Annotated in this window: 39 protein-coding genes and 1 tRNA gene (2 of these 40 only partly in view); 24 read left to right on the top strand and 16 right to left on the bottom strand. The window is 54.2% G+C overall.

Going from position 1 to position 57,671, the window contains the following annotated elements; all coding sequences use genetic code 11:
• Both purL and GGR27_RS03895 read left to right on the top strand, forming a co-directional pair.
• Positions 1–490, top strand: partial view of a phosphoribosylformylglycinamidine synthase subunit PurL gene (gene purL, locus GGR27_RS03900; RefSeq protein ID WP_168036069.1) — the 3' end only. The gene continues 1,751 nt to the left of window position 1, outside the view; 490 of the gene's 2,241 nt are visible here — the last part of the coding sequence; its start codon lies beyond the left edge, outside the window; it ends in the stop codon at positions 488–490.
• Positions 491–741: 251 nt separating this feature from the next.
• Positions 742–1,848, top strand: a complete 1,107-nt coding sequence (locus GGR27_RS03895) for a TlpA family protein disulfide reductase (protein WP_168036068.1) — start codon at positions 742–744, stop codon at positions 1,846–1,848.
• A 92-nt stretch (positions 1,849–1,940) separates the two neighbouring features.
• Here GGR27_RS03895 and GGR27_RS03890 read toward each other — a convergent pair whose 3' ends face one another.
• A complete protein-coding gene (locus GGR27_RS03890; protein WP_168036067.1) occupies positions 1,941–3,458 on the bottom strand; it encodes a zinc-dependent metalloprotease in 1,518 nt (505 codons plus the stop codon).
• A gap of 189 nt (positions 3,459–3,647) precedes the next feature.
• On the opposite strand from GGR27_RS03890, the gene mdh reads away from it, so the two are divergent.
• Positions 3,648–4,580 carry a malate dehydrogenase gene (gene mdh, locus GGR27_RS03885; RefSeq protein WP_168036066.1) on the top strand — a complete coding sequence of 311 codons (933 nt, stop codon included), beginning with the start codon at positions 3,648–3,650 and terminating at the stop codon, positions 4,578–4,580.
• A gap of 462 nt (positions 4,581–5,042) precedes the next feature.
• Here mdh and GGR27_RS03880 read toward each other — a convergent pair whose 3' ends face one another.
• From GGR27_RS03880 to GGR27_RS03850, 7 genes are all read right to left on the bottom strand, one after another.
• Entirely contained in the window at positions 5,043–5,696 is a 654-nt protein-coding gene (locus GGR27_RS03880) for a phosphoribosylanthranilate isomerase (RefSeq protein ID WP_168036065.1), read from the bottom strand.
• A 126-nt stretch (positions 5,697–5,822) separates the two neighbouring features.
• Positions 5,823–6,656 (bottom strand): indole-3-glycerol phosphate synthase TrpC, encoded by an 834-nt coding sequence (gene trpC / locus GGR27_RS03875; protein ID WP_320060334.1) that lies wholly within the window; start codon positions 6,654–6,656, stop codon positions 5,823–5,825.
• Positions 6,653–7,639, bottom strand: coding sequence for an anthranilate phosphoribosyltransferase (trpD, locus tag GGR27_RS03870; RefSeq protein WP_168036064.1), 987 nt, complete (start codon positions 7,637–7,639; stop codon positions 6,653–6,655). The genes trpC and trpD overlap by 4 nt, the downstream gene beginning before the upstream one ends.
• 135 nt (positions 7,640–7,774) lie before the next feature.
• On the bottom strand, positions 7,775–9,106 hold the full coding sequence (locus tag GGR27_RS03865) for a TlpA disulfide reductase family protein (protein ID WP_168036063.1): 1,332 nt from the start codon (positions 9,104–9,106) through the stop codon (positions 7,775–7,777).
• Between the two features lie 184 nt (positions 9,107–9,290).
• Positions 9,291–9,365, bottom strand: a tRNA-Arg gene (locus GGR27_RS03860).
• Between the two features lie 137 nt (positions 9,366–9,502).
• Positions 9,503–10,861: a dihydrolipoyl dehydrogenase family protein gene (locus tag GGR27_RS03855; protein ID WP_168036062.1), complete on the bottom strand. Its 1,359-nt coding sequence runs from the start codon at positions 10,859–10,861 to the stop codon at positions 9,503–9,505.
• A 244-nt stretch (positions 10,862–11,105) separates the two neighbouring features.
• Entirely contained in the window at positions 11,106–11,933 is an 828-nt protein-coding gene (locus tag GGR27_RS03850) for a PhzF family phenazine biosynthesis protein (RefSeq protein ID WP_168036061.1), read from the bottom strand.
• A gap of 138 nt (positions 11,934–12,071) precedes the next feature.
• Here GGR27_RS03850 and GGR27_RS03845 point away from each other — a divergent pair, with 138 nt between their 5' ends.
• From GGR27_RS03845 to GGR27_RS03830, 4 genes are all read left to right on the top strand, one after another.
• Positions 12,072–12,410, top strand: a complete 339-nt coding sequence (locus GGR27_RS03845; protein WP_168036060.1) for a LytR/AlgR family response regulator transcription factor — start codon at positions 12,072–12,074, stop codon at positions 12,408–12,410.
• Positions 12,411–12,617: 207 nt separating this feature from the next.
• Complete coding sequence (locus tag GGR27_RS03840) at positions 12,618–13,160, top strand: exonuclease domain-containing protein (RefSeq protein WP_168036059.1); 543 nt, start codon at positions 12,618–12,620, stop codon at positions 13,158–13,160.
• Between the two features lie 184 nt (positions 13,161–13,344).
• Positions 13,345–14,709, top strand: coding sequence for a hypothetical protein (locus GGR27_RS03835; RefSeq protein ID WP_168036058.1), 1,365 nt, complete (start codon positions 13,345–13,347; stop codon positions 14,707–14,709).
• Positions 14,710–14,995: 286 nt separating this feature from the next.
• Positions 14,996–15,904: a transcription antitermination protein NusB gene (locus tag GGR27_RS03830; RefSeq protein ID WP_168036057.1), complete on the top strand. Its 909-nt coding sequence runs from the start codon at positions 14,996–14,998 to the stop codon at positions 15,902–15,904.
• Between the two features lie 70 nt (positions 15,905–15,974).
• Here GGR27_RS03830 and GGR27_RS03825 read toward each other — a convergent pair whose 3' ends face one another.
• The 4 genes from GGR27_RS03825 to GGR27_RS03810 form a co-directional block, all read right to left on the bottom strand.
• Positions 15,975–17,003 carry an OmpA family protein gene (locus GGR27_RS03825; protein ID WP_168036056.1) on the bottom strand — a complete coding sequence of 343 codons (1,029 nt, stop codon included), beginning with the start codon at positions 17,001–17,003 and terminating at the stop codon, positions 15,975–15,977.
• A gap of 184 nt (positions 17,004–17,187) precedes the next feature.
• Entirely contained in the window at positions 17,188–18,525 is a 1,338-nt protein-coding gene (locus GGR27_RS03820) for a RagB/SusD family nutrient uptake outer membrane protein (protein WP_168036055.1), read from the bottom strand.
• 25 nt (positions 18,526–18,550) lie between these two features.
• Positions 18,551–21,547, bottom strand: coding sequence for a SusC/RagA family TonB-linked outer membrane protein (locus GGR27_RS03815; RefSeq protein WP_168036054.1), 2,997 nt, complete (start codon positions 21,545–21,547; stop codon positions 18,551–18,553).
• Positions 21,548–21,875: 328 nt separating this feature from the next.
• A complete protein-coding gene (locus tag GGR27_RS03810) occupies positions 21,876–23,537 on the bottom strand; it encodes a DNA polymerase/3'-5' exonuclease PolX (protein WP_168036053.1) in 1,662 nt (553 codons plus the stop codon).
• A 102-nt stretch (positions 23,538–23,639) separates the two neighbouring features.
• Between GGR27_RS03810 and GGR27_RS03805 the strand changes: the two genes are divergently transcribed.
• From GGR27_RS03805 to GGR27_RS03730, 16 genes are all read left to right on the top strand, one after another.
• Entirely contained in the window at positions 23,640–24,788 is a 1,149-nt protein-coding gene (locus GGR27_RS03805) for a hypothetical protein (RefSeq protein ID WP_168036052.1), read from the top strand.
• A gap of 183 nt (positions 24,789–24,971) precedes the next feature.
• Positions 24,972–27,878 carry a leucine--tRNA ligase gene (locus GGR27_RS03800; protein ID WP_168036051.1) on the top strand — a complete coding sequence of 969 codons (2,907 nt, stop codon included), beginning with the start codon at positions 24,972–24,974 and terminating at the stop codon, positions 27,876–27,878.
• Between the two features lie 499 nt (positions 27,879–28,377).
• Positions 28,378–28,860, top strand: coding sequence for a division/cell wall cluster transcriptional repressor MraZ (locus GGR27_RS03795; RefSeq protein ID WP_168036050.1), 483 nt, complete (start codon positions 28,378–28,380; stop codon positions 28,858–28,860).
• Complete coding sequence (gene rsmH, locus GGR27_RS03790; RefSeq protein WP_168036049.1) at positions 28,861–29,781, top strand: 16S rRNA (cytosine(1402)-N(4))-methyltransferase RsmH; 921 nt, start codon at positions 28,861–28,863, stop codon at positions 29,779–29,781.
• Between the two features lie 60 nt (positions 29,782–29,841).
• Positions 29,842–30,147, top strand: a complete 306-nt coding sequence (locus GGR27_RS03785) for an FtsL-like putative cell division protein (protein WP_168036048.1) — start codon at positions 29,842–29,844, stop codon at positions 30,145–30,147.
• Positions 30,148–30,220: 73 nt separating this feature from the next.
• Positions 30,221–32,338 (top strand): penicillin-binding transpeptidase domain-containing protein, encoded by a 2,118-nt coding sequence (locus GGR27_RS03780; protein WP_168036047.1) that lies wholly within the window; start codon positions 30,221–30,223, stop codon positions 32,336–32,338.
• A 74-nt stretch (positions 32,339–32,412) separates the two neighbouring features.
• On the top strand, positions 32,413–33,915 hold the full coding sequence (locus GGR27_RS03775) for a UDP-N-acetylmuramoyl-L-alanyl-D-glutamate--2,6-diaminopimelate ligase (protein ID WP_168036046.1): 1,503 nt from the start codon (positions 32,413–32,415) through the stop codon (positions 33,913–33,915).
• On the top strand, positions 33,905–35,170 hold the full coding sequence (mraY, locus tag GGR27_RS03770) for a phospho-N-acetylmuramoyl-pentapeptide-transferase (RefSeq protein WP_168036045.1): 1,266 nt from the start codon (positions 33,905–33,907) through the stop codon (positions 35,168–35,170). Before GGR27_RS03775 ends, mraY begins: the two co-directional genes overlap by 11 nt.
• A gap of 125 nt (positions 35,171–35,295) precedes the next feature.
• Entirely contained in the window at positions 35,296–36,621 is a 1,326-nt protein-coding gene (murD, locus tag GGR27_RS03765) for a UDP-N-acetylmuramoyl-L-alanine--D-glutamate ligase (protein ID WP_168036044.1), read from the top strand.
• On the top strand, positions 36,618–37,778 hold the full coding sequence (locus GGR27_RS03760; RefSeq protein WP_168036043.1) for an FtsW/RodA/SpoVE family cell cycle protein: 1,161 nt from the start codon (positions 36,618–36,620) through the stop codon (positions 37,776–37,778). The genes murD and GGR27_RS03760 overlap by 4 nt, the downstream gene beginning before the upstream one ends.
• Positions 37,768–38,901, top strand: coding sequence for an undecaprenyldiphospho-muramoylpentapeptide beta-N-acetylglucosaminyltransferase (gene murG / locus GGR27_RS03755; protein WP_168036042.1), 1,134 nt, complete (start codon positions 37,768–37,770; stop codon positions 38,899–38,901). Before GGR27_RS03760 ends, murG begins: the two co-directional genes overlap by 11 nt.
• Positions 38,898–40,289: a UDP-N-acetylmuramate--L-alanine ligase gene (gene murC, locus GGR27_RS03750; RefSeq protein ID WP_245184386.1), complete on the top strand. Its 1,392-nt coding sequence runs from the start codon at positions 38,898–38,900 to the stop codon at positions 40,287–40,289. Before murG ends, murC begins: the two co-directional genes overlap by 4 nt.
• Positions 40,276–41,091 carry a cell division protein FtsQ/DivIB gene (locus tag GGR27_RS03745; protein ID WP_168036041.1) on the top strand — a complete coding sequence of 272 codons (816 nt, stop codon included), beginning with the start codon at positions 40,276–40,278 and terminating at the stop codon, positions 41,089–41,091. Before murC ends, GGR27_RS03745 begins: the two co-directional genes overlap by 14 nt.
• A gap of 257 nt (positions 41,092–41,348) precedes the next feature.
• Entirely contained in the window at positions 41,349–42,758 is a 1,410-nt protein-coding gene (gene ftsA, locus GGR27_RS03740) for a cell division protein FtsA (protein WP_168036040.1), read from the top strand.
• A gap of 226 nt (positions 42,759–42,984) precedes the next feature.
• Positions 42,985–44,466 carry a cell division protein FtsZ gene (gene ftsZ / locus GGR27_RS03735; protein ID WP_168036039.1) on the top strand — a complete coding sequence of 494 codons (1,482 nt, stop codon included), beginning with the start codon at positions 42,985–42,987 and terminating at the stop codon, positions 44,464–44,466.
• Positions 44,467–44,808: 342 nt separating this feature from the next.
• Positions 44,809–48,570: a T9SS type B sorting domain-containing protein gene (locus tag GGR27_RS03730; RefSeq protein WP_168036038.1), complete on the top strand. Its 3,762-nt coding sequence runs from the start codon at positions 44,809–44,811 to the stop codon at positions 48,568–48,570.
• Here the strand turns inward: GGR27_RS03730 and GGR27_RS03725 are convergent.
• From GGR27_RS03725 to GGR27_RS03715, 3 genes are all read right to left on the bottom strand, one after another.
• The gene (locus GGR27_RS03725; RefSeq protein WP_168036037.1) at positions 48,554–50,188 is read right to left on the bottom strand and encodes a cryptochrome/deoxyribodipyrimidine photo-lyase family protein; all 1,635 of its coding nucleotides are present in this window, start codon (positions 50,186–50,188) and stop codon (positions 48,554–48,556) included. The genes GGR27_RS03730 and GGR27_RS03725 overlap by 17 nt on opposite strands.
• 142 nt (positions 50,189–50,330) lie before the next feature.
• Positions 50,331–51,254, bottom strand: coding sequence for an MBL fold metallo-hydrolase (locus GGR27_RS03720; protein ID WP_168036036.1), 924 nt, complete (start codon positions 51,252–51,254; stop codon positions 50,331–50,333).
• Between the two features lie 55 nt (positions 51,255–51,309).
• Entirely contained in the window at positions 51,310–51,828 is a 519-nt protein-coding gene (locus GGR27_RS03715) for a VOC family protein (protein ID WP_168036035.1), read from the bottom strand.
• 431 nt (positions 51,829–52,259) lie between these two features.
• Between GGR27_RS03715 and GGR27_RS03710 the strand changes: the two genes are divergently transcribed.
• Positions 52,260–56,036: a T9SS type B sorting domain-containing protein gene (locus GGR27_RS03710; protein ID WP_168036034.1), complete on the top strand. Its 3,777-nt coding sequence runs from the start codon at positions 52,260–52,262 to the stop codon at positions 56,034–56,036.
• Positions 56,037–56,268: 232 nt separating this feature from the next.
• On the opposite strand, the gene GGR27_RS03705 is transcribed toward GGR27_RS03710, so the two are convergent.
• Positions 56,269–57,671: the 3' portion of a prolyl oligopeptidase family serine peptidase gene (locus GGR27_RS03705; RefSeq protein WP_168036394.1), read on the bottom strand. Its footprint extends 697 nt past the window's final position; the window shows 1,403 of its 2,100 coding nt (coding positions 698–2,100); its start codon lies beyond the right edge, outside the window; the stop codon is at positions 56,269–56,271.

Below are 57,671 nucleotides of genomic sequence, written 5' to 3'. Positions count from 1 at the left end.
CCTGATCTATCTCATTGGGGATAGTCACGACGACATCAGTTCCAGCGAATACTTACGCCGCGTACACGGCGTCGAGCAGAGTCCGGCACCTTATTTCGATCTGGCGGAAGAGCAGGCGTTGCACGCAGCTATTCACGGGCTGATCCAGGGGGAGTTAATCAATTCCGCCCACGACGTTGCGGACGGGGGGCTGTTTCAGTGCATTATGGAATCCGCCATCGAGGGTGGCCGTGGCTTCGACGTAACTAGTGACATAGCCTTTCGCCCGGATGCTTTCTGGTTCGGGGAAGCGCAGGGTAGGGTAGTCGTTTCCGTAGCGGAGGGCCGGACGGCGGCGCTGGAAGATAGCTTGCGGGATCAAGGAATCGGGTTTACCGTGCTCGGCCTGGTGCGGGGTGATGACATTACCGTCGACGGTAAAAAGTGGGGCGAACTCGATGAGTTCATGGCGATGCACCAGCTTACGCTCGGAGCATTACTGGACGCTTAGTTTTCCTCGTAAACTGATTCACTCAACTACCGTCAAAAGAGCTCAGCTGCGTGAGCCACCGCGTAAATACTTTGCACCAGCGGCCGCGCTCCTGACTTCCGGGCTTATCCGCGGTGCTTCGCCGGACCATAATAGGTTTCGCTGTTTATGACCTGTTAATGTCTCTGAACTACGAGTGTAGTAGAAGAGGCCGCTACGTATATTTGTGCAGTTCAATGCGTTAGCATTTGGACGATTTAAACGTGAATATTATGAAATTTTTCAGTTATCTGTTTGGCTTGATGCTGCTACTTAGCTTCACTTCGTGCGGTGAGGAAGTGAGCGGAAGTTTAGTAAAGGGCCAGTTAACGGGTGCCGAGAATCTACAAGTCGCCCTCGACCAGGTGATGATCGCGGAGGAGGCCAAGCAGAAAGCAATCGCGGCCATTGGCCCCGACGGAAGCTTCGCCCTCGGGTTCGTCGAAGGCCTCGCGCCCGGAATCTACCAGCTCCGAATCGGTGCCCAGACGGCGCTACTCAGCGTGGAGACGGACGAGAAGGTCATCAGCATCACGGGGCAGCTGACCGACCTGAATGACTACACCTTCAAGGTTACGGGTTCGCCGTCTACGGAACAGCTGCAAACCACCATGCAATCGCTCCGCAAAGGGCAACTACAGATGGAGGACGTCGAGCGACTAATCAGTGAAATCGAAAGCCCCAACACCGCCGCGTTTGTCGCCTATTCCGTGCTGGGACGTGCCGGTGGCGCCGCGCTCCCGATTCACGAAGCTACGCTAGGCCGGCTCGCCGATAGTAACCCAAATAAGGTTGCTTACCAGCAATACGTAGCCGCCCTGACCCAACGGCAGAACGCGCAAAAAGCAACGGAGCGCATCCAGGTGGGGCAACCCGCGCCGGATATCACGCTGAATAGCCCGGACGGAACGCAGTACAAGCTGTCCGATTTACGGGGGCAAGTCGTGCTGCTGGACTTCTGGGCCGCCTGGTGCCGCCCCTGCCGCGCGGAAAACCCGAACGTCGTCAAGGTGTACGACCGGTATAAAAATGACGGCTTCACCATCTATTCCGTTAGCCTCGACGGAATGGACGCCCGGCGCACGGCCAACATGAACGCCGACCAACTCGCCGCGGCCACGGAGAATTCTCGACAACGCTGGGTGGCGGCCATTGAACAGGATAAACTGGCGTGGCCCTACCACGTGAGTGAACTCAAGCACTGGGACTCGTCCGCCGCCCGCGATTACGGCGTGCGGGGTATCCCGAGAACGTTTCTGGTCGACCGGGAGGGTAAGATCGCGGCGGTCGGCCTCCGGGGTGCAGCTTCGATCGAGCAGGCGCTGAAAAAGCTTATCTAGTTAATCGCCCGAACACCCGGGCATTCGTAAATAAGCCCCGTTCCGAAAAGTCGGAACGGGGCTTATTACGTTTGGGGAAGATTGGTGCTTACTTAAGGCGTCACAATAATTCGGCGCGCTACCAAACGATCGTTCATCCGCAGACGCAGGAAATAAACGCCGGCGGGCAAGTTGCTCACGTCGATATTCTCTTCGAAGTCGAAAGCTGACACTTGGATGCCGGACCGGTTAACCAGAACCTGACCGGCCGTATTAATCAGTTGGTAATTTAGCTCACCGCCAGCGTCGAGGTTTTCTCCGGAGACCCGCAACGTCTGACCGCCCGCAACCGGGTTGGGCGCAACCGTGATGGCCGCGTCCAGCGCCGCGTTGACGGTAGCGGTCAGTTGCCGGCCGTTGCGGAACGTCGACGTTCCGACGAATTCACTCCCCACCACGTAGTTATTGACCGGGCGCACCCGCCAGTAGTAATCCGTGCGGGAACGAAGGCCCGTAGTAATGGTGATGCTGGTATCGGTGGTCGTGCGCGCGATGGTTACGGCGGTGTTGAAGTTATTAATGTCGTTAACCTGCACCACGTAAAAGTCAGCATTGGGGGCGGAGTTCCAGACCAGCTTAACGCTGTCGCGGTACACCAACCGGGCGCCATCTTCCGGTGCCAGTAAAGCCATTTGACTAGCGTCGGCCCCCACCGTGTCGGGAGTGAACTCGCTCACCAAGCCGAGCCGGCCATCCAGGTTGGCGAACATCGCGCCCTTCTGATCGTCGGTGAAACCGGTAACGCAAGCGTCGTTTGCGTAGGACATGATGTTAAACGCCGGTACGGCGAATCGAACGTTATCCGGGTCGAGTAAGCTATCCCGGTACGTTCCCTGATTGGTACATTGCCAGCGCTGCATGAGGTAGTCAGGTGCCGTATCACAAAACCCATCCGCCGCGTCCGCGCAGTTGCTGCCGTCAACCTTTTCGACCAGAATGTCGCGTCCGCGGTAGTTAACCGTCTCCGGAGCGGGCTCATTTAGATCGATGTTATCGATTAAGTCTAAGCTTTCCCAACCGTAGAACGTGTGGGGAAGACTCAAGTAGTGGCCAACCTCGTGGCTCCACGTTCGGTCACCCGCGCCGAGACAGCCGCGGCCGAGCGCAACGGCATCGGCAATGCCACCGGCGTAATATCCGCAAATACTGGGGTCGATGCGCTCGACGACGTAGGTATTCAGGTGGGCATCGATGTTGTTTGCCCGCATCATTTCCCGGCCGAGGCTGATGTCGTGGCGATTGTAGCGGGTGCTCGGGAGGTACTTTATGACGCCACTGATGAAAAACTGCACATTTTGATTTCTAAAATCGCTGTTCAGTAATTCCATTGACTTCAGGAACTTGGTGGGATTGGGGTAGTTCTCGTCGGTGTCGTCGCCCACGAACACTACGTTCATCGGAACGTAGCGAACGCCGGCGGACTTCTCACCGCGCGGGTACGCACCGGCTTGGTACTTTTCTAACCAAGCGGATTTTTCCGTTGTGCCGCACCAACCGCCTGGATCCGATTTGGGCTGTGCGGAGAGGAAAAACGCAAAAAGTAGTAATAAGGAGGATAGGATTAATTTCATGCGTTAGTTGGGGTGGGCGCCGGAGAGTAAGTTTGACGACAAATGTAGGGCAACGAGTCTGCGTGACGAGTCACGTTGGCGGCATTTACCCGGTTCCGGTCAAAATTCTCTACTTTCGCGTAACGCTACCGAACAGCCGTTGATGTTTGGCATTAAGGATAGTACAATAGTCAAATTAAGCAAGTATTCATGAGTAAAGTAACCATAGTCGGCGCCGGTAACGTCGGGGCCACCGCGGCCAACGTCCTGGCCCACAAAGACCTCGTTAAGGAGGTCGTCATTCTGGACATTAAAGGCGATTTCGCGCAGGGCAAGGCGCTGGATAGCTACCAGCAGGCTAGCGTCGATGGCTTCAGTACCCGCCTGACGGGCACGAGCGATTACGCCGACACCGCCAACAGTGACATCGTCGTCATCACCGCCGGCATTCCCCGCAAGCCGGGCATGAGCCGCGACGACCTGATCAGCACCAACGCCAAGATCGTCACGATGGTTACCCGTTCCATCATGGAGCACTCCAAGAACCCCATCATCATCGTCGTTTCCAATCCGCTCGACGTGATGACTTATGCTGCCTACAAAGCTTCCGGTCTTCCGAAAAGCCGCGTCTTCGGCATGGCCGGTATTTTGGATACCGCCCGCTACCGTGCTTTTCTGAGCATGGCGCTCGACGTATCGTCCAAGGACATCCAAGCCATGCTGCTGGGTGGCCACGGTGACACCATGGTTCCACTGCCCCGCTACACGACCGTATCGGGCATTCCCGTCACGGAATTGATCGGTGAAGAAGAACTCGAAGCCATCGTCCAACGGACGAAGAAGGGAGGGGGTGAGCTCGTCAAATTGATGGGCACTTCGGCCTGGTACGCACCCGGTGCCGCCGCCGCCCAAATGGTCGCCGCGATCCTCCGTGACGAGCAGCGCATCTTCCCCTGTTGTGCATTCCTCGAAGGAGAGTACGGCCAGGACGGTATTTTCCTCGGCGTCCCCGTCAAACTCGGCAAGGATGGTATTAGCGAGTTGCTCGAACTGAAGCTCAACGAAGCGGAAATGAAGTTGATGCACGATTCCGCCGACGCCGTGCGCGACGTGCTGGAAGTTTACAAAGGCATGAACGTCTAATTTCCCTAGTCCAAAAATAAAGTAGGCCTCACTCGATTCGGGTGGGGCCTTTCTTTTTGCACAGTCCCGCTAGCTATCGAGAGTGCAGCCTGTAGGCCGAGGTTCTCCGGCCCGAATGCCAGTACGCTCTCCTTCTGCGTAGTCCCGCTAGCTATTAGTAATACAAGTTATAGGCCGAGGGCCTCCGGCCCGAATGTAACACGGGCCAGTCATACACGTCCTATCATTCGGGCCGGAGGCCCTCGACCTAAGTTGGGAGGTCGCCGTAAGTGAGCCCGGGCTTATGACGGGAGCACCAAAATTTGGCTCAAGAGTTACTACTCCGCAACCATTAACGATGTGTCATAATAGGCTGAGGGCCTCCGACTCGAATGGAAGTACGCTTTCTTTTTGCGCGCAGTCCAATAGCTATTAAGAGTGGCAGGGCAGTACAGAAGAGCCGTGTTTATGAGCATGAACCCCTCAGTCAAGTTCCGCCAGAAAAACGCTTAACGCATCCACATCTTTATTACCGGGAGAAACCTCAAACCGGCTGTTCACGTCCACACCGAGCAACTGCTGGTGGTCGATAACGTTAATTTTAGCCGCATCAGCGGGGCCGATTCCACCGCTCAGAAGAAACGGAGTGGTGCCCTCGTATTCTCTTAATTTATCCCAGTCCCATTTTACGCCCGTCCCCCCGTGGTCTGCTTGGCCACCGGTATCGAACACAAAAAATGCGCAGGAGCTGGCGTAGGCTAGGGTGGTGGCGAAGTTAAAATTTTGGTCCACGGAGAAAGCCTTCACGATTTTGGCCCCGCGCAGGGTATTGACCGACCAGAGCAGTTTTAGCTCCTGGCAGTAACCGGGGCTTTCCGCACCGTGTAGCTGCACGTAGTCCAGTTCGTAATCGTGCACGGTGTTGAGCACGTAATCTACTTCCGCGTTGACGAAGACGCCAACTTTAGCGACGTCGGCAAATAGATCTTGGTGCTCCGCTACCCACTTTTTGAGGACGGGGCTTTCTGCGTAGCGTTTAGATTTACTGTAGAAAATGAAGCCGACGTAATCTACTCCGAGCCCGAGGACGGCCTCAATATTGTCTGGTTGGGTAAGCCCACAAACTTTGCGCTGCATCGAGGATTAGATTTGTCAGAACAACGCGCAGCGACGTAATTGGGTTACCGGCCCCCCAGGCTAGCGGAGCGCTTCCCCCAAATAGACCCTGCACCCCCGATAGCCACCGGGGGACCGCGCCACACCTTACGCAATCGCCCCGTCATATAGTTCTTCAATCTCACCGACCTTGGCGATAAAGTCCCGCAAAGCCCGCCCGGGGTCGGCCTGGCGCATGAAGTGCGTACCGATCAGAAAGCCATCGTACCCCTCCCGCCGCAAACGCGCCACGGACTGCGGATCGTCGATGCCCGACTCGCTGATTCGTACCAGGCTGGGGGGCAGCAATTCCACTAACTGAATGCTGTTGGAAATGCTGACCGTAAAGTCTTTCAAATTACGGTTGTTGACCCCCACGACGTTCACCTCCGGGCTCAGCTTTGCGGCCTCCTCCTCGTTGTGGATTTCGCAGAGTACTTCTAGCCCGATCTCGTTGGCCTCCGCGGCAAATTCGTCAATTTCACCCGCGGAAAGGGAAGCCGCGATAAGCAATATGGCGTCGGCACCCATGGCTTTCGCTTCGTGAATCTGGTAACGGTCGATGGTGAAATCCTTGCGAATAACGGGCAACGTGACGGCCGCCCTTACCCGGTCGATATCGTCGGGTTGCGCGCCGAAAAATTCCTGATCGGTCAGGCAACTGATCCCCGCCGCGCCACCGTTCGCGTAGGCTGCGGTAATTGCGGAAGGATCGGCCGCGACGTTGATGTCCTGCTGGCTCGGCGACTTGCGTTTGAACTCAGCGATGATTCCGTAGTGCTTACTCCCCCGGATGGCATCCGCGAGGCTGACGCAACGCCGACCGTAGCCAGCAGTGTCACGTAGGGCCTCCAGTGACGTTTGCTGCCGCCGGCGCGCGACCTCGATCCTTTTAAATTCGTTAATGCGATCCAGGATGGTCAAGTTGGTTCTTTGTTTCACAATAGTCGTTTTAGTACTCCGCGCGCGTTGCCACTCGCCAGACTTTCGGCGGCCTCGGCCACGCAGTCGGTGAGGGAGCGCTCGGGGTGGATGGTACGGATGGCCAGTCCCGCATTAGCGCAAACGACGTTCCGCTGAGCGATTGTCGCGGTGTTGTCGAGTACGGATAGGAATATTTTTTTACCCGCTTCCGCCGTGGAGCCGCCGTAAAGATCACGTTGGGCCAACCGGTCAAAGCCAAAATCGCCCGGTTCCAGAATGGTGGAGCCAGTCCGGCTGCGCACCGCCGCCGGGCCGGTGAGGCTGATCTCGTCGTAGCCGTCGAGGGCGTGGACGATGGTGTACGCTTGGCGGGGAGCGTCCTGCAGAATGTAGTCGTAAACCCGGGCCACCTGGCGGTCGTAAGTGCCGAGCAATGAGTAAGCTGGCCTGGCTGGATTGAGTAGCGGGCCGAGAAGATTGAAGAAACTACGCACTTTGAGCCCCTTGCGCACCGGTACTACGTTCTTCATCGCCGGATGAAACAACGGTGCGTGAAAAAAGCAAATGCCCGCCCGATCCAGGGTCGCGAGCAGCTGAGACTGATTGTTGGTAAAATTTACGCCGAGGGCGACCAGTACGTCACTACTCCCGACGCTACTGCTCACGCCGTAGCTCCCGTGCTTCGTTACCGGATAGCCCGCCCCGGCCACCACGAAACTGGAGAGCGTGCTCACGTTAAAGGTATCCTTTCCGTCCCCACCCGTACCCACAATATCGATCGTTTCCAGGCCGCCAAGATCGATGGGGTGGGCGAGTTCGAGCATCGCATCCCGAAAGCCCTGAATCTCCGAGAGCACGTTGGGGCGCATGTTGATGGCCGAGACGACGGCGGCAATTTCCATGTCACTGGCCGCCCCGTTACCGACGCGGGAGAGCATTTCGTACGCCGCCGAACGCGACAGGGGCTCGCGCGCGTAGAGCTGGGTGAGGAGAGATTTCATACGGTAAAGCTAGTTAGCCGGCGGGGATAATGGGCCGTGGTAATAAAACGACGGTGGGTGAGATTGACCGACGCTTTGGATAACCAGCGTGGTTACTGCCGTGGTCAGTAAGTTCAACGATTAAGTGGGTAACCTTTACTTACTCGGGTTCTTCAACAGATCCTTTACGGACTGGTCGAACGACCGGCTAAATGCCTCGTACTGGCTGGTTGCCGGGCCGTTAAAACCGGTGTGGATCCGTTGCACCATGTTGTTACGATCCACGAAAAGTAGTGTGGGGAAGCTAATGATCTTGTCGAGCATCGGGAGGGCCTCGCCCGCTTCCTCCTTATCGGAACTACCGGCCAGTAGGACCGGCCAGGTAACGCCCGTATTATCCAGATAACGTTTGATGGCCGCCCGGCTCCGGTCGTCGTCCGCGCCGTACTGTTCGAACGCCAGCGCAATTACGGCGAGATCCTGCGTCTCCGTAATGGCTAAGTAATCCTTGATGAACTCGGCCTCATCGCGGCAATTAGGGCACCAAGTTCCCATAATTTTGATGAGTTTGGGCCTTCCTGCGTACGCGGGGTCACTCAGGCTGACCGTATTTCCGTCCGCGTCGGGGAAACTAAAGTTGAGGGGGACGGGGTCGATCATCTTGGTAATTCCGTCCGGGTCGGCCAGCTTGGCTTGGTCATTTCGTTTTGCCGTCCAGTTGGCGATGTAGTGGCGGCCCGCGAGAAAGCTGCCCTTCAGCGCGTCGTCCGGCCCAATCGTGGCTTCAAACAGAAAAGCGTGGCTACCGTCAAAAACACTTAAGTAAGCCTTATTCGCCTGGACGGTTCCTTCCAAATACCGGTAGTCCCCGGTCTCGGTGCGGAACGTGCCGCTCAGTTGATTCTTGTCCTGCGTAAATTCCGCGATGCCCGGGTAGGTACCGTCTTCATCGGTGAACGCTACTTCCCAGATACCCGTCAGATCGGCGGCGGGTTCTTTACGCAACGGAGTGAAACGGTATCCTTTGCCAAAGTAGGCTTTGAAGGGGATGCGGTAATCGCTCCGATAATTGGTTACCCACACGCCCTCGAGGACGTTCTCCTCGTGGTAAGCACTGATGTAGCTATCGTAGACGGGGAAGTTGATGCGTACGGTATCCCGCCCGGCCGCCTGGTCGCGGCCCGTGACGATATCTTTTGCCGGGACGACCATCGTCTCCTCCCCATTGTGTATTTCCATGCGGAACGTTGTCTCCGTTTCGTAAATCACGTCGAACGTGAACGGTAGCGCCCCCGAGGTAACTTCCGCTAAATCCAGGTCCGTCTTCTCCGGTATCGGCGCCCCTTTGGGGTTAGGAACGATGGGGTTGTATTCCAGCTCCAGTATCCCCCGGTAAGGGCCGGGCGGAAGGCTGGGGTAGCGTTCCTGCACAAAGGTGCAGGCGGAGAGCAGGCACAACATCAGCAAGATGGTAAGGGGACGGATCATAATAGTTGATTGTTGAAGGCTGCCGCATGGGCTGACTACGGGGCCGGCTGATTCCGATTAAACCGCGTCGGTGCGCGCAACGAATCAGGTGGGCGCTTACGAATCGCGGGCGTAATGAGCAACGCTCGCCGATCAACCTGGTTGCACGAAAAAGCCCCAATCCACGCGGGGTGAACTGGGGCTATGGTGGTCTCGGATGGAATCGAACCATCATCGCAGGCTTCGGAAACCTGAGTACTATCCGTTGTACTACGAGACCAGATTACGCCGCCACGACGACCGAATGGTAGCGGCCGCGTTCGGGGCGGTGCAAAAGTACTCGTGCGCCCCGGACTATGCAAGTAAGTCCGTCACAAAGGTGAAGCATCGCTTTATCACCCGCCGTTGCAACGCAATTTAGCCGATCATCTTTTTAATGTCCGCCCCGGCCGACGGATAGGCCAATACGAGGTGCTGCAGCGTCGTGATCTTTATTTTTTGGTGAATTGCCAGCGAGAAAAGGTTGATCACCTCGTCGGCGTGGTCACCCAGCAGGTGTGCCCCGACGATTAAGTCTTCTTTTTCGTCGATGATGAGTTTGTAAGCGCTGACCACCGCGTTGACGTGCGCGTTCGAAAACCATTCGGTCGTGTCCTCGAATTTGATCGTCAGATCGCGTTCATCTTCGTTAGCCTGGTCGACCGTCAACCCTACGGCGGTGATCGGGGGCAGGGTAAAGGCAACGGTCGGGATGGGGAGGTAGTCTACCTCCCGGTTCTTGCCCTGGAAAAGATTATCGGCCAGCAAGCGCGCTTCGTAAGTCGCTACCGGGGTAAGGGGAAGGCCGCTGTTAGCGCAGTCGCCAATGGCGTAGTGGGCGCTGACGCTGGTGCAGAGTTTCTTATTGACGGCGATGCCCTTATCGTCAAAGTCGATCCCGGCTTTATCCAGTCCCATTCCCTTTACGTTGGGGACGCGGCCGGCGCAGTGAATGACTTGATCGGTAGCTACCCTGAACTGCTCACCGTCTTCCGGCTCACAAACTACCTCGTAAGATCCGTCAGCAGCTTTTTCGATGCCGGCGGCTTTGGTATTGAAGTAGAACTTGATGCCGTGGTCTTCTGCGGCCTTAGTGACCAAATCGTTTAAATCCTGGTCAAAATTGTCGACGGGGCTGTCACCGCTGGCCACGACGGTAACTTCGGCTCCCATCGTCGCGCTGATCTGGGCGAAGCTGGAGCCAATGTAGCCGCTACCGATGATGAGTAATCTTTTGGGAAGTTCCTCCATTTCCAGGAAGCCGGCGCTATCGAGGTAGTGTTCTTTGCCGGGGATGTCCAGTGGTGCGGGTTTGGCTCCCGTGGCGATGACTACTTGCGTAGCCGAGACGGTGACGTCGTCGCCAACGTTGATTTTCCCCGGGCCGGTAAACATAGCGGCGCCCTCCAGGCATTCTATGCCCTTTTCGGTGAGCTTCTTGACGGTAGCGGGCGGGATGGGGTCGGTGAAGGTGCTTTTCCACGCCTGCAAATCAGGCCAACTGACGGCGGGCTTATCCTTAAAGCCTTTGCCCTGCAGGCGGATTACTCCGTTCATGGCCTTGGCCGCCCCGTAAAAGACTTTTTTCGGGTCACAACCGCGGATGGGGCAGGTGCCCCCGTACTCCCGCGATTCAGTAATCCCGACCGAGTGCCCCGCTTCGCGCGCGGAAATGGCCAGCGATTGACCGGCCGGCCCGCAGCCGAGGATAAAAAAGTCGTAGGTTTTGTGTGTCATAAACGTGATTGGGGTATGCAGGCTCTAACCGGGCCCGGCTGTTTGTGTTTATTCCTCACTGGGTAATTGCCAGGAATCTTAAGGGTTGTAACACGGGCAGTGGCCGCCGCCCCGAGCATCCGACGGAAGCCTCCGCCCCCGATACCGGAAATTGGCGCTGAAACTAACCCGCCCGGCTCCACAACACTGCTGTTCCTCGAATCACCCGGCACCCGCGCCCACGCAAAATCAAACGCACTCACCGTTAATGATCCGTAAGGTGAATTTGTCCGGACAGGTAGGTGACAGCCCGGCCCGTTAGTCGAATTTTCTTGCCCCGGAGTTGGCACTTCAGGTCGCCGCCCCGCTCCGAAAGCTGGCGGGCGATCAGGGTCTTTTTGCCAAGCCGCGAAGACCAGTAGGGCGTCAGCAGTGTGTGGGCCGAACCGGTCACGGGGTCCTCGTCTATTCCCGTCTGCGGGAAGAAGCAGCGACTGACGAAGTCGACTTTTTTACCCGGTGCCGAAACCAGTAGGCCCCGGTATTGCGTAAGTTTAGCCAGGGCGCGAAAGTCTACGTCCAGGCCTTCCACTTGCTTCTGCGAGCGGAGGATCACCATCAGGTCATCCTGGCCACGATACACACCATGCAGCCGCTTAACGCCCAAAATATTTCGCAGACCAAGTTCTGCATCCGCCTTACCACCTTTCACCTTCTGCGGTTGATCGGCCGGGAAATCCATTTGGTACTCACCGTCCCGCGAGCCCGGTCGTACCGTGAGGGTGCCCGCCCCGGTTGTTTTAAATTTCATCTCGCTGAACTGCCCGTTACCGCTGTGGAACATCACGTGGGCCGCCGCCAGGGTAGCGTGCCCGCACAGCCGGACTTCGGCCGTGGGCGTGAACCAGCGAATGAAGAACTTTCCCCGACCGCGGACGACCACGAAGGCCGTTTCCGACAAATTATTTTCGGTGGCGATTTGCTGTAATAATTCGTCCGGAAAAAATTCCGGAAGGGGAACTACCGCAGCCGGGTTACCGCCGAATAGTCTACTAGTAAATGCATCTACCTGATAAATAGGAAAATTGAGCATAAAATCAAATAATTTTGGTGACCTCGGTCACATATTGCACAAAATTAATAACAATTGGTGACCTTGCACACTTGCACTCGTCCAGAGACTAAATGAGTTGAGTCCGCTATTCGGAACTTCCAAATTGACAGTATTAACATGACAAAGAACAATCCATCCCCCGATCATCTATTTTTACGTGAGGGTACTACCTACCGAAAAGTGCCCCTCGACGAGATACTTTTCATCGAGGCCGACGGCAATTACGCCCACGTGCAAACGACCGATAAGCGGTACGCCGTAAAACGCTCTCTGGCCACCATCGCAGAAAAACTTACGAACCCCGCGTTCTTGCGCGTTAGCCGGGGCATACTACTTAACTTCAATCGGATAACTTCGTTGAGTTTCGCCGATGGTGCCGTGAAAATCGGTGACCGGGAGTTGAAGATGGGTAAGACTTATTACCCAGATATTCGCGGACGGATGGCTTCTTTGTAGCGGATCCCGTGCCGGCAAAATTAAGTACGAATAAAGTGCTCCGCTAACTCCCGGGGGAATGAATTTTTCCGCCTGAATTGACCCCGTCGCTCATCAATGAGGGATGTGACGTAACGTATCCGTCGTTCGAGGCGTTACCCATGCACCGCCGCGGCTATCTCGTCCTGAGCGGCTAAGTTCGACCGCCCACCCCGAAAGCATTACACCGTGAAATTCATCGTCTACGACATCGAAGCCACCTGCTGGGAAGGCCGCCCGCCCGGAATGGTACAGGAAACCATTGAGATCGGTGCCGTGGAAGTGGATCGCTACGGCCGCATCGGTGACCAGTTCAGCCGGCTCATCAAGCCCGTCATCCATCCCCAAATGAGCCTGTTTTGCCACAAGCTGACCCAGATTGACCAGAGCGACCTGAACCGGGCCCAGGACTTCCCCCGCGTCGTGCGTGACTTTAAAAACTGGATTGGCGTTGAAGATGAAGAATACCTGCTCGCTAGCTGGGGTGATTTCGACCGCACGCAACTCATTAAAGACTGTCAGCTCCACCGCCTCGAAGATTGGTGGGTAGACGAGCACATCGACCTCAAGCGGCAGTACCAGCAAATCAAAAAGCTACCCAAGAAGCGAGGGTTAAAGTCGGCCGTCAAGCACGAAGGGTACGAATGGGAAGGCGAGCAGCACCGGGCTTTGGTGGATGCGCAGAATACGGCCAAGGTTTTTTGTGGTCTGGTGGATATGTGGCGGTTTTAGGGTTTGGAGTCTAAAGTCCGTGGTCTCTGGTAATTAGTCGCCACAGACTTAAGGCCACAGACCGTAGACTTTAGACCACAGACCAAAGACCACAAACCCCGGACTTAACAACTGATTGACAGCCAATCGACAACCAAGGCCCGCGGTCAGTGTAGTATTTTTGTCTCACGCCAAACGCTCCACCATGACGCTCACCACGCTGCTGATCTACATCTCCCTTGCCGCCCTCGGCCTTACGGGGCTCACGTATTTCGCGCTCGATAAGCGTCGGAGCCCGGTGATGAGTTTGCTACAGAATTTTGCCGGCGCGCTGTTCCTTGTTTCGGGTTACGTCAAGGCCGTCGATCCACTGGGAACGGCCTACAAGATGGAGCAATATTTCGCCGAGTTTGAAAGCACTTTTGCGGATACGGCCGGCAGTTTTCTGGCCCCGATGTTCCCGGCGCTGGCGGAGTACAGCGTGGGTTTCTCGGTGTTCATGATCGTGCTGGAGATTGCCCTGGGTTTGGCGTTGATCGTTGGCGCGTGGCCTAAACTCACTTCGTGGCTGTTTTTCGGTATCGTGGCATTCTTCACGGTACTGACCGGTTTTACCTACCTCACCGGCTACGTGCCTTCCGGCGTGAACTTCTTCGATACGGCCAACTGGGGTGCGTACGCGGACACCAACATGAAAGTAACGGACTGTGGTTGCTTCGGGGATTTTCTTAAGCTAGAGCCGCGTACTAGCTTTTTTAAGGACATTGCGCTACTCGTGCCGGCCATCGCTTTCCTGTTCGGTACCGGTAAAATGCACCAGTTATTCAATACGACCGGGCGCACGCTCGCGGTTGCGGGCATCGCCTTACTGTCACTTGGTTACGGTATGAGTAACTACGTTTGGGACATTCCCGGCCAGGACTTTCGCCCCTTCAAAATCGGGACCGACGTGGCTGCCGTAAAGCAGGCGGAGATGGAATCGGAAAATAACGTCACCGTGCTTGGCTACGCACTGACGAACAAAGCCACCGGTGAGGTGGCGAACATGACGCAAGCAGAGTTCCTCAAAGTTTATAAAGATTACCCGGAATCCGACTGGGAGATCGGTCAGCAATTATCGGAGCCGAGCGTGGTACGGACAAAAATCAGCGATTTCGAACTGAGCGATGAGAATGGTGACGACCCGGTGCCGGAACTATTGTTGTCTTCTGAATACACATTTTTAATCGTGGCGTACAAACTGAAAGGGGATAAGGGTACCTGGGATGCGGAGTACGTTGCTAAGTGGCAGCAAGACATCGCACCCGTCGTTGAGGCCGCCGGGGCAAATGGTCACAAAGTTGCCGCGATGACGAAGTATAATGCTCCGGCAAACATTGCCGACTTCAAGTCAGCCATCGGCGCCGATTATCCTTTCTGGACGGGCGACGACATCATGCTCAAGACCATCATTCGTGCCAACCCCGGCGTCGTGCTCATGAAGGATGGTAAAATCATCAATAAGTGGCACCACGAGCAGTTGCCGGCCTTCGAAGTAATCGCTGAGGAAGATATTTTGGCTAAGCGCTAGGTGGGCGCGGTCGCGGGTGCCAGGTGACTCAGGGGAGAGCGAAGATTGTACGGTACTAGACTAGATAAAGGTTACACCGGAGGTTTTTCCCGGCCGTTCCTCACTATTGATGGGCTTAAGTACGACGGACCTAGATTTGATCGTGGCTCGTAGTGTCTACCCCAGCCATGTTTCCGCTGGGGAAATGCATAAACTAGTACCCCAACCACGTTTAATCCGGTAGTTTTCCGTTGCTTTGCACCCGGCGCGCTCAAACGTGTGCGCCCAGACTTGAAATACCGCCCCTATGCTGAGCCGCCGCAACGTTCGAATCAAGATCATGCAAGTCCTGTACGCCGCCCAGCGCCAGGAATTCAACAGCCCCCGCGCTTACGTCTCCCTGCTGGACACCATGGCCCGCAACACCTTCAAGTTGTACCTGGAAAACTTGCTGATCATCCAGCGCCTTTGCGAATACGCCAAGCACGATCACGCTACCCGGCAAACCAAACTTCGGCCCAGCGCGGACGACAAATCCTTCCGACCCGCCCTGGCCGATAACCCCGCCATCCGCTCCCTGTCCGACAACGTAGAGCTGAGTCGTGTCTACGACCGGCACGGCGTAAAGTCCATGATCGATGCCGACCAAATTCTTACCCTCTACCGGGGGTTCGTCAAAACGGATACCCACCAAGCGTACCTCAGCATCGAGTCACCAACTAATGACCAGACGGTAGCCATGCTGCTGGCCCTGTACAAGTGGCTGCAGAAGCAGGAGCTTTTCCTCAATTTGGTCGAAGATCAATTCCCACTCTGGTTGGAGGATAAGTCGTTAGTCATCGGTGCGATCAAAAAGACGATTAAGGCCATGCCGTTGGAGGCTAATTTTTACGAGCACTATCAGGCCGAAGGAGAGGCCATCACGGACTTCGGCCGGCCCTTGCTACGGTTTGTCGTGGAAGCGGACGAAACCCTCCTCGAAAGAATTAAGACCGTACTGCAAAACTGGGACGCGGACCGGGTTGCCATGATCGACATGATCTTGCTCAAGATGGCCGTCGGTGAGTTTACCCAGTTCCCCGCCATCGCACCCGTCGTGACGATCAATGAGTACATCGACATCTCCAAGATCTACTCGACACCGAAGAGCCGGGAGTTCATTAACGGCGTGCTGGATAATCTGAAGAAGCAGTTGGAAAAGGAAGGACTTGTGTAGCCATCCGGCAAATGGGCTAAACAGATGGAGTACTAGCATTTTCACGCGTGAATATCTGCGCCAAATGGCTTTATCTGACCCTAATCTCAACCCGCCGGTTAGCGCGCATTTCTTCTTCCCCCTTCGGGTCGGGGTTTACCATTTCGTAATTAGAATAACTGCTGTAGCGCATCCGCTCCGGATCAATCCCCCGCTCGACCAAGTAGGTATAGACGACTTTCGCGCGGGCACCAGCGAGGTAGTGCAGCCTGGTGCCGGGTAGCTTAGGTACTCCGGGCTGGTTAACGTGGCCGGCCAGTTCGATACGCAGGTGCTCGTTGAAGACCATGAAGTGATAGAGCCGCTCCAAGGCCGTAATGCCACCGGGCATGAGCGTGGTTTGATTGCCGTAGAAGTAGAGGTTATCGATGTCCAATCTTTTCCCGCGCCCGGCTTCCACCAGCGAGACCTCCAGGGGTGGGGGAGGGGCACCGTGTTCCTCGAAGTAGAGCACGCGATTATCGATAAAGTGATCGCGCGCAAAAATATCGAGCCGGATCGAATCGGCGACCGGCAACCAAATCTCGAACTTACCGTCCCGATCGGCCACGGTAGTGTCCCGCAAAAAGGTTCCGTGGGCGATGGCACCGCCCGCCAGGGGCTGACCCGCTTCCCCCAGCACGTAGCCGGTGAGCAATACGTATTTTTTGGGTAGCCCGGAGCGCAGGAGTACCCGTCGGTTACGCTGTTCCCGCCCGGGAGTATTGACTAGTAGGTGTCGTTCCCCGAAATGACGAACCTCCACGGCGTCCTCGGGCCAGCCGGCCAGCAGGATTTCTTCGTAGGTAGCCTGGCTTCGCTTAGCGGCCAGTTTCTCGTTTGCCTGGTTGGTACCCACCGCGTCGGTATGTCCTTCGAGGTATAGTTGTAGGTCACCGGGTCGGTCGGCGGCCATTTCCCGAATCTTTGCACCTGCGTCCGCGCCTACTGCTGCGCTGTTGAAGGGGAAGTAGATGGTGTCGGTTCGGTGGATTTCTAGGGAGTCTTTTGTATGAATTACCTGCCCATAAACTGGCAGGGTCGATAACATAAAAATGTAGACAAGGAAGTTGTGACTCATGGTGACGGTAAATAAACCCCCACAAACTTACTGTAGTATTAATTCTGGGGGTGTACCGATAAATTTAAGGAAAGATATTGTTACTAACGGACGAGTGCTAACATAAGATGAGCATGCTAAGACGACAAAATGCCCCGACACATCATCTGTGTCGGGGCATTTGCATAAGAGCTATTTCTAAAGCTTAGCAGTTGCAGCAGTCGTTCTGGACTAGTGCAGTATTCGTATCAATGTTGTCCTGTGGGAAGGGCCATACATTATCACACGGGTTGTAACCTTCAGAACCGAGCACTTCCTCTGCACGACCGGTGCGGCGAAGATCCCATAGGCGGAATCCACCCTCCATCGCGAGTTCAACGTAGCGCTCCTTAAGGATTGCGTCTAGGTAGTTATCATCATCTAGGTCGTCGATATCGTCAAGTCCGGCACGCTGACGTACTTGGTTTAACCAGCGCTCAGCTTCGTCGAAATCACCCTCCCGGGCAGCAACTTCAGCAAGAATCAGTACCTGCTCCGCAGCGCGGAAAAAGTAAATTGGATCAGTCTGTGAACCTGCGGCGGCGGTAAAGTCGTTGTACTTAATTCCGTAATTCCGACCACCGAGCGTATCTACGGATAGTGCCTTACGGAGATCACCGTCTTCGTACGCGGCCACCAATTTGGCGCTGGGTGCAATGGAATAACGGCTAGCACCTAAGTCAGGTGTACCAAAAAAGAATGCAATCGAAGTACCATCAGTAGAGATAAATTTCAAGTAGAATATCTCATCTTCCAAGTACGGAACATCAGTTAGGTCGTAATCATCACCGATGGCAGCGGTAGCAAAACCTTTAGCGTCATCGAATCGGCTTTGCATCATGGCAACACGGGCGAGAAGAGCATTCGCACCGCCACGGTTCATTCCTAAGGACTCATCCGTAAGATTGTCGGCGGCGAATTGTGCGTCCTCAATAATCTGTGCGTAGACTTCGTCAGCACTACTGGCGGGAACGTTTAATTCGTCCCCGACGGCTACGGTCGGTGTCAAAACGAGAGGAACACCTTCCCACCCGGTAACGAGGTGAAAGTACGCAAGCGCACGGCCGAAGCGAGCTTCGGCAAGGAAATTGTTGCGGGTTTCGTCAGTCAGCGAAGGGTCTTCAACGCCGGGTAATACACTGATCAGGTTGTTAGCGGTATTGATGACATCATAGTAATCAGCCCATACTGCCCCCATAGTTGCATTAGAGGGCAAAACGTTGTAGCTGTCAAACTGCGCGCGGGTTGGGAAAGTACCCGTCCAGTCGCAGTCATCGCTGAAATAAGTATAACTAGCGATGTAGCCATCAAAGGTTAGCGTAGCGTCCTGGAGCTCATCGTAAATGCCAGCACGGGCTGCACCCGCACTATTAGCATCAGTTACGGCTAACTCAAGTGGTACGGAATCGATGGGTTGAACGGAGTCCAACGCAAAGTCATCACACGCTGAGAACATACTGGCAAAACCAGCGAGCGCAGCTAAGTAGGATAATTGCTTTATCATATTGTTATTATTATTTGTTCGGATTTTAGAAACCGACATTTACACCAAAGACAACTGATTTGCTGATTGGCAGGGTGAGGAAGTCGGTACCGAGTGCTACGTTACTATTACCGAAGCTATTAACTTCAGGGTCAAAGAAGCTATAGTCGGTAACTGTGACAAGGTTGGTACCACGGACGAAGAGGCGGAGAGATTGGAGTCCGATACGATCGATCAGGCCGTCCTCAAAGCTGTAAGCCAAGTTAATTGTTTTGAGACGCATGAAAGAGCCGTCTTCTACTAAACGGTCACTGTCCTGGCGGTTGTTCTCCGCAGAAGCACCACCCACGATGCGAGGGAACATATTGCCATCACCTTCCTGACGCCAGGCACCTTCAAAAGCCCGGACGGTAGGTGCGAAAACACCGTTTAAACCTTCCGCGAAAGCAAGGTTGTTGTTGTACACATCATTACCAAGGCTAAATTGGAGGAAGAAGTCGAGCTCCAAACCTTTGTAAGTTAACTTATTATCAATGCCAGCGGTAACATCGGGTAAAGCCTGGCCTATGAACGTACGGTCATCGTCATTAATAATGCCATTACCATCCTGGTCGACAAAACGGAAGTCTCCGGGAGCAGCACCCGGGATGTAGTCTCGATCTTCACTAAGTGAATTATCAGCGTCAATGGCTGCTTGGTTCTGGTAGATACCGTCGGTCTCTAGACCAAAGAAAGAACCTACTGGCTGCCCTACCGCGAGGCGAGTAGCAAAACCGAAATCCTGAGGCTGATCGTTAAAAAGCTCTGTTACTTCATTCTTGTTATAAGCAGCGGACAGCTGCGTAGTCCAGGAGAAGTCGGCATTGTTGAACGTTTCAAAAGTCACCGCGGCTTCTATACCCGTATTTTGCATACTACCTACGTTGGCGATAACCTGGCCAAAACCTGAGGAGCTTGGGATCGGACGGTTTAGAATAAGGTCACTAGTATTCTTCTGGTAGAAGTCTAAAGTTATACCAATTCGATTTTCTGCTAAGGCCATATCGAGGCCTACGTTGATTTGATTCGTAGTCTCCCATACGAGATCGGGGTTGCCAAGCTGTGATTGACTGATACCGGGGGTAGTGAGGTAAGAAGCACCACCGGCGAACAATGGCCGCGCCTCGAAGTCACCGATATTGTTGTTACCGGTCTGTCCGTAGCTAACTCGTGCTTTCAGAAGATCGAAGGGACCTACTGGGTTGAGGTTAGCAAAGTTATAACCAGCAGCAATGCCGGGGAAGTACCCCCACCGATTGTTGATGAAACGGCTTGATCCGTCAGCACGGAAAGATGCAGTGACGTAGAGACCACCGTTGTTGACGTTGGCACTGAAGATGTACGAGTTCAAGGTCGACCCAAACTTATCACCACTTGTAAATGCGGGTGTTGCCGCAGCGTCAGCGGAAGGAAAGTTATCGGAAGGCAAGTCATTTGTTTCGAAAGAGTTCCGGCGGATATCGTCACGCTGATAAATGGCTCCAACGGTAGTGGAAAGCGAGGTCGAACCAAACTGATCCGTATAAGTAGCTAAGTATTCGTTGATGATCCGGGTACGAAGATTTGATGCCTCAAAAATTAAACCCTGGGCAGTGGATTGAAGTGAACTTGGCTCGAAGACATTTTCGCGTAAGTTAAGATTGTCAACACCGAGTTTGACCTTGAGTGAAAGTTCGTCAAGCAAAGAATAAGAAGCGGAAATGTTACCAATGATACGGTTGGTGACCAGGTGGTTATCATATACCTCCGTAGCAGCAACGGGATTTTCCAGACCGAAAACCGATCCGTATGACCCATCTTCTCTACGCACGGGAACCTGAGGTGGTAGCAGAAGAGCCGCCGAAACGGCACCGTAGATGTTGTTATCACCCTGAATTCTCTTGTTATCGGAATTGGTGTAACTCAAGTTAAAGTTGACGCCTAATTTGTCCGTAGCCCGGTGATCAAGGTTAACTCGCCCGCTGTAGCGAGTGAAGTTAGTTCCGTTGAGTGCACCGTTCTCGTTATCATAACCCAGGGAGGCGTAGAACTTCGTCTTAAGATCACCACCGCTCATGCTTAACTGGTGGCTCTGTACCGGGTTTCTATCAAAAATAAGGTCCTGCCAGTTACTAGATACGGTCGTATCAAGACCACCGCCGCCGATCACGTCACCACCAGCGCCAAAACGTTCCCGTAAGTATTGGTTGTACTGAGTGCCATCAACGACATCTACTTTGTTGATTACTTCGTTGAAACCGTAGGATGAATTGAGGCTGATCTTTGTCTTACCTGCTTTACCACTCTTAGTGGTAATGAGGACAACACCGTTAGCCGCGCGGCTACCGTAGATAGCCGTAGTTGAAGCATCCTTCAGGATTTCCATGGACTCGATGTCCGCTGGGTTAATATCCGCAAGGGCGTTACTTGACTGGCCACCAACGCCTTGCTGAGCAAAGCTGCCAGCAATAACGGGGACTCCATCAACTACGAAAAGTGGCTCGTTGTCCGCATTAACGGAGGTTACACCCCGAACGCGAACGTTAAATCCAGACCCTGGAGCACCACTGCTCTGCTGAACGACAACACCCGGAGCCTGCCGTAAAGCCGACTGTACCGTAGCGCCTGATTCTCTCGTGATGTCTTCAGAAGCAATGGAGGCAACAGCACCCACGAGATCCTTTCTGCGCACGGGTGAATAACCCACTACGATAACCTCGTCAAGGCCGATGCCGTCATTTGCAAGCGTGATTTGGTAAGCAGTTTGTCCCGCGATAAGTGGAATATTCTGAGTAGAAAATCCAGTGTAGCTGACCGCAAGTTTCTTTGCGTTTTCGGGCACGTTCAAAGTGAAGTTTCCGTCGATGTCTGCGACGGTACCGGTAGTAGTACCTATGACAAATACTGAAGCGCCGATCATCGGGACTCCCTCCTTGTCGGTAATTTTACCGGTAATTTGCTGGGCGCTAACGGCCGCAAAGCAGCTCATTAACAGCACCCAGCTAAGTAGTAGCAATCTATGCATACGTGTAAAATGGTTAGAGTGAAAAAAAATTGTGAGTAGAATTGGTCGGACCTGATGATAAGAGAAAATAAGTGACCAAGTGTGTAGCGGGAAAAACCAGAAACTGCGCCGATTAGGACGCCGGTCATCGTGGTTTCGATTCCACAAAGAAAGCACAAACTTGTGATTTCATTATGAAATTGGCCGACAATAATTGTCAACACAACGCATTCGAGCGGAAATTCGCTGCCTGCGCACCAAAAATCGAAACATTTATGGCCCCACGCGTTGCCGGCCAGAATAATGTGCAGGAATAAACCAGCTTGCTTGCAGAATTTAAGCTATGTATTTACCGAATACCCAAAATTATTTTCTCGGTGGTGTTCCAACAAGCTTCCTTTGTCAGACCACCCTTGCGCGCGGCCAGCACGCCGTAACGGATGTCGTCGATGCCGCCCATCGAGTGAGCGTCGGGGTTAATGCTGATCTGCACGCCGCGTTCCACCGCGTAGGGAATCCACGTCCAGTCCACGTCCAGTCGGTAGGGGTTAGCGTTGAGTTCGATGACCACGTCGTGCTCGGCGCAGGCGTCGATGACTCGCTTGTGGTCGATGGGGTAGCCCGCGCGGCTCAACAGTAGACGCCCCGTGGGGTGACCGAGGATGGTGGTGTAAGGGTTGCGGATGGCGGTCAGCAGCCGCTCCGTAGCTTTTTCCTCGTCCATGTTTAGGTTGGAGTGAACACTCGCAATCACCACGTCAAACCCGGCCAGAATGTCGTCCGAATAATCAAGGCTGCCGTCGGTGAGAATGTCGCTCTCGATACTCTTGTAGATGTGAAAAGGGGCAAGTTCCGCGTTCAGGACGTCGATTTCGGCCCACTGGTCGCGGACGCGGTCGACCTTGAGGCCGTTTGCGTAAAAGGCCGCCTGGCTGTGGTCGGAGATGACGAGATAGGCGTATCCTTTGTCGCGGGCGGCGGTGGCCATTTCGCGTAACGTATGGATGCCGTCGCTGTAGGTGGAGTGGCTGTGGACGACGCCGCGGATGTCTGCTGCCTCAATCAACTTGGGCAGTTCACCGTTGCGGGCCACTTCCAGGTAGGTATCGTCTTCGCGTAGTTCGGGCTCGATGTACTGGAAGGCGACGCGGGCGAATATTTCTGCTTCGGTGGCGATGTCGGTGAAGTCTTGGTCGGGGAACAACGCGATAAAGGCCTTTAAAAAATCCGCCGACCCGGTGTGTTTAAATTGCTTCGAGCCAAAGTTGCTTTCGGTGACGTGGTGCAGGACGAAGGGGTAGCCGTCGACGGTTCCGATGGTTTTGTTGCCCTCCGTCAGTAGGTTTTCAACGCCAGGTATTTTAGCTGCGCTGCTCCTTTCAGAGGTGGGCGAGGACGCGGGTGCCAGGGTAGTTATCAAGGCCATCCGCGATAGAGTAGGGCAGCACCGCCGGAGGGCGCCCGTCCGCTCGGTTCTTGTTTCTGGGAAGCGCCGGCTAAGTTCTTGGGTAAATGCATCCGCTACTAAATCTAGCTCGCGAAAGAGAAATTGCCCACGGCTGCGCTGGTGAAACTCTAGTTTCTGCTTGAGCGTATGCTGCGTTTTAGCTCCGAAGCCTTTGAGTTCCACCAGCCGGTTCTCGTTGATGGCGTAGAGGAGCTGCCCAACCGTCGTCGTACCCAGGCCATCCCAGACAGCCTTTACCTTTTTCGGACCGAAGCCCCGAATGGTCAGCATTTCCCGGATGCCGGGCGGGGTTTGCTCGCGCCATTTCTCTAGCGTTGCCATTTCGCCGGTTGTGGCGAGTTCGTGAATCTTTCCGGCGATGGCCTTACCGACGCCCTCCAGCTTTTGTAGGTCCGGCTCCGTCATTTCCGCGAGGGGGCGGTCGTCTTTGCGCAGCTTGTTGTAAGCGTTCGTGTAGGAGCGGATTTTGAACGGATTGTCACCGTGTAGTTCCATCAGGCGCGCTAGTTCCTGGAAGTGTTTGGCGATTACGGGGTTGGTCATGGGGCGAAGGTAATTAAGGGCCGAGTTTTTGGTCGCGGGTATCGTTCTTGCTGCTCTTAAGTCACTCCCTTCAACTTCCCACCCGCTAGCTACCTTTACGCGGTGATTCCACCCTTGCTGTTTGCCATCGCTTTTCTGCTCCTTGCCTACTATCTGTGGCACCTGCGCCAGCGCCGCTGGATGCTGGCTCCGTTACTGACGGGAATAGTGTTGATCACCCTCACCGTGGTAATCAAAGTGCAAGACGTCAATCGGGTGCAGGCAAAAAGGGATGTCGATGTGTTGCTGCGTGAGCTGACCGACCCGCAACTTTGGGAAGTCAACGAAATCGAGCATGCGGAAAAAAGATTACTGTTGGCCAGCACCGCGAGCCAGGCCCTGTTACGGGCAAAACATTTTTACCCCGAACGGGATAGTGTCATCGACGTACGGCTCACCGAACTCGCTACCTGGGTCACCCGGTCCGGTATTTTTCCGCAGTGGCGCCGCCAAAAATCCTGGAACGAACAGCTTTTTTTCCTGGCGCACGCGGGTGCGACGCTAGCCCATTACCAGCTCGCGACTGGAAACGACGACCAGGCCGCCAATCTCGGCCGCGTCGGAAACTATCTCGGAACTTACCTCATCCGCGCAAAGTACAAGCACCTACCCAGCCGCCCCGACGAGCCGTTTTTCCGCCCGGCCGATAACGCCACCGCCCTCTACACCCTGAGTCTTTACGATAGGCTCTACGGTAGCGAACAATTCCAACCTGCCTTTAAGGATTGGGATACCTACCTGCGCGAGGAACTTTACCACGAAGAATCCCGCCTCCCCTGCGCCGCCTTCAGCGTTACCAACACCTGCCAACTGGAACCCGGCGCCACCGCCACCGGCCTCTACGTCGCCTACCGCGCCGCCGCACAAACGGAAGTCGATACGGATATTCCCTACCGCGAATGGTTACACTATTTCAAAGGTGGCCTCAACACACCCTTCACCGTAAGCATCCGCGAAAACATGCGCAAAAACCAGCAGACGCGTTTCTGTAATATGGGCGCGCTACCGCTCGACTGCGGACGCTACGAACAAGAAATCGGCCTCTGGGCCGCTGCGGAATACGGAGGGAATTATTCCTACTTCCGTCTCTTCACCGGTGTCTTACTCCGCCAGTGGCTCGGCCGCTCCGTTGACTACGCAGCGCTGCGGCCTTCGCGGCGCGTGGAAGCTTTGCAGGAGGTGGCGTTTCGGGCTATCGGGGAAGGACTGTAGGAAGATTAGGCGGTAGGCAAGTAGGCGGTAGGTGGAATACGAACCTACCGCCTACAAGCCTACTGCCTACAAGCCTACCGCCTACCGACTTTCTTCCTACCGCCTACCGCCTACCGCCTACCGCCTCTCTTTCTTCCTACCGCCTCTCTTCCTACCTTCACCGCTTTCCCAAGAAACATCAAGATGAAATTCGACGTACAAACCATCGACGCCAAGTGGCAAGCCACCTGGAACGAGAACGGTACCTACAAGACGACCACCGATCAGACGAAGCCTAAATATTACGTGCTCGACATGTTCCCGTACCCTTCCGGCGCGGGTCTGCACGTCGGCCACCCGCTCGGCTATATTGCTTCCGACATCGTCGCACGCAGCAAACGGCAGCAGGGTTTTAACGTCCTTCATCCGATGGGTTTTGACTCTTTCGGCCTTCCCGCCGAGCAGTACGCGATCGACACGGGTGTCCATCCGAGTGAATCGACGGCCGTCAATACCGAACGTTATAAAGAGCAAATGCAACGTCTCGGTCTCAGCTACGACTGGGATCGCGCCGTCAACACCTCCGACCCCAAATATTACAAATGGACACAGTGGATCGTCGGACGGGTTTTTGAGCACTGGTACGATAAGAATGTCGATAAAGCCCGGCCGATCAGTGAATTAGTCGACCACCTCGCCGAGCACGGAACCGTCGGCCTGAATGCCGCTCAGGGCGAACAACTGAACCTCACCGGCCATGCCTGGGGCGAACTTAGCGATAAAGAGCAGTCGGATGCACTGATGAACTACCGCCTGGCCTTCCGCTCGGTTAGCTACGTGAACTGGTGCGAAGCGCTCGGTACCGTCCTGGCTAACGACGAAGTGAAAGATGGCAAGAGCGAACGGGGCAACCACCCCGTGGTCCAAAAACCGATGCTCCAGTGGTCCCTCCGCATTACCGCCTACGCTGACCGCCTGCTCGAAGGCCTCGACCGCGTCGATTACTCCGACGGCCTCAAGGCCCAGCAACGCAACTGGATCGGCCGCTCCACCGGCGCGCAAGCTTTCTTCGATATTGCCGACCACGATGGCAAAAGACTGGAAGTGTTTACCACCCGGCCCGATACGATCTTTGGAACCACATTTATGGTCATCGCCCCCGAGCACGATCACGTCGCTGAGCTAACCACTGAAGACCAACTTCAGGATATCCAGGATTATCTCGCCTACGTCGGCAGCCGGAGCGAAATCGACCGCCAGGCGGAAACGAAGGTAACCGGTGCTTTTACGGGTAGCTACTGTATCAATCCCTTTACCGAAAAGCGCGTCCCGATCTACATCGCCGAGTACGTCCTCAAGGATTACGGTACCGGCGCGATCATGGCCGTCCCGAGTGACGACGAGCGGGATATGCGTTTCGCCGAGAAATTTGGGATTGAGATTGTCAATGTCATCGACAAATCAGACTTCCCCGGTGCGTCGCTCAAAGACAAGGTCGGTAAGCTTATTAACTCTGATTTCCTAAATGGGATGGAGGTAGAAGAAGCCATCACCGCCGCCACCGACCGCCTCGGTGAGATGGGGCGTGGTAAGGAGCAGATCAATTTTCGCATTCGCGACCTCGTCTTCAGCCGCCAACGCTACTGGGGCGAACCTTGGCCGATTATCTATAACGAGCAGGATATCCCGACGCTGGTCCCTGCGGAAGATCTACCCGTCGAGCTTCCCCCGATGGACGACTTCCGCGCGGTCTCCGGCGTCAGTCCGCTCGAACGTGCTACCGAATGGAATACGCTAGAGAACGGTCGCCGCGAAACCGATACCATGCCCGCCACGGCCGGTTCCAACTGGTATTACCTCCGCTACATGGACCCCAACAATGACGGGGAGTTCGTAGCCAAAGACGTGGTGGACTACTGGCAAGACGTGGACCTTTACGTCGGTGGTGCCGAGCATGCGGTCAGCCACATCCTTTACAGTCGCCTGATCCACAAATTTTTGTTCGATCTGGACAAAGTACCTACCGACGAGCCTTACAAGAAATTACTCAACCAGGGCATGATTGGCGCGCCGATCGTCAATATCCATTCGGGTGTACTGCTCACGGAAGATCACCAACGTCACGCCATTTGGGTGAGCCACACGGTCGCCGAAGGAACACCACTTGAGATTGATGGAGTTGGCAAAGGCCACCTCGTGCTCGACGAGAGCGCGCTCGATCGGAAAGTGCCCCTACGAATGGTGGAGGAAACGAGCGTCAATAACGAACCTAGCTACCGTATACATAAGGATGCGATCGATAAGCTTGCGGCTGACGAGGCGCAGGATGCGGCCTACTTCCGGACGGTGCTGGAGCAGGCTGGCGCATTTAACTGGGAATTGGATAAGGAAGGGCGGCAGTTCATCGAGCTGAGCTACGCGATGGGGAAAATGTCGAAGTCGAAGTACAACGTCATTAATCCCGACGATCTGCGGGAACGCTACGGCACGGACACGTTCCGGATGTACGAGATGTTCCTCGGGCCCATCGACCAGGCCAAGCCCTGGTCCGTTTCGGGCATCGACGGTGTGTACCGCTTTTTGCGCCGCTTTTGGAATCTTTTCGTCAACGAAGACGAACTGAGCGTATCAGATAAGGAGTCGACGAAGGCGGAGATGAAGATCCTGCACACGCTCATCAAAAAGGTGACGGAAGATATTGATAAGCTGAGTTTTAACACCTGCGTTTCTGCATTTATGGTAGCGACGAATGACCTGATCAAAGCTAAGTGCGATAAGAGAGCCATTCTAGAGCCGATGGTGCGGCTGATCGCACCATTTGCGCCACACGTAGCCGAAGAGTTGTTTGCCGCGCTGGGTGGGCAGGGTAGCGTTCACCACGCCGCTTTTCCGGAGGTCGAAGAGAAGTGGCTGGTGGAAGATAGCCACACTTACCCCATCGCTTTCAACGGTAAAACACGTCTGACGCTCGACTTCCCGGCGGGAGCTTCGAAGCAGGAGATCGAAGACTCGGCGCGGGCGGATGAGAAAGTAGCCGCGCAGTTGGAAGGCAAGACGGTCCGCAAAGTAATCGTCGTCCCCGGGCGGATGGTGAACTTCGTGGTGGGGTAATTTTCTTTGCTCTTTGCTCTTTGCTCTTTGCTCTTTGCTCTTTGCTCTTTCGTCCAAACTCCGCACCCGCGACCGCGCCCTCAATATTAAGGGCGCGGTCGCGGGTGCAAGGTAAATGGGTAGAGGAGCGGAGAAGCTAACCTCCAGGCAGCGACTCAAAACCGTTCCATAGAAGTGTTGTCTGCTGGCACAAAATGCAAGTACATCTCCGTAGCCAGACTGAAATTCACACATTTTACCACTTTACGTAGTGGATGGAAGAATTCAAAACGAACGATAGACTATCAATAATTTGTGCTTGATCATTCGATTTTGTCGCTTAATTGAGAACCCGATACAATACGTTAGCTAATTTGCTAACACCAAAATGTTAAACGCTGTCAGCGACGTTTTCTGGAAAGAAAATTGTGAAATTTAGTGGGTAAAAGTGGGAAAATGTGTTGCTCGTACGTACTTTTACGTTCGTCACGGGGCAAGTGAGCCCCTGCGCAAATGATCTATGATTCCACACTACGGCTTGATCGGTGAGTATGAAGTTTCCCTCGATGCGAAGGGCAGATTTCGTATGCCCGCCGGTCTTTTGAAGAAGTTGGGAGATACCGATCACTTGCAATTCGTCATCCGTCAGGGTTGGGACCCGCACTTAACACTGTACCCCCGGCCCGTGTGGGAAAAAGAGATCGAGGCGCTCAACCAGCGCTCCGAACTGGACCCCCGCGTGAAGCAATACGCCCAGGCTTTCTGGCGTGGCGCTAACGAAGTTTCGCTCGATTCGGCCGACCGTATTCAGTTGCCCAAAAGGCTTCAGACCTACGCCAGCCAAGTCAGCAAACTGATCCTGACCGCGCGCGAAGACAAAATTGAAATCTGGACGGAAACCGAGTACGACAAACTACTCGAGGTCCCCGCGGAAGACTACGCGGCCCTCGGTAGAGAGTTATTCGGTAATCTACCCGCGTACCCGGTAAACCCACCCGCTTAAGTGAGTGCGGAATACCACGTGCCGGTGCTGGCCCACGAATGCGTGGAAGCATTGAATCTCCGTCCGGGAGGAGTTTACGTAGACGTAACCTTCGGTGGGGGTGGCCACAGCCGCCTCATCCTCGAACACGCTAAGGACATGGATCTGAAGCTGTTCGGTTTTGACCAGGATGAGGAAGCCAGGGCCAATGCTCTCCCCGATGACCGCTTCACCTTCGTAGCCGCCAACTTCCGCCACCTACGCAACCACTTGCGCCTGTACGGCATCACCCAGATCGATGGGTTGCTCGCCGACCTGGGGGTTTCCAGCCACCAGTTCAACCAGGCCGAAAGGGGGTTCAGTTACCGTTTCAACGCGGACCTGGACATGCGCATGGGCAAGACCGCCGACCGGACGGCCGCCGACATAGTGAATAACTACGAAGCGGACGACCTGCAGAAAGTCTTGGGGGAATACGGCGAAGTCCGTAACGCCCGCACCCTGGCCCAGGCAATCGCCGAAGCTCGGGAGCGCCAGCCGATCGTATCCATTCAGGACTTCCTGGACGTGTGCGATCCGCTAGTTCGAGGCACGCGGCCCCGCTACCTGGCACAAGTTTTTCAAGCATTAAGAATAGAAGTTAACGACGAGATCGGCGCACTTACTGATTTATTGGCTACGGCCACCGACTTACTGATACCACAACACGGTCGACTCGTCGTTATTTCTTATCACTCTCTGGAAGATCGCATCACCAAGAACTTCCTAAAAACCGGTAACGCTAAGGGGGAAATGATCAAAGATTTTTACGGGAACATTGACCGACCGTACAAAATCCTGACCAAGAAACCAGTGCTGCCACCCGCTGATGAACTTCAGCGAAACTCCCGCGCCCGTAGCGCTAAAATGCGGGTGGGGGAACGAGCCGCGAGCACCAAGTAATAAGACCACTTAGTACCCGAAGTTCAGTCTATATTTTTCTAATTACGTGTGAAACAAAAAATGGCAGCCAAGAGTAAAAAAAGCCGATCCTACGACGTGTCGACCTTTATCCTGAGTAACCTCGGCTTCATTGCTTTTCTGGGCGTCCTCGCGCTGGTGTACATCGGTAATGCCCACTACGCCGAGTTCAACGTTCGCCGGATACAAACACTAGAGAAAGACCTGAAGGAGAAGAACTGGCTTTACCTCACGCTACAGAGCGAAAACATGTACAATGGCCTCCGCTCCGAAGTCGTCGAAACCGTCCGGGAAGACGGCCTGAGAATGCACCGGGGTAAACCAAAAAAACTGGTCGTTAACGACTAAAAGATGGCGAGACGTCAAACCGCCGACCACTCAAAGAACAACAGCACACCACCTTTCAACACGTTTTGCCGCCATGGCCGTTAATTTTAAAGACGAAGTCCTCCTCCGGGTCTACATCATCTTCGCGGTGATCGTCGTGCCCGTGGCCCTCTTGCTCGTATACCGTACGTTCGAGATTGCGGTCTTCGACCAGGACAAATACCAGGAGTTAGGCAAGGCGTACGTGCGGGACGTAACCCTCCAGGCCGAACGTGGAAACATCTACTCCCAGGATGATAACCTGTTGGCCACTTCCGTTCCCTACTTCAGTCTGCGCTTCGACCCCTTCATGGCCGGCCCGAAGGATTACTACGGCAACATCGACAGCCTCGCTTATCTTATCTCCCTCCACATCGACCCCAGCCACACGGCCGGCGACTGGCGGGACAGCTTGGTGTACATGCGCGACAGCATGGTCAACGGCGCGAATCACTATTACCGGCTATCCGAAAGTGTCAGCTACCGCGATCTGCAATTCATCCAAACGTTTCCCCTGTTCAACCTCGGCCGTTTGGGCGGCGGACTGATCGTGGAGAACCGCGAAGAACGGAAGCGCCCTTTCGGTTGGCTCGCCCGCCGCACGGTTGGTAAGCTGGGTACCGAAAAGGTCGGACTAGAAGAAGCCTTCGACGAGCAACTGGCGGGTAAAAAGGGCCAAGCCAGGATGTTCCGCATTCCTAACGGCGGAGGCTGGTTGCCACTGGAGGACCTGACGGTCGTAGAGCCCACCGCCGGCGCCGACGTCCACAGCACGATTAACGTCAATATTCAGGACATCACGGAGAACGCCCTCTTCAAAGCCGCCCGCCGCCACCTGCCGGACTGGGGCACGGCCATCGTCATGGACGTAGAAACGGGTGCCATCCGGGCCATCGCGAACCTAGGTAAGGGAAATAACACCAGCAATAAGTACTACGAAAACTATAACTACGCCATCGCTAAGTCGACCGAGCCGGGCTCCACCTTCAAGCTCGCCACGATGATGGCCCTCCTGGAAGACGGCAAAGTCACGCTCGAAGACGAGATCGACATCGAGCGGGGTGAAAAGACTTTTTACGATAAGACGATCAAGGATTCCAACCCCCTCAGCAAGAATTGGAACACGATCAGCATTCGTCAGGCTTTCGAGCAGTCCTCCAATGTCGCCATGGCCAAGCTGGCGGATAGTCTTTACCGGGGCAACGAATTCAGCGAACGGCTCCAGGATTTCCATTTGGCGGAAAAAACTGGTTTGGAGATCACCGGAGAAGCCGAACCATTCATTGCCGATACGACCTCCGAGTTTTGGTCCGGCATCTCCCGCGCCTGGCTCGCCTTTGGCTACGAGAGTCGCCTGACGCCGCTACAAACGCTGACATTTTTCAACTCAGTCGCTAATAATGGCCGGTACATGAAGCCTTACTTAGTCGAAGAGTTGCGGCGGGAGGGTAAATCCGTTGAGCGCTTCAAGCCAACCGTCGTCGAGGAGAACATTGCTTCCCAAACAACCATCGAGCAGTTACAGTCACTGCTGGAGGGCGTCGTGGATAGGGGAACCGCCCGCAAACTAAAATCCGATCAGTATCGGTTCGCGGGCAAAACCGGTACTAGCCAGCAGAACTACGGCAAGCGCGGTAAAAAGAAATACCAGGCCAGTTTCGCCGGTTACTTCCCGGCCGAAAATCCAAAATACAGCATCATCGTCGTGATCTTCAACCCTAGCCAGGGCGCGTATTACGGTGGCGAAGTGGCCGGCCCCGTTTTTAGGGAGATCGCCGATAATATCTACAACAGCATGATTGAGGTGCACGAGCCGCTCAATCAGGGCCCGCGCCCCGTACTCTACGCTAGCCAGCTGCCGGACAAAGATGTCGGCTTCACCACGGAGATTGAAACAATCCTTCGCTACGTCAACGTCAGCACGGATTCGATCACACAAACCGAGATGGCCGAAGTGCGCTCTTCCGATGAACGGGTGTCGTTGCAAGCTACCCGACCCGGTAATCCAGTATACCCTGACGTGCGCGGGATGCGCTTGCGTGACGCCATTTATGTGCTGGAGAATGCCGGCCACGTCGTTCAACCTAAAGGCGTGGGCCGCGTGACCAAGCAAGTTTGGCAAAGTGATGTCGGCAGTGGAAAGGGCAAAAACGTTACGCTCGTTCTCAACTGACGCTACGCCAACCGGGCCGTACACAAACAAGATTTACTAAGCGAATTCATTTTTTTGCAACCTATCTAGAAACCATGCACCTCACTCATTTTACGGATCGCCTCACCATGATCGCCCTCGCCGGCGAGGTGGCGGGCCGTGGCGTGAGTGGCGTGGCCTTTGATTCTCGTAAGGTGAAGAAAGGTAGCCTCTTCGTTGCCGTCAAGGGCACTCAGGTTGACGGTCACGACTACATCACAAAAGCCATCGCCGCCGGAGCCACCGTAGTTGTTGGCGCGGACGCCGGTGCCATGAAAATTGCGCAAGAAAGCAAAGCTGATGGGTCGGAGCCGGTAACTTTCATTACCGTCGAAGACAGCGCCGCCGCCCTCGCCATCATCGCCGCGGCTTACTACGGTGACCCTAGCGAGGAACTAAAACTAATCGGCATTACCGGCACCAACGGCAAGACTACCGTCGCCACCCTGCTGCACGATCTTTTTACCGGACTGGGATACAAATGCGGACTACTCTCCACGGTAGAAATTCGGATTGGTAAAGAACCGAAACAAGCTACCCACACAACCCCCGATGCGATCAGCATCAACGCCAATCTGGCCGAAATGCGGGACGTCGGTTGTGACTACGTCTTCATGGAAGTCAGCAGCCACGCGATCGACCAGCGGCGCACGGTGGGTCTGGCTTTCGACGGCGGCGTATTCACCAACCTCAGCCACGACCACCTCGACTACCACGAAACCTTCCGGGCCTACCTCGAAGCCAAAAAAGCTTTTTTCGACCACCTCCCCAAAACGGCCTTCGCCCTCAGCAACGCCGACGATAAGAACGGACCGGTGATGCTGCAAAATACCGAGGCGAAAAAACGCTTCTACTCGCTCCGGAAAGTAGTTGACTACCGCGCGAAAGTGCTTAGTGATTCGCCACAGGGTTTACAACTCGAGATAGACGACACGGAACTTTTTACTCGCCTGCTCGGCCGCTACAATGCCTATAATTTGCTCGCCGCATACGGCGTCGCGCTGGAACTGGGGATGGAGAAAGATGAAGTCCTCGTTACGCTGAGTAGTCTCTCCGCACCGAACGGCCGGATGGAAAACGTAGCCGACCCCTCGGGAAGACTCACCACCGTAGTCGACTACGCCCACACACCGGACGCGCTCCAAAACATACTGGAAACGCTGAAACAAATCCTCGCCCCCAGTGCCAAACTCATCTGCGTGGTCGGTGCCGGCGGTGATCGGGACAAAACGAAAAGACCCGAAATGGCCCGCGTCGCGACGGATCTAGCCGATCGGGTAATTCTGACATCGGATAATCCCCGAACCGAATCTCCGGAAGCCATCCTTGACGATCTGTTTACCGGTCTAAAAAACCCTGCATCCCGCGCTCGCGCCCTCCGAATCACGGACCGACGTAGCGCCATTCAAACAGCCGTACAATTAGCTGATGACGGTGATATCGTGTTGGTCGCTGGAAAAGGACACGAGACGTATCAAGAAATCGACGGGGTCAAGCACCCTTTCGACGATAAAATAGAATTAACGAACGCCCTTAATCTCCGCACCCATGTTAGTTAATTTGTGGGAATGGCTGGGCGCTACGTTTGGCGATTTTCCGGGAGATAACCTCCTGGATTTTCTCAGCGTGCGCGCCGGGGTGGCCATCATCATTTCGCTTGTGATCAGCATGATCTTTGGTGGCAATATCATCCGGATGCTGCGGCGGAAGCAGATGGGCGAAGAGATTCGGGACCTGGGCCTGAAGGGACAGAAGCAAAAAGTGGGCACCCCGACAATGGGTGGCATCATCATTCTGCTCGCTATCCTGGTTCCCTGCCTATTGATGGGTGACCTCACGAATATCTACATGGTCACGATGCTCGTTTCTACGGTGTGGCTCGGAGCGATCGGGTTCTTGGATGACTACCTGAAGCAAAAAAAGAAAAACAAGGATGGGCTGGCTGGTAAATTCAAAATACTGGGTCAAGTCGGGTTAGGCGTCTTTATCGCTACCGTGATGTTATTCAACGACCAAATCGTGGTCCGTATGGCCGTGGAGGCTGCCTCCGAAATCGGTTTATCCGAAGCCGATCGGGTGGGGGAAGTGACTACACTACAATTACCTAGTGGGGAATTCACCAACCGGGCAAATTACCGGACGACCATGACGAACGTGCCTTTTCTGCGGGATGGCGCCTTCGCGTACTCTGACGTAATGAGTTGGGTAAACATCGGGACCGAACTGGTCTGGATCGTCTTTATTCCCTTCATCATTTTTGTCGTGACGGCCGTCTCCAACGCGGCTAACCTCACGGACGGTTTGGATGGCTTAGCAACGGGTGTTTCCGCCATCATCGCCGGTACGCTCCTGATTTTTGCCTACGTAAGCTCCAACGCCATCGCCACGAATTACCTCGGTATTTTACTCTTGCCGGGGACGGAGGAATTAGTGATCTACGCGGGTTGTCTTTTCGGCGCTTGCCTCGGTTTTCTGTGGTACAATAGTTTTCCGGCTACGGTATTTATGGGTGATACCGGGTCACTGGCTTTGGGTGGGGTAATTGCGGCGCTGGCGATTCTATTGCGCAAGGAACTGCTGCTGCCCTTACTCTGTGGGGTATTTGTGGCGGAAAACGTGTCGGTCATTCTGCAGGTTGCCTACTTCAAATATACCAGACGAAAATACGGAGAGGGGAGGCGGATATTTAAGATGAGTCCACTTCATCATCACTACCAAAAAATCGGGATGCCGGAGACTAAGATTGTGATTCGGTTTTGGGTGGTGGGCTTGATGTTGGCGGTGGCTACTATTCTTACTTTGAAGTTGTGGTGAGTTTTGCCACGAAGGGCACAGAGTGGGTAGGAACACAAAAAACACATAAGAAGAAAGGAAGACACAGAAGGAGAAAAGAGAAAAGAATAAAGAGATAAGAATAGCTGCGTCGTAGCATAATTAAGATGAAGGAATTAAAGAACATCGTAGTACTGGGAGTCGGAGAATCCGGCGTAAGCGCGGCGCGGCTGGCGTTAGCGCAGGGGTACGAGGTGTTCGTTTCCGATGCGGGGCGTGGGGTGGAGCGGTTCGTTGGCGAGTTAGACGAGGCTGGTATTGCTTATGAGCTCGGGGGGCACAGCGAGGCCAAGATTTTTGGGGCAACGGAAGTAATCAAGAGTCCCGGTATTCCGGATCACGTACCATTGATTGTTGCCTTGCGGGAACGAGGAATTCTGGTGATTAGCGAGATTGAATTTGCGGCAAGATTTGCACCGCGCGGTTGTAAGATCGTTGGTATCACCGGCTCGAACGGTAAGACGACGACGACATTGCTGACACACCACTTGCTCGCTTTCGCTGGCGTGAAAGCCTTGGCCGGTGGTAATCTTGGCGACAGTTTTGCCCGATTATTACTGGACTTCCCGCCGCAAGATGTCTACGTGCTCGAACTGAGTAGTTTCCAGCTGGACGGAATTGTTGAATTCCGCCCGGACATCGCGGTAGTGCTCAACATCACGCCCGATCACCTGGACCGCTACGACTACTCCCTGGAAAAATACGCGGATAGCAAATTAAGCATCGCGCAATCTCAGCGGATAGACGATCGCCTACTCGTCCTCGCCGACCCTACAACCCTGGCACCCGCGCTCCGTCGCCAGGACCCCAAGAGCCAAATTAGTACGATCCGACCGGAAGATGTTTCCGGCAAATCAGTCCTCGTCGACGGCTACTCCTTCGAGCTCGCTTCCGGTCAACTGCGCGGAAAGCACAACGACCTGAACGCACTTTTCGCCATCCGGATCGCGCTGGAACTCGGCGTCAACGAGCAAGAAATCCAACTCGCCCTCGACAGCTTCGTACCCGCTCCGCACCGAATGGAAATTATTCCCACCACCGACGGTCGGACCTGGATCAACGACAGTAAAGCAACGAACGTCGATGCCACCTATTTCGCCCTCGAAGCGATGGACGGCCCAACCGTTTGGATTGCCGGTGGCACCGACAAGGGCAATGATTACGACGTCCTGCTCCCTCTCGTAAAAGACAAGATTCACACCCTGATCTGCATGGGCAAAGACAACGAAAAACTAAAAGAAACTTTCGCCGGTGTTATTCCAGAAATACTGGAATGTCACGGTGCTCAATCCGCCGTCGTTTTTGCCGGCCACCGCGCGGGTAAAAAAGATAACGTACTGCTCAGCCCCTGCTGCGCCAGTTTCGACCTGTTCAAAAATTACGTCGACCGCGGCGACCAGTTCCGCGCGGCCGTCCAAAAATTACACGCATGAGCATCTCGACACGGATAGCAACGGAGTTGCGGGGCGACCGCGTGATTTGGGCCCTGGTGGTGCTTTTCAGTATCATTTCCATGGTAGCGGTTTACTCTTCCGTATCCGACCTGGCCTACGAAGACCGGGGCGGTTCGACGGGGTATTACCTCGTCAAGCACGGCATCATCCTGGGCGTGGGCTTGGTGATTATTTACGTCGGGCACTTACTGGCGTACACAAAATATAGCCGCTGGGCCCCGGGTTTGCTGGTGGCCGCGGTGGTCTTGCTCTTGATGACTATGTTCTTTGGGTTGGAGATCAACAATGCGAAGCGTTGGTTAAAAATCCCGTTCGTGGGTCTTACGTTTCAGAGTTCCGATTTTGCTAAATTAGCCTTGATCATTTTTGTCGCGCGGTCGATTGGTTCGAAGCAGGAAGTGATTAAAGATTTTAAAGAGGCTTTTGTACCGATCATTCTACCCGTGGTTGGAATTTGTGCCCTAATCGCGGTAAATGATCTGAGTTCAGCCATTATGCTTTTCTTCATCTGTTTATTGATGATGGTCGTTGGCCGCGTGGCGTTGCAGTACGTGTTAATGCTGGTCCTAACCGGGCTCTGCGTATTCAGTCTAATGGTGATGATCGGGAGTAAATACCCTAGTTTAATTCCCCGGGCAGCTACTTGGGAAAGTCGAATTGAAAGCTTTTTTGACGGGCGCGAGCCGGACCCGCGGGCGATGGAGCAGGTGGATTATGCCACGGTCGCCATGTCGAACGGGGGCGTTTTCGGGCAGGGGCCGGGTAATTCTTTACAGCGTAACTATGTCTTTAGCGCCCACGCGGATTTTATCTATTCCATTATCGTCGAGGAATACGGCGCGCTCGGCGGGTTGGTCGTCATCGGGCTATACGTGCTCTTATTTTTTCGGGTAGTAAAACTCGTCACCAAAAGCTCCAAAGCCTTCGGGGCCATGGTGGCCTTTGGGATCGGTACGTCCTTGCTACTCCAAGCATTTTTTAATATCGCCGTTAATCTCGATTTATTACCCATCACGGGTTTGCCGCTGCCGTTGATTTCCATGGGCGGCACCTCTACTTTATTCACCTGTATTTCGCTCGGCATCATCTTGTCCGTCTCGAAGTACATCGAAGCATCCACCGCCGATGCAACGTAAATCATCAATTAATAACGAGCCACTGCGCATCATCGTGAGTGGCGGCGGCACCGGCGGGCACATCTTCCCGGCCATCGCCATTGCGGACGAGCTCAAGCGGCTTCGGCCCGGCAGTGAGTTCTTGTTCGTGGGCGCGAAAGGTAAAATGGAGATGGAAAAAGTGCCGAAAGCGGGTTATGAGATTGTTGGTTTGCCCATTCGTGGTTTGCAACGAAAGCTTACGCTGGAAAATCTCGGTTTCCCATTCAAAGTAATTGCCTCGCTGCTACTAAGCCGCAGAATCATCAAGCAATTTCGGCCCGATGTGGTGATTGGAACTGGCGGTTACGCAGGCGCGCCAGTACTGTACGTGGCGGCCAAAATGGGAGTGCTCACTCTAATTCAGGAGCCGAACGCCTTCGCTGGTTTGGCGAATAAATGGCTGGGTAAGCAGGTCGATAAAATCTGTGTTGCCTTCCCGGGCATGGAGCAATTTTTTCCAGCAACCAAATTAGTGCACACGGGCAATCCGGTGCGTGAAGATATGTTGAAGGAAGCCGCAAAATCACGGCCCGATAGCAGCGTCAATCACGACCGGCCTTGCGTGCTGTTGATGGGCGGTTCGGGGGGAGCTAAGTCTCTGAATGAAGCCATGCGCGCGGGTACGGAATTAATCAGGGCGCGGCCGCGGGTGCAGTGGAGGTGGCAGTGTGGCAAATACTACGAAGCGGAATACGAAACTTGTGATACGGCAAAACTTCCCAACGTAACGATGTCCGCCTTCATCGACGACATGGCAAAAGCTTACGCAGCGGCGGACGTCGTCATCGCTCGTGCCGGATCCACTACCATTGCCGAAATTCAGTACCTGGGCAAACCAGCCATTCTGGTTCCCAGCCCCTGGGTAGCGGAAGATCACCAAACTAAAAATGCGGAGGTGCTGGCCTTGAAAAGTGCGGCACTGCTGATTCCGGATGCCGAAACTGGTGAACGCCTGGTGAAAGAAACGCTACTGTTTCTGGATGACGCGCAGGCGCCCTTCGTGACTGGCCAAAATGCAAAGGCCATGGCCCAACCCGGTGCCGTGACGCGCATCGCCGAGGAGGTTTTGAAACTCATCGCTACTAAACCCGCACAATCATGATGGACCTGAAAGACATCGAGGAAGTCTACTTCATCGGCATTGGTGGCATCGGCATGAGTTCCATCGCCCGCTACTTCACCACGATTGGCGTGAAGGTGAGTGGTTACGACAAAACGCCTTCGGCGCTGACGGCTACGTTGGAAGAAGAAGGGATTTCCATTCATTTTGGTGAGGCCGCTATGGATAAGATACCTCCCGCCAGTCCCGGACTACTGATCGTCTTCACACCGGCCGTCCCGTCCGATTTTGCCGAACGAATCCACGTGGATAACGGTGATTACGTGGTTCTCAAACGCGCGCAAGTTCTCGGCATCATTAGCCGCGCGACCAACTGCGTAGCGATTGCCGGAACCCACGGAAAGACGACAACGACGACCATGACCGCGCACTTGATGACGGTTGCTGGTTTAGAACCAAAGGCTTTTTTGGGTGGTATCTCCCGCAACTTCAATAGTAATTACGTCCACGGAACCAGCGACTGGGTAGTCGTGGAAGCCGACGAATACGACCGCAGCTTTCTCCAGCTCGACCCCACCATCGCCGTCATCCTTTCGGCCGACCCCGATCACTTAGACATCTACGGCGACCACGCCACCATGCTGGAGGAAGGGTTCCGAGCTTTCGCTAAGCGGATCATCCCGGGTGGCCAGTTACTCGTGCGCCACGAAATAGCGCACCTGTTTTCTGATTTGGGTGACGTACTACTGAGTTCCTTCGGTATCGGGGCGGGAGACTTTTGCGCCCAGAATATTCACGTGCGGGATGGTTGTTTCTATTTCGATTTGCACGAGCCGGACGGACACATGGTTATTGATCTGCGCACGGAGTTGCCCGGAAGACACAACGTAGAAAATGCAGTTGCGGCCTGCGCGGTAACCCGGTTGTCGGGTGGGTCGGAGGCGGATATTCGTCGGGGCTTGGCGACGTTCAAAGGGATTAGCCGACGCTTCGAAAAAGTCTTCGACGACGGTAAGTTGGTAATTATTGACGATTACGCACACCACCCCACGGAATTAAATGCCGCCATTAACGCGGCACGCGAGCTGTATCCCGGAAAAGTCATCCGTGGCGTCTTTCAACCGCATTTATTTTCCCGGACGCAGGATTTCGCCGGCGGTTTTGCCGAGGCGCTCGACCAACTGGATCAAGCCATTCTGATCCCCATTTACCCGGCACGTGAAAAACCCCTCCCGGGCGTAACGAGTCAGTTGGTTTTTAATAAGATGAAAGCGGACAAAAAAAGGCTTTTTTCGAATGGTCAGATGCTGGAATGGGCGAAGAAACTTAATGAGGGCGTTCTATTGTTACTGGGCGCTGGCGATATTGATGCGTTGATCGGTGAAATTGCCAAATACCACAAAAATTATCCGCCGCATGGCTCGCAGTAAAGCAAAAGAAAAATTACCGTTTTTTATTCGCTTCATCCAGGGGGTGAAAAAGTATGGCTGGATATTTATCGGTCTAGCCATCGCCGCGCTCGCAATATCCGCGATTGGTTCGCGAGAGTCATCGCACGTCGCCACGGTCGCTCCGATCGTGATGCCTCTTCCTGACGGTAGCCTGCTAGTTACGCCGGAGCAATTAATCGAAAAACTAGGCGCCAGTTTCCTTAAGCCCATCAGTGAATGGTCACTGAACGATATTGACATAAAGCGGGTCGAAGAGGTGCTAGAAGCCCAGGCTTTCGTGGCCGATGCGGACGCTTTTGTGGACGACGACCTGCAGCTCAACATCATTGTTAATCAACGGATTCCGTTATTACGGGTAATTGGTGAGAGTGGACAGAATTACTATTTAGACGAGCAAGGCATTCGTATGCCGCTCAGTAATAATTATACCGCCCGGGTGCTGGTCGTTACGGGAAACGTGATGCTCTGGTCGGATGATTTTATGAACAACGAAAATAATCAGTTACACCAATTGGTGGAATTTACGCGATACGTCCGTGGCGACGAGATCCTGAATGCGCTCATCGAGCAAGTGTACGTGACGAATACGGGAGAATGGGTGTTGGCTCCGAAAGTCGGTGACCAAGTAATCTATCTCGGGCGCTACGAAAAAGAAAAGATTAAAGCGCGCTTGAAAAGACTAAAAACGTTCTATCGGGAAGGTCTTCCGTATGAAGGGTGGAGTAAGTACAAAAGCTTTGATTTGCGGTACAATGATCAAGTCGTTGCGCAAAAAAAATGACGGTCAAAACGTACCGAAACGCCCAGTTGAGAGACGGGTTTTTTCGCTACGGGAGAATATTGTTTTTTTATCGAAAAAACCGCCCGAAAAACTTGTGAAAACGAGGCTCGCGGGATACATTTGGGGAAGGCGAATTAGATCGATAAAATAACTGTTGACGTGGCCCAAAAGGGCTGCGTATTTTAATCAGTTTCACGTCCGGAAATCACCGTAGACCCACGGCTTTTGGATAGGTTTAGCTAAAAAGAATTTAAATAATGAAGGATACCACTCAAAATGAAATTATTGCCGCACTCGACATCGGCACCACTAAAGTTTGCGCCCTCGTGGGTAAAAGGGACGAGCACGGCCGTCTGGAGATACTGGGGACCGGTAAAGTAGAGTCCGAAGGTGTTATGCGCGGTGTTGTCAATAATATTGAAAAAACGATCCGCGCGATTCGTGAAGCCTGCGACATTGCGCGCCAGAACAGCGGGTTGGATTTTGACGTCGTCCACGTCGGCATCGCGGGCCAGCACATCAAGTCATTGCAACACCGGGGAATGCTCGTCCGGGACAACGCGCGGGAAGAAATTAACCAGGGAGACATCGACCGCTTGATCGGCGACATGCACAAGCTTGTGTTACCTCCCGGAGACAAAATCCTGCACGTAATTCCTCAGGAATATACGGTCGACATGGAGCAAGGGATCATCGACCCCATCGGAATGTCGGGTAGCCGGTTGGAAGCTAATTTCCACATCATCACCGGCCAGACGATGGCGAGCAACAACATCAATCGCTGCGTCGAGCGGGCAGATTTGGAAATGGCCAGCGTTACGTTGGAGCCCATCGCGAGTGCCGCATCCGTGCTGTACGACGACGAAAAGCGCGCCGGTGTTGCCCTGGTAGATATTGGCGGCGGTACCACCGACATGACTATTTATAAGGATGGGATTATTCGCCACACCGCGGTAATTCCCTTCGGTGGCAATGTCTTTACGACGGACATCAAGCAAGGGTGTACCGTGATGGACGAGCAGGCCGAAAAGCTTAAGGTGAATTACGGCCGTGCCGTACCCGCGGAGGTCGTGGAGAACAGGCTGATCGTCATCCCCGGGCTGCGTGGTCGTGACCCCAAGGAAATTAGTGAGCGCAATTTGGCGCTGATCATCCAGGCGCGCGCCGAAGAAATTCTTGACCACGTGCTGTGGGAGATCCGCCGCGCTGGATTTAGTGGGCAGGAGCTCATCGGCGGCATCGTGCTGACGGGTGGTGGTTCGCTACTGAAGGATCTGGACAAGCTGACGGAACTTCATACCGGATTGAGCACCCGCATGGGTACCCCCATTGAGCACCTGACCCACGGGTACCAGGAGAAATTGACCAGCCCGATTTATGCGACTGGTGTCGGTCTGTTGTTGCAAGGGTTCGCGGACGTAGATGCAGGGCGGATTGAGCCCGTGCTATCCCGCAAGAAAGAGAAAGAATCGATCGCCAAGGAAGCAGCTGCCGCCGCCATTCGCGCCGACGAAAACGCACAAGCACGAGCCGTTGCGGAAGCACGCTACCAGGACATGCAGTCTCGCCAGCAGGCTACCGCCGGCGAGGATGAGAACGGTTGGTTCAACAGCGTCTTTAAGAAAACCAAAGAATGGTTTGAAGCCGAACCGGATAACGATCTTTAGTAAACAAGTCAGGATTTGGAATGAGGCAAACCCTGCTTCTTCTCGAATCTGCCGGCACCAGCGTCCGCGCCCAAAGCCACGAGTAGCGGCTTATCTATTTTAACAACTCGAAACAAAAAAACTGTAGGCAAATTGACCGGCCTACTTCGCCCGCAAAATATACCAGCCAGCTTCAAAAGGTGTGAAACCGGTGAGGACCGCGCTGAACGGGCACAAAACCTGAATTATGACATTTGATATTCCAACGGACGAAGCACCCATCATCAAAGTAATCGGCGTCGGTGGCGGTGGCTCTAATGCCGTCAACCACATGTACGACCAGGGTATCATCGGCGTAGATTTTGCCATTTGCAATACGGACCACCAGGCATTGGAACAGAGCCACGTACCCACGAAAATGCACCTCGGCCCCAACCTCACGGAAGGGCGTGGCGCCGGCTCCAAGCCGACCGTCGGCAAACTTGCCTGCGAAGAGAGCATCGAGGAAGTTAAAAAGTACCTCAACAACAACTGCCGGATGCTCTTCGTCACCGCCGGCATGGGTGGTGGAACGGGAACTGGGGCCGCACCGATCATCGCGAAAACCGCCCGGGAAATGGGTATTCTTACCGTCGGTATTGTGACCCTTCCCTTCACGTTTGAAGGCCGCCGCCGTGCGACCAATGGCATGGAAGGGCTGCAAGAATTGAAGGAGAACGTAGACACCCTCATCGTCGTGAGTAACGACAAACTTCGCCAGATCCACGGTAATCTGAGTCTGAAAGATGCCTTCTCCCGCGCGGACAATATTCTGACGACCGCCGCCAAGGGCATCGCCGAAATCATCACCGTGCCCGGTTACGTAAACGTTGACTTCGAAGACGTAAATACCGTGATGCGGGATAGCGGCGTAGCGATTATGGGAACGGCCATGGCGGAAGGTGAAGACCGCGCGCGCCAGGCCGTAGACCAAGCATTGCACAGCCCACTCTTAGAGGACAACGACATTCGTGGAGCTGAGCACATTCTACTGAACATCACCTCCGGAACGCGTGAGGTGACCATGGATGAGATCTTTGAGATCACGGAATTTGTGCAGGAGGAAGCGGGTTACGGAACGGACCTGATCTGGGGTAACTGTTTCGACGAAAACATGGGCGACAAACTCAGCGTGACCGTGATCGCAACCGGATTTGGTGCGAGCAAAAACCTGAATACGGTAGCTGGGAAGGAGCGCATGACCGTGCACCTGGACGGGGAAACGCCCGCGGCGACCGAGTCGCCACGACGCGTTTCACTAGAAGACATCACCGGTGAAGCTGACCCCGTTGGTTTTAACCGCGATACAAAAACGACGACTTTCGAATTTGAAAACCTCGAAGAAGCAAAAGCCCGTCTTCGCCCCCGTTCACGCAACGAGGAGCGCAGCTTCACGAGTAGCTACCTGAAGGACGAAGAGGAAGCGCGCCGCGAAGCCCAACGCCGGGAAATGGAAGCAGTTGACGAAGCACGACGCGCCCAGTTACGCAGCAAAAAAGAGCTTCCCAAATTGAGTAACCCGAACGTAGTCGTAGAGATGGAAAAGCAGCCCGCATACCTGCGGCGCAACGTACAGCTCGAGAATATTACGGCGGCGGAGTCAGATGAGTTAAGTCGTTACAGCATCAGTGACGACGAAAATTTACCCCTCCGGAGCGGCAACCGTTATTTACACGACAACGTCGACTAATTCACTGGTTGGCTTAAGACTGATGAGTAGTGGCGAAGGTGAGTGTGCTTCTGTACCAAGTAGCACGGCCAACAAGAATTTCACACCTTTTTAGCTTTGACGCGGGCACCGGGGGGTCAATCCTGGTGTCCGCTTTTCTAGTGGTGCGGTCAAATACAAGGCAACGTTACGCCCAACGGTGCGTTACGACCAACCGTCAAGTCATTCCACTTGCACTTTGTAAATCTTTTCTTACGTTGTGCATTTGAAGGTTTGGTGATTAGTGTTCTTGTTTTCTTAAAAAAGCTAACAACGATCAGTTTTTGGTAACATATAGGTCTTACTCGCCGTTTAATTTCCCGCATGAAATTAGTCTATACCTTACTGTGTCTCTTTTTTTGCTTCGTACTTACTGGCCAGAACTTTACCGTTACGGTAGCCGTGATGGACGAAGTTTGCGTGGCCGACGGATCGGCCTCAATTACCATCAGCGGAGGAAGTGGAGACTTTCGATTCCAATTAAGCAGTGAGTGTGGGGAGACGTTCGCGCCCCAAACGGTACCAACCTTTACGGCCCTTGCGGCCTGTAAATACGGCCTGGTCACTACGGATCGTGGTTCGGGGCTGACGGTTTCTTCTGAATTTACGGTGGAGCCCAACGGTAACTTTTTTTCGGTAGCGACGACTTTTTTGGGCTGCGATGCGGTGGCAATCGCGACCGGAGGGAGTGGTCCGTACTTATTTGAATATACGGTAGATGGAGGGGGGGAAGTGTCGCAAACTTCTCCGGATTCTTTGCTACTGCCCGGGCTGGACGGTCGTACGGCCGCGGGCACCGTTTTTGATCAGTGTGGCAACAGCCGTCCTTTTTCAATGGACGGAGGGGGCGTTTCCGTATCGGGCTTCAGCACGGAACAGTCTAATGCCGGCGTTCTGGTCAAGCCGAAGGGTGGTATTGAACCGTTTACCTTCACGTTGAACAGCAGCGTCGGCGTATTTACCAACGGTACGGGGTCGTTTACCTACGCCGAAATTGGCTGTAACCCAACCATAGAAATTCAGGGAGCCTGCGAGAATGATCCGTTCGTTCGGGATCTCAATCTTAAGTTAGACGCAGCTTTCTCACTCAGTTGCGTGAATTTCTCCACGGGGACGGCCGAAGTAACGGTTGGTGCTGCAGCGGAACCACCATTCGTTTTTAAGATTGTGGCCGATGGTGTCGAGATTACCTCCTCCGACCCAATCATTACGGGCATACCACCCGGCACGCGGCGCGTCACCCTGGAGGTGACGGACGGCTGCGGGAATACCATCGAGGATACGGCGGTTTTCACCCCCAATAGGTTAATTACTCCCTCGCCCGCACTGGATTGTAATGATACTTCTCTAGCGTTGTCCGTCGGCCGAGCCTGCGGTACGAACACGAGTCTTCCGGTTAACATCACGTGTGAGACTTGTCCGGGTTCCCCAGAATTAACGCAGACGAAAGAAGACGAACTGATGGTGTTCGCCAACGGAACGGACATCGGTAACTACCGGATCAGGGTCGAAGACGCTTGTGGAGACATTATGACGTGCCAGGATACGATTCTGCTCGAAGTCATCCCGGCCTGCGACTCCATTATCGCGAACTTGATCCAACGGTTCAACTGCGAGAGTGGGACGATCAGCCGGCGGGTAATCCAAGACCCGGGTAATAGGTATTTTTTGAGTAGCGCTGGCGTCCCCGTTAAAGATAATGCTACCGGTCGCTTTACCAATCTACCGCCGGGCAACTATACGGTCCGGGTAGAGAACCCCTGCACGACGCCCAAAGTAGCTGACGTAACACTGGGTGGATCGACTTCGATTGACCCCGCCATTACGGTCGAACCTAATTTTGAGCCGGACGGTGACGGGGAGTGTAGGGTGTCCTACCAAGTTTCTCTTCGTAAAGACGGAGGTCCCTACCAAATTCGGGGCCTCGACGACCCTTCCTTTAGCTTGGTGCTAAATGACTTTGGACTGGATGACTGTGAAGATTTCATTTTCCCCTCTCCATTATTTCCGGGGCGCTACGAAATAACTTCGCTTTCCCTCTGTGGAAATAAGGTTATTGAACTGCCCGACATCGTGCAGGAAAGGATTGATACCGTCGAAATTAACTCTATCTGTCCGGAAGGTGCTACGGTAACGATCACGGCCGAGCGCCGGACCGTGAATAATTGGAGGAATTTCTACCGCGGATTCGGCTACGAAGCGACCATCAGGGGCCAAAGAGATTACTACGTAATTAATGGCCAGATTTACCGGACCGACGTCATCACCGGTCTTCCCCCCGGCGATTACGTCGTGGGCGTTGGGGCGGGTTTCGAGCGGCAGGACTGCCTCTTAGACACCTTTTCTTTCACCATCCCAACTTACGAACCGGTTGAATTGATGGCGAGCGATAACTATCTCTGTGCAAATTCTGGTGAAGCACCATTCAGCATTGTCCCAATAAAAGGGAGCGGGCCTTACGAGATCAGGGAAGTTGATGGCGACGACCCCACGCAAACCATTCGTTCGTTTACCGTAGTTGAGGGGGATAGCCTTGAGCTGATTGCAGTACAGAAAGGTGTGCTGAATTTTGTCGTCGAGGATGCCTGCGGCGTGACTTTCCCACTGCAGGTGGAAGTTCGTGACCTGGAGGACGAGTTAAACTTAGCGTACATCTGTGAGCCCGCCACCGCCCGGTTGTTTACCGACACCATCGACGGTGTATTTACCTGGTTCGATCAGAGCAACTCCGTGGTGGGGGGGAGCAATGATATCACGGTCGCACCTTCTGGCGTAGACCAAACCTACAGCTTGGAAGTGCAAACGGCTACTTGTTTGTTGACGGCTGAGGTATCCGTGCCCGGGCGGGACATCATTCCATCATTAACCATATCTCCCTCGGCGACGGACGGCACCTACCTATCGTGTAACGACGGAGAGTTTTCGATTACCGCCACGACGGATGATTTTTCCACTATTTCCTGGTCCGATTCCGAGCCGCCGGGATCTTCAATTGCCGTGCTTATCCCGTTCGTAACGGGTGAGTACACCGCCACGGCGGTGAATGATCTGGGTTGCGTCGCTGACTCAATCATAACGTTTATTGGTGGTCGAGTCCCAACGCCAATGATTCGCCCCGCCGGAGACAACTGCCCAGGTGGAACGCAAAAAATTGGTATCGAAAGCCCGCCCGGCAGTACGGTTAGTTGGAACGACGGTCAACAAGCTCAGGATACCATCGCGCTCGTTAGCGAAGGCGTCAATACAGTAGTGGTGACCTCGGATGAAGGTTGCGTGGGCGTAGATACGCTAGCTTATTTCTTTCCGGTACCAATCAGTTTTACGGCCGTAGGTGACTCCGTATCTTGCTTTGGGGTTAAGGACGGTCGCATATCCGTTGCGGCTAGCGGTGGCACGGGGGCTTTGGTCTTCGGTTATGGAGATGGCGTGTTGCTTGATGTAGGGGAACTGGCCAGTGGCCTTGATGCTGGCGAATACTCCATCGGTATTCAGGACGAGAATGGCTGCCTGGCGGATACGGCCCTCGTGATTGGGCAGCCAGACAGCCTCCAGCTGGAGCTTCAACCCAACTTCGCCACCCGCTTCGGGGAAACCATCAATCTCCCGTTGCTTACCAACGCCAATTTGCTCGCCGCTGCTAACGCCGACGGTGTGGAGGGCGACTTTGACCTCGCGAACAGGAGCTTTACGTTCCGGGCGGTGTCGTCAACTCGTCTTCTCATTAACATAACCGATGCCATCGGCTGTACGGCATCCGCTCAAGTCAACGTAGTAGTCAATGACGCAAAACTGCTGTATTCACCAACGGCCTTCTCGCCGAACGGAGACGGGGTCAATGATTTTTTCACACTACAGGGTGGGGATAGCGACATAGCCCGCATCGAGTTACTACAAGTCTACGACCGGTGGGGGGGCATGGTCTACGAACAAACTGATGCGTCCATTAATGAATTGTCTTCCGGGTGGGCGGGGGTTGACCGGAATAGCCAGCCGGCAGATTCGGGAACTTACGTGTGGCGAGCCAAAGTGATCTATTTCGATGGCTCCAATCGTACCCTCAGTGGGGTAGTTAATCTTTTGCGGTAGTATTTTTCTTTTTGGGTGGGGTCTTTTTCTTGCGGCGTGGACCGCGACGGCTGCCGTGTTTATCGAACACCGCCTGGGTGATTTCCCGTCCCCCGGGCTGGAATTTGAGGTCGCCAATAATCTTTTTGTAAGCGCGGATTCGTTCCATTCGTTCCACCACTGCCGGGGGGTAATCCCCCAGGCCCTGGGTAAGATCACGTTTGCTAATCTCCGCGGCGGTGTAGGGTCTTAATTCTGGTACCCAGCGGTGAACGAATGCCGCCTCCGGGTCGTGGTCCAAAAACTGTTTGTCGGGGCTATAAGTACGTAAAGTATTAATGCCAACCATGCCGGCCTGCATCTGTAGCTGCGCGAGGTGAATGCCGGGCTCGTAGTCTGTATAAAGCCGCGCCATCGGTTTGTCGATACTGCGGAAATCGAGGTGAAACATGTGCGCCGCCGTGCTGGTCAGCATGGCCCTCATCCGAAAGTTGATGTAGCCGGTCACGGCCATGCAGCGGATGCAGGCGTCGACCATTGGGTAGCCGGTGGTCCCGGTTATCCAGGCTCGGTAGAGTTCATCGCTGTCTTCCAGCTTTAATTTATGAAAATTTGGGTTGAGTGGTCGGTGTTCCATTGCTACCTCCGTCTCCAACCGCTGCGTAAAGTGGTCGCGCCAGTGGAGTCGACTGAGGAAAGAGCGTAAGTTTTTCCGCCAGGTACCGGCGTTTTCCAGATCACTTTCTTTGAGCGCATCGTAGTAAGTCTGGGTGCGTTGGTAGGCGCAGCGGCCGGAAATCGTCCCCCACGCCAGGTGCACGCTGAGCCGACTACACCGGTAAAACGCGGTATTCGGGCTCGACATTCCTTTGCTGTAATCCAGTGCCCGTTGTTGGTGAAAGCTGGTTAAGGTAATTTCGGCTGCCTGCTCGGAGACGGGCTGAACGTAGCGTAACTGCTCGGCACTGAGCACGTGACCAAAATGCTCCGGTAGGAGTGGCCCGGCGTGCATACGACCCAACAGTGCCGGGTCGGTCATCCACTTATCTGACGCTAATTCGGTCGCCGGTGCGTACGTGCGTTGCTCGGATTTGGGTAGTTGTAGAATCTCCGTGTACTCATCCGGAATTTTCAGTAAATGCAAAGCTGTGGGAATCGGTAAGCGATCGGCCTTGTAGAATGCTTCCCAGTCTTTGTGGCGAACGTCGCGGTCGACGGGCCCACGGAAAACCCCGGTTTGCCGGTGCTCCTGCCACGCAACTCCCGTATGATTGCACCATTTCTTGGCAGCTTTGTCGCGCGCGAAGGTTCGGTTCACGCCAGTTTCAAAGTGGCTAATTAATGCAGCGAACGGTTTTGCGCGGTACAATTTTTCAAGCGCCACCACGACTTCTTCGTGCATCAACCCCAGTATCTGATCTTCGCTTTTGGTGCGCTGTCGCAGGTGCAGGGTTAATCCGTTGAACGCATCGCACTGCGCGTGAACGTGCAGGAAGCTGGTTTCGGGGGCGCTGAGGGCGGAAGGTTCCAGGATGAAGACGGGGGTGACTGAGTCAAACTGCTCGAGGGCGGCCGTCAGGGCGGGATTATCCGCTAACCGGAAGTCGCGCTTGAGCCAGTAGATTGCGTGGGTGGACATGCCTGTTTAACCAGCATTCGCCGTGCTTTTGTTTAGTAGGCGGCTTGTTAGGTAGCTGCCCAAGTGAACACGGCTTCTTTCCTGATACACCCTGCACCCGCGTCCGCGCCCCCTTCATGCCAATGAGCAAATCGCACGGCGGTCATTCCGAAAGCGCACCGTACATAACCTCTAAATTCAAATCCCGTAACCGCTCCCCAAAATTCCAGGTCGGCGCGCCGGGGATGGTTTCCGTTTTGGCTTTCAAATCTACCAGAGAAGTGCCTTTACGAATCTCCTTACGGACGTAAATCTGCAAGCGCTCCAGGTAATTTTCGAAAGCCTTGATGTCAGACGTAGTGCCGAAGACGGGGTAGCCATCAGCAGCGTGGCCAAAGATGTAAAGCGTATTCTTACCGTAAAAAATTCGGATCTTTCTCAGCACAACCGGCCAGTTAAGAATGTCTCCGCCCGCCGCGGTGTCGATGTAGGGAAAGCGTCGGTTAAAAAGTAAGTCACCGAGGTGGGCCACGTTTGCGTTCTCGAAGTGGACGACCACGTCACCACCCGTATGTGCCGCGCCGAAATGACGCAGGGCAACGACTTCTTTGCCCTGCGGGAGGTTGGTAGACCACGTACCCGAAAATGTCGTTTTTGGTAGCGGAATCGACCCAATCTTGTCATTTGCAGCCAGCGTAGCCAGTAAACTTTCTCGGGCGACGTCGTGCATAATGTACTGTTTGGCCAGTGGTGCGATGATGGCGTTACCGCCCGTGTGGTCGCCGTGGTGGTGGGTGTTGGCGAGAATGGCAAACTGCGTCAAGTCACCGAGTTCACGCAGCGTTGCCAGCAACTCTTCTGCCGCATCCGGGAACTGCGTGTCGACGATGACGCCGCCCCGTGGTTTGCCGTCCGGCAGGTACAGACCGATCGTTCCGCCCCGGTTCGTGTAATAGCCAACATTGCCGCGGATCATTTGGAAATCACCACCCTCCGCAATTGGTTGCGACTGACTGAACAACCGCAGCGTAGGGTTGGCGAGTAGCGTCGCGGCGAGCGAGTTTCGGAGGAATTGCCGGCGTTGCATGGGCTTAGATTTAGCGGTGGTGAACTACCGTAAGGTAGGACGCCTCCGGTGCCGGTTAATTGTTCGTCGCCGACAATTCGGTCGCGATCACCTCCGCGAGGGACCGTTCGTGGAATTTGACGCTGACGCCGGCTGCGAGTTCGAGCCTAACGTCCCGATTGCGCGCTTTCTTCATGCCAGCCGTGTCCAGTTGCTTCTGATCTATCCCGAAATCGTCGGTCAACGCGACCACAAAATCTATTAGCGGTCGATCGGTCACGAGCTCCACGTGTTCGTAGCCATTGGCGTAGGGGCTACCCATCTTTGGGGCGGGTAACTCGAGGACCGAAATTTCTCTCCCCCGGAACGAGAAGGGGTGACTTAGGTGAAAGGTCGCGATCGGCCGCCCACCGATGTTACTTTCAATGAGTAGTCGGTTCGCCCCGCTCAGTTCGGTTCGCAGCCGCTCGTATTCCGGTGTCGAGGTGACCCGGTAGCAAATGTGGTCGAGGTACAGGTGGTCGAACTGGCCGGGCGTTTGTTCCAGGAGATTGAATAGGCCGGTGAGAAAGGGGGTGGGGTCGGGTAGGGGCACGTTTTCGTGTTGGGGTGATGGTGTTCGGCTGAAAACTCGAGTACCGAGAGGTGACGAAGCAGCGATCGATTAGAGAAGTGAGCGGCGTGCCCGCTTTTTCGTTAGCCGGCTACCACTTCGTACCGCTCAAATTAGGTAAATCAGCCGGTAAAGTAAGCAGTATCCGACTGCTTGCCAGGGTGGGGTGTGCCTGCCGTAAAGCAGCGACGTCCCAATGTTTCCTTATCTTTGCGGCCTCATTGCATTGCTCCGCGAAGGAGCCCGCTTACTGGAGCATGCTCGGTGATTTTAGCACTGGCATAATTCAGATGAAATGTTTACCGTTACTACTTCAGACTTGATCAAATCCAGTTTCATTCTCAGTCCGTAAGTTGATCGCTTTCGGCCGTTAGTACTTTGCCTCGGGCACTACTGCACGTTTAACCTCTCCTATGAAATTAGTTTACACGTTATTCTCACTCTTGCTTTGCTCTGCTCTTTCCGCACAGGCCTTTACTACCTCCGTGTCTGCTACGGACGCGAACTGCCGAGGTAACGGCGCGGCCTCGGTGACAACTAGCGGGGGCAGTGGCAACTTCCGGTACCAGTTAAGTAACGTATGCGGTGATTTTTTCCCCGCTCAATCGAGGCCGAACTTCACGCGGCTAAAGGGCTGCGATTACGTACTGATTACGTCGGACCGGCTTTCGGGAGAGCGGGATACCTCTTCGTTTAACATCGCTGCCAACACAACGCCCTTATCGGTGCGTACTAGCTTCTCCGGTTGTGATGCAGTAGTGACCGCTAGGGGCGGGCAGGGACCCTACGTGTACGATTACAGCATTACGAATACCGGAAGCTTTACGATAACCTCACCGGATGCACTGACCCTCTCCGATCTTGGTGGTGAGGTTGCGTCGGGCGTTGTATTTGATCAATGTGGAAATAGCCGTACTTTTTCGCTAAATGGCCGCACCGTTTTTGTGCGGGGTTTTACTAGAGTCAGAACGGACACGGGCGTCGAGGTCACGGCGCAGACCGGCGTTGGGCCATTTACTTACACACTAACCAGTAGCTTAGGAAGCTTTAACAACAACAACGGTTTTTTCTCTTTCGATCAGATCGGGTGCGACCCTACGGTAGAAATTCAGGGTACTTGCGGAAACGAACCATTCATCCGGCCACTGAACCTTGATCGAAGAGGCGACGCCACGTTATCCTGCGTGAATTTTTTTGAAGGAACTGCTACCGTGTCGGTGGGCACGGGAGTAAATGCTCCGTTGACTTTCAGATTGAACGCGGATGGCACTATTATTGAATCCATGGATCCGGTGATTACGGGCATACCTCCCGGGACGCAGTCCGTTTCATTAATAACGGAAGATGCGTGTGGTAACATAATTCGGGGAAGGTCAACCTACACGCCAAATCAATTGACTACTCCCACACCGGCGCAAAATTGCAGCGACCCAACTCTAGAGTTGACCGTAGGAAGGACCTGTGATTCAGATGCCAGTTATCCGGTAATCATTACGTGTGAGACCTGCCCCGGTGAACCACAGGTAGTATTAGAAAGTAAACAGCAACCCGCGGAGTTTTCCGAGGGGATGACGATTGGGCGAAACCGGATCGTGATCGAAGACGATTGTGGGGATCGAACAACTTGTCGTGATACCGTCGTACTTGAATTAATCTCGACTTGTGACGGTATTATCGCAAACGCTACTCAACTCTTTAACTGTGATAACGGAACCGAGAGCAGAAGATTAGTCAAGGACCCTACGCACGTGTTTACTCTTTTCGACGACACGGGGCAACAAATCAAGGTGCCCAATTCGTCAGGTTTATTTACGAACTTAACGAGCGGTACGTACACCGTGAAGCTGAGTAACTCCTGCACGGTAACTGACCTAGAAAATACCGTTGAGCTCGTTGGTGTAACTCCCTTCGAACCAGCAATCACAATTAACCCCAGCTACGCCAAGGACATCAATGGTGAATGCGGGCTAGTCTACAATATCCTACTTAATAGCAACGATGGTCCCTTCCGGATAAGATCAGCTGACGATTCGAGTATTGACACACTACTGCTTAATTTTGGTGTGAGTGAGTGTAGTTTTTTTGCGCCCCCGTACGTTGTCTCTCCCGGAAGCTACTTGATTACATCTCTATCCCGCTGTGGAAGTAAGCAGATCGATCTACCGGACTTGGTCGAGCAAAGAATTGATTCCGTCACGGTAAATTCCGTCTGCCCGGAAGGCGGCACGATTACCGTCAGTGCCTTCCGTCGAACTGGGGAAGAGTGGAGAGACTATTTCGAAAATTTAGATTTGTTAACGGGCATTACAAACGGGCAGTCTGACTACTTCGTAATCAATGGCCGCGTTTACCGGGATAGTATCATTACCGGACTCGCTCCCGGAGATTATACCGTTGGCGTCGGGCTTGGCTTTGGTAGTGCGGGTTGCCCAATCGACACCATGTCATTCACCGTGCCGGCTTACCTACCCATTGAAGTAGCCGTGTTGGACAATTATCTCTGCGAAGGTACCAACGAGGCGCAGTTCAGTCTAACTCCCCAGTTTGGATTCGGACCGTATACCATCAGTGAACTCGACAATGACGACCGTACTCAGGTCCTGGCTACCTACGGTGTCGGGGAAGGGGTTAGTTTGACTCTGCCTTCACGTCAAACTGGCTTTGCCAGTTTCGTTATCGAAGATGCGTGTGGCGTCACTTCTGATTTTGAAGTGGAAGTTCGCGATTTGGCCGAGCAGTTAGCTTATTCTTACACCTGCGAGCCCACGGTTCGCCTCTTTACGGATACGCTCCCGGGTGAATTTACTTGGCTCGACCAAGATGGAACTGCGGTCGGGCAAGGAAATGAAATTGTGGTGACGCCGGACAGCACGGACCGAATATATACGCTGAATGTAACAACGGATCGCTGCCCCTTAACGGCCGATATTCTTGTTCCCGGGCGCAACGTACTCCCCTCAATTGATCTATCGCCCACGGCGACGGATAATATTTATCTTTCCTGCAGTAGCGAGGGCATTCAAATAACTGCGGCCACGGACACTTTTTCGAACATATTCTGGACGAACGCAACACCAGTTGAGCAAACTACCGCGGAACTGAATACAAATCAAGCGGGCACTTACACCGCCAGAGCAGTAAACGACCTGGGCTGTATCACGAACCTGGACATTAGCTTAGAGGTCGATGAATCTCCCGAACCGGTTATTGCGTCCGCTCCTGACAACTGCCCCGGTGGGGTTCAGAAAATTGGTATCAATAGCCCAACTGGTGCGACCGTTAATTGGAACGATGGTCAGCGATTCTCAGACACTATTGTACTCGCTAACGAAGGCATAAACACGGTAGTGGTTACTTCGGAGAAAGGCTGCGTGGGCGTGGATACCCTTGAATACGTTTTTCCGCTTCCCCTCGGTTCCACCCCCGTGGTCGATTCGGTATCGTGCTTTGGCTTTGCGGATGGTGCCATCCTCGTCAATGCTACCGGCGGCACGGGTAACTTGACCTTTCGCTACAATAACGATAATACTTTCTTTAACGCGAGCGAACCGTTAATTAACCTTGGTCCGGGTACCTACAGCTTTGTGGTACAGGATGAAAACGGATGCTCAAGTGACAGCACCACGGTCATCATCGTACAGCCCGATAGCTTGCGGCTTGAAATCGGCCCCGACATCGACGCACAGTTCGGTGATTTGATCGACCTTCCGTTGATCACCAACGCTACCGTAATCTCCAGTGCGAACGTTACCGGCTTAGCGAGTGAAATTGACTCGGTCAGCCGGAGTCTGCTTTTTCGGGCCGAGGTTAGTACTGACTTGGTCGTTACCATCACGGACGAACTTGGCTGTACGGCCTTCGACGAACTCAGCATTCTGGTACAGCAGGGCAGGCCCATATACGCCCCAACGGCTTTTTCCCCCAACAACGATGGGGTGAACGATTTCTTCACCCTACAGGCCAAGGACAGAGAAGTCGTTAGTATCGGGCTGTTACAGATATACGATCGTTGGGGTGGACTCGTTTACGAGCAAACGGGCGTCAACGTTAACGACATAGACGCTGGTTGGGCGGGGCTCAACGGAAGCAACCAACCCGTTGAATCAGGCACCTACGTGTGGCGGGCAAGATTAACTTATTTTGATGAGTCTACCCTCGACCTCAGCGGCACGGTTAACGTGTTGCGATAATTCAACTGGGATGCTAAGGCTGATTATAAACCCCGGACATAGTTATGGATTAGGCGTACGCAAAATAGCACCGAAATTTACCAGGCGATTTTGTAATTGAAGAGAGCAGCAGTACCGCGCCATTCCTTTGCAACCAGTCATCCACAAAACACAAATCCACGCCACAAGAAATTGGGCGTGGATTTGTGTTTGGATCAGTGAAGGGCAACTATTGATGTTGCTGAGGTGAAAATTACCCTTTCACCCCGTAGATAACCGGCGATCGAGTCTCGTAAAAGAAGAACGACCAGATATCCGCCTGCTCTTCAATCGTCTTCGAGATGGGCTTACCCGCTCCGTGCCCCGCGTCCACGGCCACGCGAATCAGCACCGGATTATCCCCGGCGTGGGCAGCTTGCAGCTTAGCAGCGTACTTAAACGAATGCGCCGGCACGACCCGGTCGTCGTGGTCCGCCGTCGTCACCATCGTGGAGGGATACTCGACGCCTGGCTCAATATTGTGTAGCGGTGAGTAAGCCCTAAGGATGGGAAACATGTCTTCATCTTCGCTACTCCCGTACTCGGGGATCCACCCCTTACCCACCGTGAATTTATGGTAGCGCAGCATGTCCATCACGCCAACGGCGGGGAAGGCTACGGCGAACAGGTCCGGCCGCTGCGTCATCGCCGCACCCACCAGTAAGCCACCGTTGGAGCCACCGGCGATGCCGAGTTTTTCTCTGCGCGTGTAGCCCTCTTCGATCAGGTATTCCCCGGCGGCGATGAAGTCGTCAAAGACGTTCTGCTTATTCTTCAGCATGCCACCCTGGTGCCATTTTTCGCCGTACTCGCCACCGCCACGAAGGTTCGCCATCGCGTACACAGCGCCGTTCTCCAGCATCGGTATGCGGAAGGCGGAGAAGCTTGGACTTAAGCTAATGTTGAACCCGCCATAACCGTAGAGGTAAGTCGGGTTATTTCCGTCGAGTTCCAAACCTTTTTTGTGGACTAGGAACATCGTCACGGGCGTACCGTCCTTGGAAGTGTAAGTAACTTGTTTTTCCACAAAATCTTCCGGATCGTACTTCAGCGCCGGCTCGAAGAAAGGCTGGCTCTCGCCCGTTTCCACGTCGTATTCGAAGATGGTGTAAGGGTAGGTAAAGCTCGTAAAGCCGTAATACAGTTTCTTTTCGTCCTTCTCCCCGCTGAAGCCGCCCGCGCTGCCGAGGCCGGGTAGATCGATGGCCGTACGGTTGCCGCCGTCGAAATCCATCCGGTAGTAACGATCGGTCGCTTTCTCCAGGTAGTTAGCAAATAGCTGGCCGCCGCCGGTGCTAACGCTAGCCAGCAGGTTCTCGGTTTCGGGAAGTACCTCGACCCAGTTTTCTGGCTCCGGGTTGTCCAGGTTCATCTTGATCAACCGGTAGTTCGGCGCATCGATGTCCGTGCGGGCCCAGAAATCCTTGCCTTCGGTGTGGACGACGCTGCTCTTGTTGGACGTGCCACCGAACAGGAGTTGTGGCGCTCCCGTGGGTAGGTTTTTGCCGTCGAGGGGGTAGTAGTAGACGCTGAAGCCGTCCGTGCCGGGGGAGGAGTAGAGGATGTAGTAGTCTTCTTCCTCGGTCGTGCCGCCGGAGTTGTAGTAGGTCGGATTCT

It is taken from the genome of Neolewinella antarctica, from assembly GCF_011927835.1.
Taxonomy (GTDB): domain Bacteria; phylum Bacteroidota; class Bacteroidia; order Chitinophagales; family Saprospiraceae; genus Neolewinella; species Neolewinella antarctica.
This window is presented reverse-complemented; position numbering and strand designations above follow the sequence as displayed.

Excerpts from the sequence above, each read along its gene's own strand:
- ftsZ (WP_168036039.1), top strand. The coding sequence starts at position 42,985 with ATGACATTTGATATTCCAACGGACGAAGCACCCATCATCAAAGTAATC.
- mraY (WP_168036045.1), top strand. The coding sequence starts at position 33,905 with ATGTTAGTTAATTTGTGGGAATGGCTGGGCGCTACGTTTGGCGATTTT.
- GGR27_RS03725 (WP_168036037.1), bottom strand. The coding sequence starts at position 50,188 with ATGTCCACCCACGCAATCTACTGGCTCAAGCGCGACTTCCGGTTAGCG.
- GGR27_RS03775 (WP_168036046.1), top strand. The coding sequence starts at position 32,413 with ATGCACCTCACTCATTTTACGGATCGCCTCACCATGATCGCCCTCGCC.
- GGR27_RS03795 (WP_168036050.1), top strand. The coding sequence starts at position 28,378 with ATGATTCCACACTACGGCTTGATCGGTGAGTATGAAGTTTCCCTCGAT.
- murD (WP_168036044.1), top strand. The coding sequence starts at position 35,296 with ATGAAGGAATTAAAGAACATCGTAGTACTGGGAGTCGGAGAATCCGGC.
- GGR27_RS03780 (WP_168036047.1), top strand. The coding sequence starts at position 30,221 with ATGGCCGTTAATTTTAAAGACGAAGTCCTCCTCCGGGTCTACATCATC.
- GGR27_RS03890 (WP_168036067.1), bottom strand. The coding sequence starts at position 3,458 with ATGAAATTAATCCTATCCTCCTTATTACTACTTTTTGCGTTTTTCCTC.
- GGR27_RS03800 (WP_168036051.1), top strand. The coding sequence starts at position 24,972 with ATGAAATTCGACGTACAAACCATCGACGCCAAGTGGCAAGCCACCTGG.
- GGR27_RS03835 (WP_168036058.1), top strand. The coding sequence starts at position 13,345 with ATGACGCTCACCACGCTGCTGATCTACATCTCCCTTGCCGCCCTCGGC.
- GGR27_RS03845 (WP_168036060.1), top strand. The coding sequence starts at position 12,072 with ATGACAAAGAACAATCCATCCCCCGATCATCTATTTTTACGTGAGGGT.
- GGR27_RS03760 (WP_168036043.1), top strand. The coding sequence starts at position 36,618 with ATGAGCATCTCGACACGGATAGCAACGGAGTTGCGGGGCGACCGCGTG.
- trpD (WP_168036064.1), bottom strand. The coding sequence starts at position 7,639 with ATGAAATCTCTCCTCACCCAGCTCTACGCGCGCGAGCCCCTGTCGCGT.
- GGR27_RS03830 (WP_168036057.1), top strand. The coding sequence starts at position 14,996 with ATGCTGAGCCGCCGCAACGTTCGAATCAAGATCATGCAAGTCCTGTAC.
- GGR27_RS03745 (WP_168036041.1), top strand. The coding sequence starts at position 40,276 with ATGGCTCGCAGTAAAGCAAAAGAAAAATTACCGTTTTTTATTCGCTTC.
- murC (WP_245184386.1), top strand. The coding sequence starts at position 38,898 with ATGATGGACCTGAAAGACATCGAGGAAGTCTACTTCATCGGCATTGGT.
- GGR27_RS03720 (WP_168036036.1), bottom strand. The coding sequence starts at position 51,254 with ATGCAACGCCGGCAATTCCTCCGAAACTCGCTCGCCGCGACGCTACTC.
- GGR27_RS03850 (WP_168036061.1), bottom strand. The coding sequence starts at position 11,933 with ATGCTCAATTTTCCTATTTATCAGGTAGATGCATTTACTAGTAGACTA.
- murG (WP_168036042.1), top strand. The coding sequence starts at position 37,768 with ATGCAACGTAAATCATCAATTAATAACGAGCCACTGCGCATCATCGTG.
- GGR27_RS03785 (WP_168036048.1), top strand. The coding sequence starts at position 29,842 with ATGGCAGCCAAGAGTAAAAAAAGCCGATCCTACGACGTGTCGACCTTT.
- GGR27_RS03865 (WP_168036063.1), bottom strand. The coding sequence starts at position 9,106 with ATGATCCGTCCCCTTACCATCTTGCTGATGTTGTGCCTGCTCTCCGCC.
- GGR27_RS03895 (WP_168036068.1), top strand. The coding sequence starts at position 742 with ATGAAATTTTTCAGTTATCTGTTTGGCTTGATGCTGCTACTTAGCTTC.
- GGR27_RS03710 (WP_168036034.1), top strand. The coding sequence starts at position 52,260 with ATGAAATTAGTTTACACGTTATTCTCACTCTTGCTTTGCTCTGCTCTT.
- ftsA (WP_168036040.1), top strand. The coding sequence starts at position 41,349 with ATGAAGGATACCACTCAAAATGAAATTATTGCCGCACTCGACATCGGC.
- GGR27_RS03825 (WP_168036056.1), bottom strand. The coding sequence starts at position 17,003 with ATGAGTCACAACTTCCTTGTCTACATTTTTATGTTATCGACCCTGCCA.
- GGR27_RS03815 (WP_168036054.1), bottom strand. The coding sequence starts at position 21,547 with ATGCATAGATTGCTACTACTTAGCTGGGTGCTGTTAATGAGCTGCTTT.
- GGR27_RS03880 (WP_168036065.1), bottom strand. The coding sequence starts at position 5,696 with ATGCAGCGCAAAGTTTGTGGGCTTACCCAACCAGACAATATTGAGGCC.
- GGR27_RS03820 (WP_168036055.1), bottom strand. The coding sequence starts at position 18,525 with ATGATAAAGCAATTATCCTACTTAGCTGCGCTCGCTGGTTTTGCCAGT.
- mdh (WP_168036066.1), top strand. The coding sequence starts at position 3,648 with ATGAGTAAAGTAACCATAGTCGGCGCCGGTAACGTCGGGGCCACCGCG.
- GGR27_RS03730 (WP_168036038.1), top strand. The coding sequence starts at position 44,809 with ATGAAATTAGTCTATACCTTACTGTGTCTCTTTTTTTGCTTCGTACTT.
- GGR27_RS03810 (WP_168036053.1), bottom strand. The coding sequence starts at position 23,537 with ATGACCAACCCCGTAATCGCCAAACACTTCCAGGAACTAGCGCGCCTG.
- GGR27_RS03855 (WP_168036062.1), bottom strand. The coding sequence starts at position 10,861 with ATGACACACAAAACCTACGACTTTTTTATCCTCGGCTGCGGGCCGGCC.